This window comes from Microvirga arabica (assembly GCF_016811235.1).
In the GTDB taxonomy this organism is placed as follows: Bacteria; Pseudomonadota; Alphaproteobacteria; order Rhizobiales; family Beijerinckiaceae; genus Microvirga; species Microvirga arabica.
In genome coordinates, this window is record NZ_JAFBID010000057.1 from 1 (window position 1) to 41,527 (window position 41,527).

At 59.9% G+C, this 41,527-nt stretch carries 32 protein-coding genes and 9 pseudogenes; 16 read left to right on the top strand and 25 right to left on the bottom strand.

Annotated features, from left to right (window positions below; genetic code table 11):
• A partial coding sequence (locus JQC81_RS22600) for a transposase (RefSeq protein WP_203274070.1) occupies window positions 1–302 on the top strand: 302 nt, incomplete at its 5' end.
• Window positions 303–464: 162 nt separating this feature from the next.
• Here JQC81_RS22600 and JQC81_RS33385 read toward each other — a convergent pair.
• The 4 genes and pseudogenes from JQC81_RS33385 to JQC81_RS22620 all read right to left on the bottom strand — a co-directional run.
• Window positions 465–662 (bottom strand): annotated as a pseudogene (locus tag JQC81_RS33385) (WGR domain-containing protein); the annotation flags it as partial.
• Window positions 663–751: 89 nt separating this feature from the next.
• Window positions 752–1,432, bottom strand: coding sequence for a CYTH domain-containing protein (locus JQC81_RS22610; RefSeq protein WP_203274071.1), 681 nt, complete (start codon window positions 1,430–1,432; stop codon window positions 752–754).
• Window positions 1,433–1,795: 363 nt separating this feature from the next.
• Window positions 1,796–2,503: pseudogene (locus JQC81_RS22615) on the bottom strand (IS6 family transposase).
• 73 nt (window positions 2,504–2,576) lie between these two features.
• Window positions 2,577–3,326 carry an SDR family NAD(P)-dependent oxidoreductase gene (locus tag JQC81_RS22620; protein ID WP_203274072.1) on the bottom strand — a complete coding sequence of 250 codons (750 nt, stop codon included), beginning with the start codon at window positions 3,324–3,326 and terminating at the stop codon, window positions 2,577–2,579.
• Between the two features lie 472 nt (window positions 3,327–3,798).
• On the opposite strand from JQC81_RS22620, the gene JQC81_RS22625 reads away from it, so the two are divergent.
• The 6 genes and pseudogenes from JQC81_RS22625 (at window position 3,799) to JQC81_RS22650 (ending at window position 10,566) form a co-directional block, all read left to right on the top strand.
• The gene (locus JQC81_RS22625; protein WP_203274073.1) at window positions 3,799–4,851 is read left to right on the top strand and encodes an ABC transporter ATP-binding protein; all 1,053 of its coding nucleotides are present in this window, start codon (window positions 3,799–3,801) and stop codon (window positions 4,849–4,851) included.
• Between the two features lie 72 nt (window positions 4,852–4,923).
• Window positions 4,924–6,243: an ABC transporter substrate-binding protein gene (locus JQC81_RS22630; protein ID WP_203274074.1), complete on the top strand. Its 1,320-nt coding sequence runs from the start codon at window positions 4,924–4,926 to the stop codon at window positions 6,241–6,243.
• A 61-nt stretch (window positions 6,244–6,304) separates the two neighbouring features.
• Window positions 6,305–7,249 (top strand): carbohydrate ABC transporter permease, encoded by a 945-nt coding sequence (locus JQC81_RS22635; RefSeq protein WP_203274075.1) that lies wholly within the window; start codon window positions 6,305–6,307, stop codon window positions 7,247–7,249.
• Window positions 7,250–7,267: 18 nt separating this feature from the next.
• Window positions 7,268–8,173, top strand: a complete 906-nt coding sequence (locus tag JQC81_RS22640; protein WP_199051781.1) for a carbohydrate ABC transporter permease — start codon at window positions 7,268–7,270, stop codon at window positions 8,171–8,173.
• A gap of 550 nt (window positions 8,174–8,723) precedes the next feature.
• Window positions 8,724–9,281, top strand: a pseudogene (locus tag JQC81_RS22645) (polyhydroxyalkanoate depolymerase); the annotation flags it as partial.
• Window positions 9,282–9,528: 247 nt separating this feature from the next.
• A complete protein-coding gene (locus JQC81_RS22650) occupies window positions 9,529–10,566 on the top strand; it encodes an SMP-30/gluconolactonase/LRE family protein (RefSeq protein WP_203274076.1) in 1,038 nt (345 codons plus the stop codon).
• A gap of 108 nt (window positions 10,567–10,674) precedes the next feature.
• Here JQC81_RS22650 and JQC81_RS22655 read toward each other — a convergent pair whose 3' ends face one another.
• Together JQC81_RS22655 and JQC81_RS22660 are read right to left on the bottom strand one after the other, a co-directional pair.
• Window positions 10,675–10,977 carry an SH3 domain-containing protein gene (locus tag JQC81_RS22655; RefSeq protein WP_203274077.1) on the bottom strand — a complete coding sequence of 101 codons (303 nt, stop codon included), beginning with the start codon at window positions 10,975–10,977 and terminating at the stop codon, window positions 10,675–10,677.
• Window positions 10,978–10,979: 2 nt separating this feature from the next.
• The gene (locus JQC81_RS22660) at window positions 10,980–11,168 is read right to left on the bottom strand and encodes an invasion associated locus B family protein (RefSeq protein WP_203274078.1); all 189 of its coding nucleotides are present in this window, start codon (window positions 11,166–11,168) and stop codon (window positions 10,980–10,982) included.
• 25 nt (window positions 11,169–11,193) lie between these two features.
• Here JQC81_RS22660 and JQC81_RS22665 point away from each other — a divergent pair, with 25 nt between their 5' ends.
• Window positions 11,194–11,556, top strand: coding sequence for a hypothetical protein (locus tag JQC81_RS22665; RefSeq protein ID WP_203274079.1), 363 nt, complete (start codon window positions 11,194–11,196; stop codon window positions 11,554–11,556).
• 6 nt (window positions 11,557–11,562) lie between these two features.
• Here JQC81_RS22665 and JQC81_RS22670 read toward each other — a convergent pair whose 3' ends face one another.
• The 3 genes and pseudogenes from JQC81_RS22670 to JQC81_RS33390 all read right to left on the bottom strand — a co-directional run.
• On the bottom strand, window positions 11,563–12,291 hold the full coding sequence (locus JQC81_RS22670; RefSeq protein ID WP_203274098.1) for an IS6 family transposase: 729 nt from the start codon (window positions 12,289–12,291) through the stop codon (window positions 11,563–11,565).
• A gap of 63 nt (window positions 12,292–12,354) precedes the next feature.
• Window positions 12,355–12,657 (bottom strand): annotated as a pseudogene (locus tag JQC81_RS22675) (IS6 family transposase); the annotation flags it as partial.
• A gap of 255 nt (window positions 12,658–12,912) precedes the next feature.
• A pseudogene (locus JQC81_RS33390) lies at window positions 12,913–13,161 on the bottom strand (IS6 family transposase); the annotation flags it as partial.
• Window positions 13,162–13,374: 213 nt separating this feature from the next.
• Between JQC81_RS33390 and JQC81_RS22680 the strand changes: the two are divergent.
• The 3 genes and pseudogenes from JQC81_RS22680 to JQC81_RS22690 all read left to right on the top strand — a co-directional run bounded on the left by JQC81_RS22680 (window position 13,375) and on the right by JQC81_RS22690 (window position 18,514).
• Window positions 13,375–14,427: a YdcF family protein gene (locus JQC81_RS22680; protein ID WP_203274080.1), complete on the top strand. Its 1,053-nt coding sequence runs from the start codon at window positions 13,375–13,377 to the stop codon at window positions 14,425–14,427.
• A gap of 725 nt (window positions 14,428–15,152) precedes the next feature.
• Window positions 15,153–17,327 (top strand): cadherin domain-containing protein, encoded by a 2,175-nt coding sequence (locus JQC81_RS33965; protein WP_281400367.1) that lies wholly within the window; start codon window positions 15,153–15,155, stop codon window positions 17,325–17,327.
• 49 nt (window positions 17,328–17,376) lie between these two features.
• Window positions 17,377–18,514: pseudogene (locus JQC81_RS22690) on the top strand (IS3 family transposase).
• A gap of 273 nt (window positions 18,515–18,787) precedes the next feature.
• Here JQC81_RS22690 and JQC81_RS22695 read toward each other — a convergent pair.
• The gene (locus tag JQC81_RS22695; RefSeq protein WP_203274081.1) at window positions 18,788–19,573 is read right to left on the bottom strand and encodes an isocitrate lyase/PEP mutase family protein; all 786 of its coding nucleotides are present in this window, start codon (window positions 19,571–19,573) and stop codon (window positions 18,788–18,790) included.
• A gap of 284 nt (window positions 19,574–19,857) precedes the next feature.
• Between JQC81_RS22695 and JQC81_RS22700 the strand changes: the two are divergent.
• Window positions 19,858–20,681, top strand: a pseudogene (locus JQC81_RS22700) (IS5 family transposase).
• Between the two features lie 135 nt (window positions 20,682–20,816).
• Here the strand turns inward: JQC81_RS22700 and JQC81_RS22705 are convergent.
• Together JQC81_RS22705 and JQC81_RS22710 are read right to left on the bottom strand one after the other, a co-directional pair.
• Window positions 20,817–21,821: an MBL fold metallo-hydrolase gene (locus JQC81_RS22705; RefSeq protein WP_203274082.1), complete on the bottom strand. Its 1,005-nt coding sequence runs from the start codon at window positions 21,819–21,821 to the stop codon at window positions 20,817–20,819.
• 116 nt (window positions 21,822–21,937) lie between these two features.
• Window positions 21,938–22,531, bottom strand: a complete 594-nt coding sequence (locus JQC81_RS22710) for a dioxygenase family protein (protein WP_203274083.1) — start codon at window positions 22,529–22,531, stop codon at window positions 21,938–21,940.
• Between the two features lie 111 nt (window positions 22,532–22,642).
• Between JQC81_RS22710 and JQC81_RS22715 the strand changes: the two genes are divergently transcribed.
• On the top strand, window positions 22,643–23,581 hold the full coding sequence (locus tag JQC81_RS22715; protein ID WP_203274084.1) for a LysR family transcriptional regulator: 939 nt from the start codon (window positions 22,643–22,645) through the stop codon (window positions 23,579–23,581).
• Window positions 23,582–23,741: 160 nt separating this feature from the next.
• Here JQC81_RS22715 and JQC81_RS22720 read toward each other — a convergent pair whose 3' ends face one another.
• The 6 genes from JQC81_RS22720 to JQC81_RS22745 form a co-directional block, all read right to left on the bottom strand.
• On the bottom strand, window positions 23,742–24,656 hold the full coding sequence (locus JQC81_RS22720; RefSeq protein WP_203274085.1) for an NAD(P)-dependent oxidoreductase: 915 nt from the start codon (window positions 24,654–24,656) through the stop codon (window positions 23,742–23,744).
• Window positions 24,657–24,752: 96 nt separating this feature from the next.
• Complete coding sequence (locus JQC81_RS22725; protein WP_203274086.1) at window positions 24,753–25,607, bottom strand: fumarylacetoacetate hydrolase family protein; 855 nt, start codon at window positions 25,605–25,607, stop codon at window positions 24,753–24,755.
• An 87-nt stretch (window positions 25,608–25,694) separates the two neighbouring features.
• A complete protein-coding gene (locus JQC81_RS22730) occupies window positions 25,695–26,399 on the bottom strand; it encodes a GntR family transcriptional regulator (RefSeq protein WP_203274087.1) in 705 nt (234 codons plus the stop codon).
• Between the two features lie 80 nt (window positions 26,400–26,479).
• Window positions 26,480–27,343 (bottom strand): ABC transporter permease, encoded by an 864-nt coding sequence (locus JQC81_RS22735; protein ID WP_203274088.1) that lies wholly within the window; start codon window positions 27,341–27,343, stop codon window positions 26,480–26,482.
• Entirely contained in the window at window positions 27,340–28,158 is an 819-nt protein-coding gene (locus JQC81_RS22740; protein ID WP_246520604.1) for an ABC transporter ATP-binding protein, read from the bottom strand. Before JQC81_RS22740 ends, JQC81_RS22735 begins: the two co-directional genes overlap by 4 nt.
• Window positions 28,158–29,180 (bottom strand): ABC transporter substrate-binding protein, encoded by a 1,023-nt coding sequence (locus JQC81_RS22745; RefSeq protein ID WP_203274089.1) that lies wholly within the window; start codon window positions 29,178–29,180, stop codon window positions 28,158–28,160. Before JQC81_RS22745 ends, JQC81_RS22740 begins: the two co-directional genes overlap by 1 nt.
• A 435-nt stretch (window positions 29,181–29,615) precedes the next feature.
• Between JQC81_RS22745 and JQC81_RS22750 the strand changes: the two genes are divergently transcribed.
• Window positions 29,616–30,236 (top strand): fumarylacetoacetate hydrolase family protein, encoded by a 621-nt coding sequence (locus JQC81_RS22750; protein WP_312887570.1) that lies wholly within the window; start codon window positions 29,616–29,618, stop codon window positions 30,234–30,236.
• 396 nt (window positions 30,237–30,632) lie between these two features.
• Here the strand turns inward: JQC81_RS22750 and JQC81_RS22755 are convergent, their stop codons facing one another.
• From JQC81_RS22755 to JQC81_RS22765, 3 genes and pseudogenes are all read right to left on the bottom strand, one after another.
• Window positions 30,633–31,904, bottom strand: coding sequence for an adenylate/guanylate cyclase domain-containing protein (locus JQC81_RS22755; protein ID WP_203274091.1), 1,272 nt, complete (start codon window positions 31,902–31,904; stop codon window positions 30,633–30,635).
• A 105-nt stretch (window positions 31,905–32,009) separates the two neighbouring features.
• Window positions 32,010–32,165, bottom strand: a pseudogene (locus JQC81_RS33400) (efflux RND transporter permease subunit); the annotation flags it as partial.
• Between the two features lie 163 nt (window positions 32,166–32,328).
• Window positions 32,329–32,487, bottom strand: a pseudogene (locus tag JQC81_RS22765) (Atu4866 domain-containing protein); the annotation flags it as partial.
• 402 nt (window positions 32,488–32,889) lie between these two features.
• On the opposite strand from JQC81_RS22765, the gene JQC81_RS22770 reads away from it, so the two are divergent.
• Window positions 32,890–33,981 (top strand): IS630 family transposase, encoded by a 1,092-nt coding sequence (locus tag JQC81_RS22770; RefSeq protein ID WP_203274093.1) that lies wholly within the window; start codon window positions 32,890–32,892, stop codon window positions 33,979–33,981.
• A 307-nt stretch (window positions 33,982–34,288) separates the two neighbouring features.
• Here JQC81_RS22770 and JQC81_RS34650 read toward each other — a convergent pair whose 3' ends face one another.
• From JQC81_RS34650 to JQC81_RS22780, 3 genes are all read right to left on the bottom strand, one after another.
• Window positions 34,289–34,414 (bottom strand): DUF7696 family protein, encoded by a 126-nt coding sequence (locus JQC81_RS34650; RefSeq protein ID WP_446685728.1) that lies wholly within the window; start codon window positions 34,412–34,414, stop codon window positions 34,289–34,291.
• Window positions 34,415–34,519: 105 nt separating this feature from the next.
• A complete protein-coding gene (locus JQC81_RS22775; RefSeq protein WP_203274094.1) occupies window positions 34,520–36,217 on the bottom strand; it encodes a methyl-accepting chemotaxis protein in 1,698 nt (565 codons plus the stop codon).
• A 246-nt stretch (window positions 36,218–36,463) separates the two neighbouring features.
• A complete protein-coding gene (locus tag JQC81_RS22780) occupies window positions 36,464–38,176 on the bottom strand; it encodes a methyl-accepting chemotaxis protein (protein WP_312887571.1) in 1,713 nt (570 codons plus the stop codon).
• A 298-nt stretch (window positions 38,177–38,474) separates the two neighbouring features.
• Between JQC81_RS22780 and JQC81_RS22785 the strand changes: the two genes are divergently transcribed.
• Entirely contained in the window at window positions 38,475–40,808 is a 2,334-nt protein-coding gene (locus JQC81_RS22785) for a putative bifunctional diguanylate cyclase/phosphodiesterase (protein ID WP_203274096.1), read from the top strand.
• A gap of 13 nt (window positions 40,809–40,821) precedes the next feature.
• On the opposite strand, the gene JQC81_RS22790 is transcribed toward JQC81_RS22785, so the two are convergent.
• Window positions 40,822–41,376 carry a hypothetical protein gene (locus JQC81_RS22790; RefSeq protein WP_203274097.1) on the bottom strand — a complete coding sequence of 185 codons (555 nt, stop codon included), beginning with the start codon at window positions 41,374–41,376 and terminating at the stop codon, window positions 40,822–40,824.
• Window positions 41,377–41,527: the final 151 nt, after the last annotated feature.

Here is a 41,527-nt window from a genome sequence, read left to right on the forward strand (position 1 = left end):
AGATCGCGCAAGCGTTGGCGCCCGGAGCGCACGCGCTGCTGCTGTTGGACCAAGCGGGCTGGCATGTCTCGCGCAAATTGAAGGTGCCCTCCAACATCACGCTTCTGCCGCTGCCGGCGAAAGCGCCCGAGTTGAACCCGGTCGAGAACATCTGGCAGTACATGAGAGAGAACTGGCTCTCCAACCGGATCTTCACGTCCTACCCGGACATCCTCGATCATTGCTGTGCGGCTTGGAACAAACTCGTAGACCAACCTTGGACCATCATGTCCATCGGTGTGCGCGACTGGGCCCATGCATGAGCATCAGCGCCGGTTGGTATCAGCTCTTACGATCTTCAGGGCGGCGAGTGTGTGGACGTGGCGGACAGCGACTGAGGCTGCGCCACTCCGACAGCGGAAGATACGGTCATCCGCCACCTCTTAACAGGACGATCTGCTGGGGCTCGTGAGCTCCCCACCGCGTCATAGATCGGTATAGCCCTTCTGCCGCTGGGTCTCGGCCCAGCCCTCCAGCGCACGAGCAGCTTCCGCCTCAGTTGGGAAGATGTCGACCTTCTCCTGACCCTTTGAACCAATGGCGCCCCAGTTCCGGACCATCCGGATGGTACCGAACAAGTCGCGTTCAATCATCAGGCTGAAGAACCGTGCCCTACCCTGCTCCGGGTCGTGTTGTTAGGGCACAAGGTGGTGCCGGATGGGCGAGCGAGCGTCAGGCATCCGACCAGCAGACCTTACTCAGGTCTGCCCTTCTACAACGTACGCTCCATCTCGGCCATCATCGCCGCCTCGATGTCGTCGAGGTTGACTTGGGCGGCCCGGCCACCTTCTTGAGCTGAGCCAGCCAGAGCCTTGTTGACCGCTCGCTGCTTGGCGGCGGGACGCTTGACTGGCACTCTCGGCTGAACCGGCAAGCGGTTCTCCAGGGTGTCAAGCAGGCTGTTGAGCGCCTCATCGGACAGGGGAGCATCCTGGTATTGTTCGACGCCTCTCAGGGCAATCGCCTGATTGCTGTAGCGGGCCTCTGTTGTGATCTCAGGGCCAAACCACGCAAGCGGGTGGAATTCCCTGCCCTCGGACTCGCCGTCGAACTCCACCGTCACGAAGTGCAGATCACGAGGGCGGTTGAACTGGTCGATGAGGGCATCACGGTCACCGATCCGGAGCATTGTGCGGGTGTAGTCGACCTCGCCGGCACAAACATCGAGCAGCGCATGGGCGTGGCCCACCGGCACCTCGGTTTGTTCCTCTGTCTCACCGTGCGGACCCATCGTCCGGAGGATCAGCAGACCCCTGTTCTCCTCGAGCCGAACCCAGGAGGTGCGATCCCGCTGTTCCGGGAAGAAGCCTTCGATCTGACGCAGACCGCCCCTTTCCCGCTGGATGAGGCGGGCCAGGGACGAAGCGAGGAGAAATCGGCGGCGGATGGTCATGAAACCCTGAAAATGAAAGAAGTTGAAGAAGGCCTTTATTCGTATATGGCGGAGGCAGGACGAGGCAACCCAGAAAGGCGCAATATAGTTTCTGTTAAGCCGCCGGCGCCGGACCTTTCCTTGCGGATCTTGCGCTGTGTCAGGTACCGGCGATTGTGGAGAAACACAGGGTCAGCGCCTTCGCTACGCATATTAGACCCAGCGACGATGCTCGCAAGAGGAATGATATGGTAATGCAAGGAGCCCTTGCTCCGAGGCTCGAAGAAAGCAATCTGGCTGCCCGGGCTCTCCGCCAAGGCACCTGTGATCGGGCATCGTCAACTTAACGACTTGAGACAGGTTCACCCCTTCAGGAGCATCGGATCAGGCACTCGCGGCGCCTATCACCTCGCTCCAGACTCGAAAGGCGTGAGCTCGGGACGCACGATGATCAGCTGCATTGGTGTTGGCAGGACGGCGGAAGAGGCTAGCAACCTGATCATGGACGGATAGGAAGCGTTGGGCCTGCCCGGCTGACTTGAAGCGCTTCATAATGCGCTCGGGTCGTCGGGTCGGCTGGTGAGAGTTCTCGGCTCAATTGTTCAACCCTTTATGTTGGCGATGCTCCACACCCGGCATGACCACTCTCTTCGCGGCGGCATAGCTGGCCAGTTTGTCCGTGACCATCACGCGCGGTGCGATGCCTTGCTTCTTGAGCAGCTTGCGCAATAGCCGCTTGGCCGCCTGGGCATTGCGCCGGCTCTGAACCAGGAAGTCGAGCACAACCCCGTGCTGGTCCACGGCCCGCCACAGCCAGTGCTCCTGGCCGGCGATGCTGATCACAATCTCGCCCAGGTGCCACTTGTCTCCGGGTGCTGGGAGACGCCGGCGGATCTGGTTGGCAAAATCCTGGCCGAACTTGAGCGCCCATTGCCGGACCGTCTCGTGGCTGACCAGGATACCGCGGGCGGCCAGCATCTCCTCCACCATGCGCAGGCTCAGCGGAAACTGGAAGTACAGCCAGACAGCATGGCTGATCACTTCGGCCGGAAAGCCGTGGCGGGCATAGTGAGGATGACGGGTGTTCTTTATCCCTCACATATGCCTCGATCCAGTCACCCCCTGGTTAAGCTGACGGTGCCTCTCTGCGAATTTCCCCCTCCGCTCAATAGGTTGCGCGTCCACCCGAGACATCGAAGACGCCGCCGGTCGTGAAGGAACACTCCTTGCTCGCAAGCCAGCAGATCAGGGCCGTCACCTCTTCCACCGTTCCGAAACGTCCGATGGGGATCTTCGAGAGCATGTAGTCGATATGCGCCTGAGTCATCTGGTCGAAGATCGGCGTCCGGACGGCAGCCGGCGTGACGCAGTTCACAGTGATGTTATTTTTCGCTAACTCCTTGCCAAGGGATTTCGTCAGGCCGATCACGGCAGCCTTAGAGGCGCTATATGCCGAGGCATTCGGATTGCCCTCCTTGCCAGCGACGGAGGCCACATTGACGATGCGGCCGTAACCACCTGCAATCATCGAAGGAACCACTGCGCGGTTGCAATAGAACAGCCCGTTCAGGTTCACATCGATCACCTGACGCCAGGCATCAACGGGATACTCCGCGACCGTGGTGTTCGGCCCCGTAATACCGGCGCTCGCAACGAGGATGTCGATGCCGCCGAGAGCCGCTAGAGTTTCATCGCGCGCCCTCTCGACAGCTTGCGGGTCGGTGATATCGACCCGTATCGTTGTGACACTCGCTCCAATACTGTCCCCAGCCAGGGCAAGAGCGTCCTCGCTCATGTCCCAAACGGCGACCTGGGCCCCTTCGAAGGCCAGCCTGGCGCATACGCCAAGGCCGATGCCCGACGCTCCACCGGTGACAATTGCCTTACGTCCTTTGAACCGCCTGCTGCTGCTCATACCTCTCTCCCCTGCACCGGCTCAAGCTTCGAACCAACCGCCCAATCCGTCGTCGATGTAGATGACTTCATCGAAGCTCTTCTCCGCTTGGAAGTCTAAGCTCTCAGACAACTAAGAAAATATTCAGAATCTGGCGCGCGAAGGGAAGGCTTGAGTTCAACCTGAACTCGTCGGTGATCCTATGTTGCACGGGGCGCTCGCTTCATTGCGGAAAGCAGAACTTGGCGTCAGTGAACCGGCTTGAACTGGGCGCTTGATCTTACTCTGATACTCCTAGAATATTCCATGCCATAAAAATGTAAGCGCACGTCAGATGCGCAGCCGATGATAGCGGGAATACGGAGGAAGTGAATGCTTCGACGCCGACCTTCCGTCGCGGCGCATATTGCGCCTGCTGCCCAACCACATGGGCTCTCTTGCTTTCTGTCTGGCAGCATAGCCGGTCCAACGACCAACGATGAGCGGGCATTCCATGGCTTCTGTTGAGATCAGGGATGTCAGAAAAGCCTACGGCTCGCAACAAGTCATCCACGGTGTCTCAATCGACATCCAGGATGGCGAGTTCGTCATCCTGGTAGGTCCGTCGGGCTGCGGAAAATCCACGCTCCTGAGGATGGTAGCAGGATTGGAGAACATCACGGGCGGAGAAATCCGCATCGGCCCGAGGGTGGTGAACAATGTGGCTCCCAAAGAGCGCGATATTGCTATGGTGTTCCAGAACTATGCACTCTACCCGCATATGACGGTTGCCGACAACATGGCCTTCTCGCTCATGCTCAAGAAGGCGCCGAAGGTGGAGATCGCAGGGAAGGTCAACCACGCCGCCGAGATCCTGGGCCTCACTCCTCTGCTCGATCGCTATCCGCGCCAGCTCTCCGGCGGCCAGCGACAGCGCGTGGCCATGGGCCGGGCCATCGTGCGCGATCCTCAAGTGTTTCTGTTCGACGAGCCGCTCTCCAACCTCGACGCCAAGCTGCGCGTCTCCATGCGCGGTGAAATCAAGGCTCTGCACCAGCGGCTCAAGACCACCACGATCTATGTCACGCACGACCAGATCGAGGCCATGACCATGGCCGACAAGATTGTGGTGATGCACGACGGCATCGTGGAGCAGATGGGTGCCCCGCTCGACCTCTACGACCGCCCGGTAAACCTCTTTGTCGCGGGCTTCATCGGCTCCCCTGCCATGAATGTGCTGCAGGGCACAATCGACTCCTCGGGCGTCAGGGTCGGCAATATGGTTTTGCCGGTTCAAAGCGCCCCCGCCGCCTCCGTCGGCCGGCCTGCCTATTATGGCATCCGCCCGGAGCATTTCCAGCTCAGAAGTGATGGCATGCCCGTCGAGGTAATCGTCGTCGAGCCTACAGGCTCCGAGACGCAGGTGGTTGCAAGAGCGGGACACGAGGAGATCACCTGCGTTTTCCGCGAGCGCATCAGCGCCCGGCCGGGGGAGACTATCCTTGTCGCGCCCGATCCTGCCCTTGTGCATCTCTTCGACAGGGACAGCGGACGGCGCATCAACTGACTTCAAGCGCGCAGCCACACCGGGACAGCCGCGCCGCTCGACATATATCCCGGACATGCGGAGGAAACCACGATGACCCTATCCAGACGTGATCTGCTTATCGGGACCGCCACAGTCGCAGTCGGCGGGGCCAGCGCCCCGCTCCTTGGCTCCCTGCCCGCTTTCGCGCAGGCCACAGAACCTCAGTACAAGCCTGAGCAAGGCGCATCACTTCGCGTGTTGCGCTGGGCGCCTTTCGTGAAGGGCGACGAGGATCAATGGATCGCCAATACCCAGAAGTTCACGCAAGCTACCGGCGTCGACGTGCGCATAGACAAGGAAAGCTGGGAGGATATCCGGCCCAAGGCAGCTGTTGCAGCCAACGTAGGCTCCGGCCCCGACATTATGCTGGTTTGGTTTGATGATCCACACCAGTATCCTGAAAAGCTCTTGCCCGTCACAGACCTCGCCAACTATCTCGGCAACAAGTACGGCGGCTGGTACGATGGCCTCCAAGGCTATGCCAAGCGTGGCGACCAGTTCGTCGCCCTGCCGCTCGCAGCCATCGGCAACGGCATCATCTATCGCGAGAGCATGCTGAAGGCGGCGGGCTTCCAAGAGATGCCGAAAGATACGGCAGGCTTCCTTGAACTCGCCAAAGCGCTGAAAGCCAAGGCGAAGCCCATGGGGTTCGCTCTCGGCAAGGCAGTGGGCGACGGCAACAACTTCGCCCACTGGATCGTCTGGAGCCATGGCGGCAAGATGGTGGACGAGAATGGCAAGGTCGTCATCAACTCGCCTGAGACCATCAAGGCGCTTCAATACGCCCGCGAACTCTACCAGCAGTTCATTCCGGGCACCGAAGCTTGGCTTGACATCAACAACAATCGCGCCTTCCTGGCCGGTGACGTCGGTCTCACGGCCAACGGTGTGTCGCTCTACTATTCGGCGAAGACCGACCCCAAGCTCGCCGAAATGGCAGCAGACATGCGCTCCGCCAACATGCCGATCGGCCCGATCGGGCGTCCCATGGAGTTGCACCAGACCACATCGTCCGTGATCTTCCAGCACACCAAGTTCCCACAGGCAGCCAAGGCGTACCTGAAGTTCATGTACGAGCAGCCGCAGATGTCGGAATGGATAAGGGCTTCCAGCGCCTATTGCTGCCAGCCACTTAAGGCTTATGCGGACAACCCGGTCTGGACCTCGGACCCTCTGCATGCACCCTATGCTAAGGCCTCGGAAACCCTGGTGCCCAACGGCTATGCCGGCCCGCTCGGCTATGCCTCGGCGGCGACGATGGCCGACTACGTGATGGTCGACATGGTGGCGGAAGCAGCCTCCGGCCAGCGCTCGCCGGAAGAAGCGGCCAAGCGCGCGGAAACCCGCGCCAACCGCTACTACCGCCTCTAATACTTATAAATTGCCCCTTCCTCACCCGAGGGAGGGGCACGGCCGGTTCAAGGATCCGTCAATGGCTGATGCTGCCGTACAAGACCGCGTTCTCCTGCCACCGGAGCCGAAGGCTTCCCTGCTGCAGAGTCGCGGCATGGTCGGCTTTCTGTTCATGCTGCCTGCCCTCGCCTTCCTGCTCATCTTCCTGACCTATCCGCTTGGGCTCGGGGTCTGGCTCGGCTTTACGGATACACGCATCGGACGCGACGGCGTCTGGATCGGCCTGGAGAATTATCAACTCCTGTGGGACGACTCCCTCTTCTGGCTCTCCGTTTTCAACACCCTGCTTTATACGATTACCGCCTCGATCCTGAAATTCGCTTTAGGTCTTTGGCTTGCGCTCATTCTCAACGAGCACCTGCCGTTCAAATCCTTTTTCCGGGCGGTCCTCCTGCTGCCCTGGGTGGTTCCTACGGTGCTCTCGGCGATTGCATTCTGGTGGATCTACGATTCCCAGTTTTCAGTGATCTCCTGGGGGATGATTGAACTCGGGATCATCGATATGCCGATCAACTTCCTCGGTGATATGGAGAACGCGCGTGCCTCCGTCATTGCCGCGAATGTCTGGCGCGGTATTCCCTTCGTCGCCATTACGCTTCTGGCGGGGCTTCAAACCATTTCACCCTCCCTGCACGAGGCGGCGACACTCGATGGCGCCACCGGGTGGCAGCGGTTTCGCTACATCACCCTGCCGATGCTCTCGCCGCTGATTGCGGTGGTGATGACCTTCTCGGTGCTGTTCACCTTCACCGACTTCCAGCTGATCTATGTGCTGACCCGTGGTGGGCCGTTGAATGCCACGCACTTGATGGCAACACTCTCGTTCCAGCGGGCCATCCCCGGCGGCCAACTCGGCGAGGGTGCTGCCATCGCCGTCGCCATGATCCCATTCCTGCTCGCAGCGATCCTGTTCAGCTATTTCGGCCTGCAGCGCCGCAAGTGGCAGCAGGGCGGCGCAGATTAACACAGGGAGTTCGAGTTCATGGATGTGGTTACCAACGCGGTTCCCCGCGGTACCGCAGCGCCGGACGAGAGCGTCGGAATGAGCTATCTTGACCGCCTGCCCAGGCGCGTCGTGGTCGTCTACCTGCCTCTTGCGGTTTTTACCTTCGTGCTGCTCTTTCCGTTCTACTGGATGACGGTGACGGCTCTGAAGCCCAATCACGAGATGACAGATTTCAACAATTACAGCCCGTTCTGGCCGTCTAGTCCGACCCTGCAGCACATCTATTATCTGCTGTTTGAAACCTCGTATCCAGGCTGGCTATGGAATACGATGCTGGTGGCGCTGGGCTCCACCATCCTTTCGCTCGCGGCTTCAGTCTTCGCGGCCTACGCTATCGAGCGCGTCCGCTTTGCAGGATCCCGCTGGACAGGTTTGGCGATCTTCTTGGCTTATCTGGTGCCGCCGTCGATCCTGTTCATCCCGCTGGCGGTGATGACCTTTAAGTTCGGGATTTATGACAGCAAGCTTGCCCTGATCTTCACTTATCCGACCTTCCTCATACCCTTCTGCACTTGGCTGCTGATGGGCTATTTCCGGTCAATTCCTTACGAGCTCGAAGAATGCGCCCTCGTAGACGGAGCCTCACGCTGGCAGATCCTGACGAAGATCATGCTTCCGCTGTCCGTTCCGGGGCTGATTTCCGCCGGCATCTTCGCCTTCACCCTGTCTTGGAACGAGTTCATCTACGCGCTAACCTTCATCCAGTCGTCGGAGAACAAGACTGTTCCTGTGGGTGTACTGACCGAACTTGTGCGCGGCGACGTCTATGAATGGGGAGCGCTGATGGCGGGAGCTCTGCTTGGCTCCCTGCCGGTGGTGCTGCTCTACTCATTCTTCGTGGACTACTACGTCGCCTCCATGACAGGCGCGGTGAAGGAGTAGCAAAAGCGAGTTCCGGCGACTCTGTCGCAAATCCGCAATGACAATAGAGAAAGGGTTATTCACCCACGACTCTCACGGCGCCAGTCTGTTACTGAGACGGCTTGGATGAAGTTGAAAGATCGACTGATGCACGTGCTAAGGCCGCACCAACTTAAGGTTAAGTGGCGCGGATGGATTTGGGGGCACAAGGATCTGTCGAGCATCAAATTGTGGATCATTTTCAGGAGCCTGCCATCTCAACCCGTTTACCTGATCGTCAAGAAGAACTGCCCCAGAACGCTTAAGAGCGGCCCCACAAAACCTCATGCTCTCTTTGACGGCGGGAAAGCTTTTCGGGAGCCCCTCAATGACGCTTATCGCAAGGCTGGGCCTGACTCATGGCAGAGGCAGCAGAAGTTCCTTATCCTTGCTCATGTAGCACGCTCGGCCGGGCGGCCAGTTACTCCCTGAGGGTTTGTGGCCCACTCTCCGGGCAGTTTCAGTCCGCTGCCAGTCACAATGCACCGGCTTCCTGCTCTGTCCACCGGAACTTGGTTCTCCAGGGTACGAGCAGCGTCCCTTCTGCCGGGTGATCGCCTTTGGAGAGTCGACGACAAGCCGAAGCTGTTGATCGTCGCTCCCATGTCGGGCCACTACGCCACGCTCCTGGGCGGCACGGTGGCGGCCTTCCTCGGCAGCCATCAGGTGTTCATCACCGACTGATGCAGTGCCAAGCAAGTGCCGCTCGCGGACGGCGCGTTCGATCTCTCCGATTACATCGACTACCGCATGGCCATGTTTGAGGAACTCGGGCCCGACCTGCATGTGATGGCCGTCTGCCAGCCAGCGGTGCCCGTCCTGGCGGCCCTTGCCCCGATGGAAGCCCAGCACCATCCGCAGGTGCCTCGTTCGGCATTTTTGCTGGGGCCCATCGACACCCGCCGCGCCCAGACGGCCGTCACTGCCTTCGCCCAGGAGCACGACCACCTGGTTTGGGAGCAACTGCATTCATCCCGTGCCCCTGCACTACCCAGGCCGCGGGCGTCTGGTGTATCCCGGCTTCCTGCAGCTGTCCGGGTTCATGGCCGTGAACCCGGACCGGCATCTCTCGGACCATTGGGAGACATTCAGCCGACCTAGAGCCGAGAGACCTAACCGCCCGTCAGGCCGGACCGCCAGCTCTGGGATACCCGTAAGCCCTTCCAGTGTTCCAGAACACCGGAGTTACCCAATCCGGGCGACTAGGGTCAACGTGGTCACCAAGCCGTGGTGTTGCCGCGGTTGAGTATCGGTGACATTCTTCCTGAACAACTTGCGTCCGACAAACGGGCCTACGCGGAGGGGCCTATGATCACGCTGCTTCTCAGGAGGATCTGATGGATTTGGATCGACGCCACTTTATCACCGGCATGACTGCTGTTGCAGGCCTCGCCGCCGCTCCAGTTCTCGCCCAACCGATGCGTCCACAGGAGCCCCAGCGTTATCCGGACCCAGCCTGGAAAATCCTCGATAAGCGCTTCAACAAGTACATGATCGGAAACGCTCCGTTACAGCGCGAGTGGACCGGCTCCCTCTGGGCGGAAGGATCCGCGTGGAATGGCGTGGGTCGCTATGTGGTGTTCTCTGATATCCCCAACGACCGGCAGATGCGCTGGGACGAGGTGACTGGCGCAGTCACTCCGCTGCGCGTCCCAGCAAATTTCTCGAATGGTAACACATTCGACTTTGAGGGCCGACAGATTTCCTGCGAACACTCAACAGCTCGTGTTGTCAGGTACAACTGGCAAGGTGAGCCCGAGGTGCTGGCAGAGTCCTTTGAGGGCAAGCGGCTGAATGCGCCCAATGACGCTGTTGTGCATCCGGCCGATGGCGGCATTATCTTTACCGATCCGGGCTATGGCAGTCACTGGTGGTACGAGGGCGGCGTTCGCGAACTAGAGCTTCCGACCAGCGTCTATCACATCGATCCCCGATCCCGCACGCTTACGAAGCTTACGGACGAGATCTTCAAGCCTAACGGGCTCTGCTTTTCGCCAGACTACAGAAAGCTTTATGTCGCTGACACGGCAGCCACTCATCACCCGGAGCCAGCTCGGATTATTGTTTGGGACGTGGTCGACAACGGTCGCAAGCTGACGAACCGGCAGGTATTCGCGACCTCGGAAAAAGGCTTCCATGATGGCATCCGCGCCGATGTGGACGGCAACATCTGGGCGGCGACTGCATTTGGTGGTGAAGGCATCGATGGTATCCACGTCTATATGCCAGATGGCACAAAGATTGGCCAGATCCTGATGCCGGAGGCATGTGCCAATCTAACCTTCGCAGGCAAGCAGCGGAACCGGCTTTTCATCTGTGGCAGCCAGTCCGTCTACACGCTCTACACGGCTGCTCAAGGAGCGCACCGCTCATAATTCTACATGAAACGGGCCTGAGCAAGCCGCTTGGGCCTCTTACTCCCAAAGGACCAAACCTTTGTGCTCGCTGGCTGACGCGAGACCACTAAGATCGAGCTGGCACGTCTATAGTGCTGACGGTACCGCCGCGTGGACCCAGCCGTCAGAGTTATCGCTGCCTCTGATGCGGCGCCAATTACCGAATTCGGCAATGATCTCGACGGAAAGTCCTTGCCGTTGATAGATCCAGCGGATCGGATACTGGGTGCCAGACCTGACCCGAACATTGGTCTTCTGCTGCTTGAGCGAGCCAAAGCGCGGAAGCATCGGTTGAGTGGCATTGCCGGACTTGCCATAGGTATTCGAGGCTGCAGCGCCCCACAAACAGCATAGAATGACCGGTACGATCTGCAATCCAGCAGCGGACATGCTCACCGGCATCCCTGGTGGGCCTTTTTCATGACCGCGGTGAAGCCCTTGAGAGAGAAGCTATAGGTCGTCTTGTTGCCACGCTGTGAGGTTGCTTCAACGATCGCGATACGCCCCTTCTCAAGGGCGCGGGAGAATTCGGCCCCGCGTTCGGTGCTACGCAGCCAGGCATAGTTGCCGCGCGGGATCATCGTAAAACGTCTGCCGTCTATCGCGATGCGGATCGCCGTCGGCGACGACACCTTCGATGGCAGCGAGGGCGAGGACACGCTGGAAATCTATGGCTCGGGCGCGGCCGAGCTTATGATGATCAACTCGCTCGGCAAGAATGGCTTCGTCTTCTTCCGCGACGTTGGCGACATCACTGTCAACTTGCTCTTTGCGGAGCGGGTTGAGGCGAATGGGCTGGCGGCAACGACATCATCGACGGTTCGGCGCAAACTAATACCGAGGTCGCCCTCTACCTCGCGGGTGGTGCAGGCGATGACAGCTCAACGGGCAGCGCTGAACCTGATACCTTCATCTTCAGTGCCGACACTGCCAACCGGGTGGTCGAGAGGCTGTGTCGCAAATCTGTAGTGGAGGCTAGGGAATGGTTGAGGCGGCGTCTTGGCTTCGGGCAGCGAGCCTCTCAAACTGCTCGACGAGTGAGGTCTGCGGATTCCGGGCGTAGATCGCCTGCTGCTTGCGCATCATGTGCACCATCTCGATCCCGCCCAGGATCACACGAGCGCTGTTCATCGTCTTGATCCCGAGCATTGGCCGCACTCGCCTCTTGATGGCACGATGATCCTTCTGAATGCGATTGTTTAAGTAGGCACTTTGTCGGATCCGGATCGGCTTCAGTTTGCGTCGTGAGTGATCCTCCAGCCGGTTCATCGCATCACAAGACAGGATCGCCTCGCGGTTGGTCTGGCTGCCGTCGATAACGATGCGCTCGGGCCGGCCATGCCGCTTCAGGGCCTTGCGCAGGAACCGCTTCGCAGCAGCCAGATTCCGCCGTTCACTGAACCAGAACTCGACTGTGTCACCATTGCTTTCGATGGCGCGATAGAGATAGCGCCACTGGCCTCGAACCTTGATATACGTTTCGTCCATATGCCACTTTCCGGTGACGGCTCGCTTGCTTGAACTGAGCCGCTCCAGCAGTTCGGGTGAGTAGCGAATGACCCATCTGTGGATGGTCGCATGGTCGACCGAGATGCCACGCTCGGCCATCATCTCTTCCAAGTTCCGGAGGCTCAGGCCATAGGCCAGATTCCACCGGACACACAGCAGGATCACTGAGCGGTCGAAATGACGGCCTTTGAACATGATAAACCTCTCGAGCTGGCCGGAGGCATAGACAGAATTAAGTTGTGATGGGTTGCGACAGTTCCATCCGTCCTGGTCCACAGCCCGCCACATCCGGTGCTTCTTACCTGCAATTCCGATCACCACTTCATCTAAATGCCATACGTCGTTGGGGCTGGGCGGCTTTCCGCGCAGCCGACGGGCATACTCGGGACCGAACTTCTTTCCCCATCGCCGGATTGTCTCGTACGAAACAACAATGCCCCGCTCGAGCAGCATCTCCTCGACCAGCCGGAGGCTCAGCGGAAGTCGGAAATACAGCCAGACTGCATGAGCAATGATCTGGGACGGGAACCAATGGCGCTTGTAGCTGACGGGATGGGTCATGCCACGGCACTTAAGCCATAAACTTCTGGCCAAACGTTACCGTGACATCCCCATCAGCGGTTCGCTTTCGCTCGCCTCTGCGGATCGTACCTGACAGGACTGAGGTCCCGCCTATAGCTGCAACGCTCACCACGGCCGCCCTTGACGGCCGCAGCTTGCAGGGGTTTGAGGCCGGCATCTGACTGCAGACCTCGAGGAGCCGACCCTCATCTCTTGTACAGCTCCACATCTCCTCCTTCAGAAATGTGTTCGTGACACACCGTCAAGGTGCCATTTGTCTCCGGGTGCGGACAGACGGCGGCAGATCTGTCTGGCGAAGCTCTGGCCGAATTTCAGCGTCCACAGCCGCACCGTCTCGTGGCTAACTAGGATGCCGCGAGCCGGCAGCATATCCTCCACCATCCGGAGGCTGAGCGGGAAGCGAAAACAGAGCCAGATGGTACGGCTGATCACTTCAGCCGGGAAGCGGTGATGGGCATAGCGAGTGCGACGGGTCGACCGCATCCCTCATGTATGCCTCGATCCGGTCACCCACCGGTTAACCTGACGGTGCCAGGTGCCCACTATCCGGGTGACGGCACGGGATTTCCATTGATGCGGTCGGCCAGATTTTTGATCCTCGGGAAAGACGCGGCTATCGTCACGACCATGTCATCGCTCTTTGTGATGTCATCAGCCCTGTTCTGGGCCCCTTGACCCACTTTGGAGGACAGTCGAATGCGAAAAATTGCAGCTGTGAGCTTTGTTGCCGTCCTGGCGCTATGTTCTTCCCTCACCGTCCATGCCCTTGAGCAGGATAAGGCAGACCGGATCAAGACCCTCGTTGACACCGGCATGCAGTATTACTGGTCCGGCGGGGATGTGAAGAAGGCTGAAGCGGAGGTTTTCAAAGGCATCACGCTTCATGGCCGCTACGATGTAGTGGAGAAGGCGTTCGCTGAGGCCTCTACACTCGCCCCTCACCGGCTCGATTTCCGCTATGCCGTAGCATCGTCGCAAATCCTGCAGAAGAACCTTGCTGGCGCCCGCGCCACCTATGAGGACATCCTGGCAAAGGATCCGACCGCGTTCTCCGCCCAAGCCTGGTTGGCTGCCCTGGCCCGCATCGAAGAGAACCAGAGTCAGACCACCCTTGCCGAACAGGCCATGGCGGGCCTCGACCGGGAGCGCGCTGAGGCCTATCGCCAGCGTTTTGTGCGAGCTGAAGCCATCATAGCGGAGCGGCCGAATGTGGACGTGCCGACCGTTCCCGGTAAGGTCATGATTGTGGCACTGGGTTACGCCCTAGCCAAGGACGGAACTGCCGAAAAGCCGCTTCTTGACCGGCTGGAGGTGGCGCTGAAGGCGGCGCAGGCCAATCCGACGGCTCGTATCATGGTCACAGGCGGGCAGCCTCAAGCAGGAGTGACGGAAGGCGACGTGATGACCAAGTGGCTGGTCGAGAAGGGGATCGACCGCGACCGCATCCTGATCGAGGACAAGTCCAAGGATACCGTGGGCAACGTTCTGAACGTGGCGAACCTTCTGAAGCGCCATACCGCCGACACAGCCATTCTGGTGACCAGTGCGAGCCACATGCGGCGGGCGCGGACCCTTCTTGAGGACGCCTTCCGCCAGTATGATCTTGAGACCCGGATCGTTCCCGTGGTGGCCCTTGACGCCCCCTCTGTGGAAGAGGCCGCGAAGGTGTCCAAGGATGAGCGGATGGTGATCTACCGCGACCTGATGCGGGTTTCAGGCCTCTGGGCCTATCCGGGCATCCAGCAGTAGGGCCGGCAAGTGTCTGGAGTTGTTACGGTTTGACGAACCGGGGGCCAGAGGCCTCTCCTGATAGCAAGTCGCCGGAGCGCAACTTCCCATGCGCTCCGGCGTTTGATATATTCCCAGGAAGGCGCAGGTGTTGCGAGCACCTACGTCTCCCCCTGTTTTACAGGGTTTGACCCGAAGGGTCAGGTCGTTAGATCATCCACGGAAGGGCGAGTGTGAGGGTAAAACTCCACTCGCTCTTTTCGTTTTTGACCTGCAGGGAAAAGATGATCAATCTTTCCTCCCTGGGAATGCCCCAACCGGCCGCGTGGCGGCAGTCGCGGGGTGCGTGATGAGCGCACCGCTTCGGGGACGAACAAATCCATCCGCAAAGCGCTGCCCTCATCATCTGTGTAGGAGCCAGGGCCCTACAAGTTGGTAAATTCACATAGAGGCGGATGGGAATGCTGGCATCGGCCAGCCATCATTCGGCAAAGTGCTTCCATAAAGCTCCTTGCAGCCCGCCCTACCCGGATCAAAGCACACGCCCTGCTGAATACACTCAGCGCCCATGCCCTTTCTCATCCAGGATCTCTCCCCCCAAGCCTGGCAGATTGCGCCGCGGCTAGGAATTTCCTACAGTCCTGCCGCAACGCCCGCCGGATCGTGACCGCTCTCTGACCGAAAGATCGACGAAGAGATTCGGAGCAGCGGCGGAAGGACTCAACAGCCGGACGAGGGCAGCGGATATGGTGGCATCGATCGTACGGCTCGAAGGCGAGCAAAGGGTCAATACCTATACGAACAGTACGCAATCTTCGCAAAGCATCACGGCGTTGGCTGACGGCGGCTGGGTGGTCACCTGGCAATCCAATGGTCAGGACGGCGGTGGCTTTGGCGTCTACCAGCAGCGTTACGATGCGGACGGCTCGCTCAGCGGCGGCGAACGGCAGGTCAATACCTATACGACAAGCTGGCAAGTGAGGCCGAGCGTCACGGCACTGAAGGATGGCGGCTGGCTGGTCACCTGGGAATCCAATCATCAAGATGGCTCCCTCGGCAGCATCCACCAACAACGTTACAATGCTGACGGTTCGCTTAACGGCGCTGAACGGCAGGTCAACACCTATACGGCCAATAGCCAATATGATCCAAGCGTCACAGCGTTGGCCGACGGCGGCTGGGTGGTCACTTGGAGTTCCACCCAGGACGGCTCTGGCTTTGGCATCTACCAGCAGCGCTATAACCTTGATGGCTCGCTCGGCGGTAGCGAACAGCAGGTCAACACCTATACGACCAGCCTCCAGTATGAACCGAGCGTCACGGCACTGAAGGATGGCGGCTGGGTAGTCACCTGGAGCTCCAATGGTCAGGATGGCTCGAGCTATGGGGTCTACCAGCAGCGTTACAATGCTGACGGTTCGCTCAGCGGCACTGAACGGCAGGTCAACACCCATACGACCGACCAGCAAGACACTCCGAGCGTCACGGCGCTGGCGGACGGCGGTTGGGTCGTGACCTGGAGCTCCTTAGGTCAGGACGGCTCTGGCTTTGGCATCTACCAGCAGCGTTACAATGCCGACGGCTCGCTTAACGGCAGTGAACAGAGGGTCAACACCTATACGGCCGGCGCGCAACACGCTCCAAGCGTCACGGCGCTGGCGGACGGCGGCTGGGTGGTCACCTGGCATTCCGCCCAGGACGGCTCTGGCTTTGGCATCTACCAGCAGCGCTACAACGCCAATGGCTCGCTCAACGGCAGCGAACAGCGGGTCAACTCCCATACGATAAACACGCAAGACGAGCCGAGCGTGACGGCGCTGGCGGACGGCAGCTGGGTGGTCACCTGGGAATCCTTCCTGCAGGATGGCTCCGATGATGGCATCTATCAGCAGCGCTACACGCCTGTGACCGCCTTTGGCGAAGGCAGAGAGAGCGGAGCAGGATCGGCGGATAACGAAGTCTTTAAGGTCAGGGCCGGCGGCCTCAGCGCCGGCGATAGCCTGGAGGCCGGTGCGGGAACCGACACTCTCACGATGATCGAGACTGGGACACTGGACCTCACCGCACCGGATCTGTTGACCGGCATCGAGATCGTTCAGGGCTCCAGCGGCAATGACGTGATCATCACGAATGCTACTCGCATAACGGACATCATTGGGTTTCAGGGCGGCGGCGGATCCGACGCGTTGCACCTGCAGGCCGGAAGTTATGATCTGACCAGCAAGTTCGTCGCCGGCATCGAGGCCATCACGCTGCTCGGCACCGGCTTGATTACCTTCGCTGACAAGGTCACGGCGCTGCTGGCCCATAGTCAGACCTCCGATGGCACGCTGATCCTCACGGGCGACAGCTTCACGTTGGCCCAGCGCACTCAGCTCTACCACCAGGGCATCCGTAGCGTAACGGATGCCGATGGCACTCATATCCTCCAGCCCGCCGTGACCACACTGAGCCAGGCGGCGGTGCAGGAGAATGTCGCGGCCGGAACCACGGTCGGGGTTCTCTCGGCCAGCGATCCCAATCCTGGCGACGGCCTGCGCTTCGAGATGATCGACGGCGCAGGCGGAAGGTTTGCCCTCTCGGGGAACCAGCTTGTGGTTGTCAACGGCCAGCTGCTCGACTACGAGCAGAGCTCTGCGCACCAGATCGTAGTGCGGGTCACGGATGAGGGCGGGATCAGCTTCGATAAGACCTTTATGATATCGATCGGCGATGTTCCGGTGGAGACGATCAGGGGCACGTCTGGCCACAACGTCCTCACGGGCGGTGCGGGACAGGACCGTCTCTTCGGCGGCTTGGGCAAGGACACCCTGACCGGCGGCGGCGGCCAAGATGTGTTTGTGTTCGACACCAAGCCTAACACCAAGACGAACCTCGATCGGATCACCGATTTCAACGTGAGGGACTGGTCTGCCTCCTGAAAAGTGATCCTCCCTGAAGTATGGCTTTTGAGCCGAAGGAGGACTGCAGATGGGCAAGAAGAGGCACACGGCCGAGGAGATCGTTTCCAAGTTGCGGCAGGTTGACGTACTGACCGCACAAGGTCGGACGGTGGCGGAAGCCATCCGGCAGATCGGCGTGACGGAGGTCACGTACTACAGGTGGCGTAATGAGTACGGCGGGCTGAAGTCTGACCAGGTGAAGCGGCTCAAAGAGCTGGAGATGGAGAATGCCCGGCTGCGCCGAGCCGTCTCGGATCTCACCCTGGAGAAGTTGATCCTCAAGGAGGCTGCCTCGGGAAACTGGTAAGCCCCGCCCGCCGCCGCGCCTGTGTAGATCACGTGACGAGCAAGTTTGGCGTTTCAGAGCGGCTGGCCTGCCGGGTTCTGGGTCAGCACCGCTCCACGTAAGCCGCAAGATCCGCAAGCAGCCCGAGGATGAGGCGGCTTTGACGGCCGACATCATCGCCCTGGCCACCCAGTACGGCCGCTACGGCTATCGTCGGATCGCGGCTCTGCTGCGGGAGGCAGGCTGGCTCGTGAACAAGAAGCGGGTGGAGCGGATCTGGCGGAGGGAGGGGCTGAAAGTGCCACAGAAGCAACCCAAGAAAGGTCGGCTCTGGCTCAACGATGGTTCGTGCATCCGGCTGCGGCCGGAGTATCCCAACCATGTCTGGAGCTACGACTTCGTCGAGGACCGCACACATGACGGGCGCAAGTTCCGCATGCTCAACATCATTGACGAGTTTACGCGGGAATGCCTGGCCATCCGGGTGAACCGGAAGCTGAAAGCCGTCGATGTGATCGACGTGCTGTCGGACCTGTTCATCCTGCGTGGCATCCCAGGTCACATTCGTTCCGATAACGGCAGCGAATTCGTGGCCAAAGCGGTGCGCGAGTGGATTACGGCTGTGGGAGCCAGGACGGCTTACATCGAGCCGGGCAGCCCATGGGAGAACGGCTATTGCGAGAGCTTCAACTCGAAGCTTCGGGATGAACTGCTGAAAGGAGAAATCTTCTACACCTTGGACGAGGCGCAGGTGATCATCGAGAGCTGGCGCCGGCACTACAACACGGTGCGCCCGCACTCATCATTGGGCTACCGGCCACCCGCACCAGAGGTTCTGATCACTTCTTCCAAGCTGGCGCCCAGACCAACCCTGAATTAACATCACACCCGGATCACCCGCATGGGGCAGGCCAGAACGTAATGAACCAACTTATCGTGCAGTTTGCCGCCCCAGGCGTTGAGACACATAACCTTCAAAACGGGCTCCTGAATCTTCAGATCCGATCATTCCCTTCACAATACGTGGGAGGACGTGGGTTGACATAAGACGACCGCGCCACGTGACGGACTGCGTATATGTCCAATGTTAACGCTGCACGTGAGGAAATCCCGCTCCATCTCGTAATTGATGGATCTTAGTTCTGGTACGTCGCTAATGGGAGAATGGATTGGTCTCCTGAAACGCGGCCCTTGCCGCATCCTCCAGAGCGCGCATCGCCAGAAGGTACGGCCCGGGCCCGTGGCTGATCCGTGCCACACCCAAGTCCACAAGCCTCGCGGTGAGCGGCGTTTTCTTCCCGACCATGATGTTCACCGGGAGCGGTGAGCCTTCGACGAGGCGACCAATGAGTCTCTCGTCGACCAATCCTGGGACGAATAGACCGTCAGCACCCGCCTCGGCATAGATCCGACCACGCTCGAGTGCCGCCTCCACCATACTCTCGTCGTGATGCTCAGGTCCGGACTGGAAGAAGATGTCCGTGCGAGCGTTCAGGAAGGCCGGGATCCCGAGTGCGTCGGCCGCGGCTCTGGCGGCTTGGAGACGGGCCGCTTGGTCGGAAGCCTCGCGGAGTGCCCCATTCTCCGGGAAGCTGTCTGCGAGATTGCAGCCGATGGCTCCTGCCTGCAAGGCGCCCGAGACGGTCTTTCCAACGGCCGAGGGATCAGCCCCATAGCCGCTCTCGAGATCAACTGTCACCGGAACCTCAGTTGCCTGGACGATCCGTTGTAGGTTCGAGAGGCAAAGGTCGAGGGCCATCTTTTCACCATCTGTGAAGCCGTATGCGGCTGCGACTGACCAGCTCCCGGTTCCGAGCGCCTGGGCACCGCTGGTGCCCACCGCCTTGGCGGAGCCGGCGTCCCAGACATTGAACAGGATGAGCGGGCGACCAGGGACATGGAGCGACCGGAAGACCTGGGCTTGGTTAGACTGGTTCAATGTGTTTTCCTCACGGATTGGGATATGTCGGAGCGGTTCTGTACCTGTTCTGAGGCGGTTGTTACTCGCACGTCCCTCGTGCCAACGGAGCGGTCGTTCACGCACCAACAAGTGGAGCCGAACGTGGACGAGCAGCACCCCACAAGCTTTTGGGCTTGCGGCCTGATCAAGTGCCTTACCGGCTTAGCGACACATCGGCTTGGGAAAAGTTGCTCTTGTTGCTGCTCCTAGGGCGCTTCTGCAAAGGGGTTTCATGTTGGGCGTGATCTTCCTATCTGAGGCAGGTGAAACGTTACGAGTTGACGGACCGGCAGTGGCGGCGTCTTGAGCCGCTTCTGCCGCCCGAGCGGCCGCAAACAGGGCGGCCCAACCACCATCACCGCACCATCTTGAACGGCATTCTGTGGGTCCTGCGCACGGGCGCGCCCTGGCGCGATCTGCCCGAGCGCTTTGGTCCGGTCGGCACCGTCTCCAGCCGGTTCTACCGCTGGCGCCAGTCCGGTCTGTGGCAGGCGATCCTCTCCGCCCTGCAGGCCAAGGCGGATGCCCGGGGTGAGATCGGCTGGGACCTGCACTTCGTGGATGCCACCGTTGTCCGGGCGCATCAGCACGCCGCCGGCGCTCGCCGGATCGGCGCTATCGGGGGGGTAAGGTTCAGGACGAGGCTCTGGGCCGCTCCCAGGGTGGGTTCTCGACCAAGCTGCACCTGCGCGCCGAAGGCAGTGGCAAGCCGATTGTCGCCGTGCTCACGGCAGGCGAGCGCCACGAGCAGATTGCCCTGGAGGACCTGCTGGATGGCGGGGCGGTCCGCCGCCCGGGACGAGGGCGTCCGCGCCTGCGGCCGCGGCGGTTGGCTGGCGACAAGGGCTACTCCAGTCCGACTGCCCGCCGCCGGTTGCGCCGGCGCCGGATCTCCCCCGTGATCCCCACCCGCAGGAACGAGCGCTCGCAGCCGGGTTTTGATCGTGAGGCTTATCGGGAGCGCAACAAGGTCGAGCGCCTGATCAACCGTCTCAAGCAGTTCCGCCGCGTTGCCACACGATACGAGAAGCGCGCCACCAACTATCTCGCGATGGTCACCCTCGCCATGATTATGCTCTGGCTATAGCCCTTTGCAGACGCGCCCTAGAAAGTTGGATGTGTGTCCAACGCCATAAGCTGTCGAAATTCCTGGGACCACAAAGGGCATCACGAGGGATAGCACGAATGGGCTCACATCCCTGCGTAGCGAGATGTGCGTTCCTCAGCCAGTGAAATCCCACGCCTGCGGCAGCCAGCGATAGCCGCTTCCGGTTCGATAGAGACGTCCGAGCCCGGGGAACGGGAAGTGAAAGCCAAAGAGAAGCAGGTTGTCCGCTGCCGCGCGGTCGAACAACCGGTTGCGCGTCTGCCGTGCCGCCTCCCCGTCAATGTCCACACCGGGCATCCAACCCTGATCGATGTTGAGCAAGGGATGATAGGCGAGATCCGCCGTCACCATGAGTTGGTCGCCGCCTGACGCAATCAGCAGAGCTGACATACCCGGCGTGTGCCCATGGGCCGGGACGGTCATAATGCCGGGTAGGACCTCGCGCCCAGGCTGATAGCGGATCACGTTGCCGGCAACAGCCTCCAAGCTAATCTTGATGTTCCGGATGAAGCGCTCCTGAAAATCGCGGGGCATCGGCAGGTGGCTGAGATCAGGCTCATTGATGTAGAAGAACTGCCAGTCCGGTTCCGGAACATAGACCCCAGCCTTCGGGAAGGCTGCCGTTCCATCCTGATTGCGGAGATTGCCTACGTGGTCGGGATGTGTGTGGGTGATAACGATCGCTTCGATGTCGCCAGGTGCAAGCCCCAAGTCCGCCAATCGGCTGATCAAGCGGCCACCGTTCGGTCCCATTGCCAGGTTCGCACCGGGATCGATAAGGATCCTGCGGCTGCCCTGCTCAAGCAGCATGGCGTTGAGCTGAAGAGGAAACTGGCTCTGCGAGAGGTGAGCGGCGCCTAAGACGGCATCAAGTTCAGCCTGCTCGGCATCCCTTGCATAGATCCTGATGTTCCCGGCGATCGTGCCATCACTGATGATCGTGGCCCGGATGTCGCCGATGTGGAACCGGTATGTGCCCGTGTTAATGCCTGCGGAGACGGCGACCCGACACGGGGCTTGTGGAGCCTGTGCAGCGGCGCGGCTCACACCGAGCCCTGTGACGGCCCCGATGCCTGCTCCGGTGAGGAGTAATCTGCGGCGAGAAAGAATGCTGGTCATGACAAGAGCTCCAAAAGAGATAGAAGTGAGGACGTGCAGTTCCTTGCGGAGCCCTTGAGGTCTCCGTTCGTCGAAAGCTGCGAGTTGGCAGATGTGGGGCTTGGCTGCGCAGAGGCTCAGGCGATCACGAAGTCGTATCGCCCAAGGCGTTCGGAGGCGATCTTCTCGATCTCGAGCAGGAGCTGTGGGGTGAACTGGTAGTCGCGCTCATTGCCCGGCTCGCCAGGGAAGAAGAGCTGCGTTGTCAGAACCCGCCCTCCAGGACGCTGCACCTTGAAATGGATGTGGCGTGTGCGGCCGGTGTACAGTCCTGGGATGATGGTGGTGAACGACCAGCGGCCTCCCCCATCCGTTCTCTGATAACCCCGCAGGCGATTGCCGGTATTATCGTACTGCCCGTTTCCATCGGCCTGCCACAGCTCCACGACGGCATCAAGGATAGGGCGGCAGGAACGATCAACCACATGGCCGCCGATCCTCAGGCGCACGCCGCCTGACAGCTCGGATGTGAGATCACTCCGGAGCGGGCTCTGCGGCTTGTAGAACGGTCCTTCCGTCGATGACGGGGTGATCTCGTGATCATCGCCGCAGGCTGGCGTGAGCGGCACCGGGAAGGCGGATGTCTGCGCAGAAAGGTGGCGGGCTAACAGAAAGGTCAGTGCAGGTGTTGCAAAGAACCCAGCGACAAGATCACGTCGAGTGACGCTCATGTGACACTCCTCAGGACTGGAGATCCGCTGCTCATGGAGAAGAAGGTGTCACATACTGAACATGCCGATAAGCTGCACAATCCTGAATGATCTGATTAGGCTCGCTTAACAATGAAGAGCATCGACATTGGTGATCTTGAGGTGTTTGCCGCCATTGCCCGCAGCGGCAGTTTCCGCAAAGCAGCGACTGTGCGAGGGGTTTCAGCCTCCGCCCTGAGCCAGACGATGCGGCTGCTCGAGGAGAGGCTGGGTGTTCGTCTCCTGAACCGGACGACCCGGAGCATCGCCCTCACCCAAGCGGGCGAGCGCCTCCTGGGGCGCCTTGTCCCTGCGCTCGATCAGGTCCAGGAGGCGGTGGACGAGATCAACAGCTTCCGGCAGACACCAAGCGGCACGGTTCGGATCAATGCACCCGCGCCGGCGGTGGAGCATATTCTCGCGCCGCTCATCAACCCGTTCCTGAAAGAATATCCGGAAATCAGCCTTGAGATCATCAGCGATGCTGCCAAGGTTGATATTGTCGCGGAAGGTTTTGACGCCGGGGTACGCTTTGGCAAGCAACTCGCCCGCGACATGATCGCTGTGCCACTCGGACCGTCTCTGCGTTACGTCGTCGTGGGATCCCCGGATTATCTCGCGAAGTATGGGGCTCCGCAGAATCCGGCGGATCTCCTGACGCATGTCTGCATCCGTCAACGTTTTCCCGGCGGGACGATCTTCACCTGGGAGTTTGAGAAAGCGCGCAAGAAGGAGACGATCACGCCGGAAGGTCGTCTGACCCTGAACGACGCCCGCCATATCACGCAGGCCGCCGTGGATGGGCTTGGCCTGGCGCGGGTCCTGGAGGATTTCGTCCGACCGTTACTTTCCGATCACCGGCTTGTGGAGGTCCTCGCCGATTGGAGCCCGCGAATCCCCAGTTGGTACCTCTACTACCCGAGCCGTCGCCACACGCCGGTGGCCCTTCGCGTCTTCCTCGACTTTATACGCAGAAACAGTCACTCGAACCCGGCCAATGCAGACCAAGCGATCCCAAACCAGATGTCCTGAAGGTCGGCTTGGGGTCAAAGTGTAACGTTGAGCGCTCCAAACGATGGTCCGCTTGTCACGCCTTTGCGGAAGTTCCGCGTTCTTCCGGAACGTGCCACAAGCGGGCGTTTAGCCAATGAGCGTGGCGCTCGGCCGATTGTCGCGCAGGAGTATAAGTCACTCAGCTGCTGCCTCTTTCCTCCGCAGCTCTGTCTGATGCACGGCTGGGCCAGTATCCGGCTAGACTGGTCCCATCCCGGGGGCCCCATCCCTGCTGGCTCGCCTCGTCGTAAACCGAGAGAGTACGCTCGGCGACAGGAAGTGCGAGGCCCAGCTCGGCGCCCTCCGCAAGCATGGTTCGAAGATCCTTCCGGAAGGAGTCGATGTCGAAAGTCACCGGTTGCGGCGCGTCCCCACGCATGCCCTTTGCGATCATGGCTCCACGCGCTTTAAGAATGTTAGCGCCGCCGGACGTGTCCGAGAAGAGGTCGACAATCCGCTCCGGTTCGATGCCAAGATGACGGCAGAGAGAATAGGCTTCCCCGAGCGCTTGGTAATAGACGACCAGGGGAAGGTTCACGGCAAGCTTCAGGCTCGCCCCTGCGCCAACCGGGCCAGCATGCTCGAAGCGACGGCATAACTGTTCAATGATCGGGCGTGCGCGGGCGACATCCTCGGGGGTCCCACCGACGAGGCCGATCAACCGCCCTTCACGAGCCGGACCTGTTGATCCGCTCACCGGGCATTCCACGTAGGCCGCACCCTTTGCTTTGACCCGTCCGGCTAAGGTTCGCTGGGTTCTGGGCTGAACCGTGCTCATCTCGATGAAGAGCCTCGCGGTTAGGTCAGCGGACAGAATGCCTCGATCGCCATTGAACACCTCATCCAAGGCGTTTTCGTCCAAAAGGCACGTGATGATCGTCTCAGCCTGTTCGACAACCGCAGCCGGAGATTCCCCAAGAGCTGCGCCAGCCTCAACAAGGCTCTCAGCTTTTCCAGGCGTGCGGTTCCAGATCACGAGGTCGTGGCCGCAACTCTGAAGTCGGGATGCAAGAGCAGCGCCCATGCGTCCAAGCCCTATGACACCAATCCTCATCAACGTCTCCTGATCTTCGCCCTAGCTGATAAGCCCCTGCCGGAGAGGCAACATGACAAAGCGGTGCCGCCTCTCGATCCTGCCGCGGGGGAAAAGCTAGACTTGGCCGTTCCAGCTCCTGACTAGTTGCTCCTGCTCGCCAAGGCCTTCGATGCCCAGTCGAACGCGATTGCCGGAACGCAGGTAGACTGGCGGCTTCATGCCCATGCCGACGCCCGGCGGTGTCCCGGTCGCGATCACATCTCCAGGTTGGAGGCTCATGAACTGGCTCAGGTAGCTCACCAGGAACGCAGCCCCGTAGACCATAGTCTCCGTGCTGCCGTTCTGGTAGCGGTTGCCATCCACCTCGAGCCACATGCCCAGGTTCTGCGGATTGGGGATTTCGTCTCGTGTAACGAGCCAGGGGCCGATCGGGCCGAAGGTGTCCGCGCTCTTGCCCTTGGTCCATTGTCCTGAGCGTTCGATCTGGAAAGAGCGCTCTGAGACGTCGTTGACAACGCAGTAGCCTGCGACATGCTCGAGCGCCTGTGCCTCGTCCACGTACTTGGCGGTTTTGCCGATCACGATGCCGAGTTCGACCTCCCAGTCAGTCTTCTCGGAACCACGCGGCATCTCGATGCCGTCGTTCGGCCCGCAGATCGCACTGGTCGCCTTCATGAAGATGATGGGTTCGGGCGGGACGGCCATGCCGGACTCGGCTGCATGGTCGGAATAGTTGAGGCCAATGCAGATGAACTTGCCGACCTGCCCGACGCAGGGGCCGATGCGCGGATCGCCTTCGACGCGCGGGAGCGTGGAAGGATCGATGCTGCGCAGCCGCTCGAGGCTGCCGGACGACAGCGCCTCGCCGGTAATATCAGGAACGATGCTGGAGATGTCGCGGATGTTGCCATCGCGGTCGAGAACGCCGGGTTTTTCCTGGCCGGGTGGGCCGTAGCGCAGCAGCTTCATGGGGCTTCCTTGCTCTTTGAACTTTTGAAGGTGAACGTGGTCAATTGTAGCTCAAGACGCGGTCCGTTTAGCCGCGTCCCAATCCTGTTAGCTGGGCATGGACGGATCGAACCGAACCTTCGGCGATGGTTGGATCTGATCCTCGATGTGCCTGAGCGTCGTCTGGTAGTGCTCGACGAGCCGCTCGACGGCCAAGTCAGCCTTGCGATCGAGCACGGCCTCCATGAGCCCACGGTGCTCCTCTAGGGTATTGCGGTAGCGTTTTGAGGAGGCCACGGAGATGAAGCGGTATCTCTGGGCCTGATCCATCAGATCCTTGCAGATGCCGATCAGAATCGAGGAGCCGCAGGCAGCGATGAGGGCAAGATGATAGGCCCGATGCCGCTCCTCCCAAGCCGGGTTGGTGCTGGTATCTTCCTCGGACAGCTTCCATGGTGTGCGGGAGAGGTGATGGAAGCATACGACAATCCGCTCCTCCCAGGCTTGATCACCATTCCTGATAGCCTCTTCGAGGGCCTTACCTTCAAGCCAGCACCGGGTCTTCACCAACTCGCGCCAGCCCTCGATGCTTACTGGGGGCACGAAGAAGCCACGCTGGTCTTTTCGCTCGACCAGCCCTTCGGAGGAGAGACGGTTGAGAGCCTCCCGGACCGGGTTGAGACCGGCGCCATACCGGTCGGAAACGAAGTCGATCAGGAGCTTTCGTCCTGGCTGCAACTCGCCGTTCAGAATATCCTGGCGAAGCCTCTCGTAGACGGAGGTTGCCGCAGTTATCTTTTCGATCTTGTTCATGACGCAACCTGCGCAGGTTTTGGTTCAGAGCCGAATGTCCCGGCGGACGGAGGTCAACCGCCGGGACATCGTCTTACCTGTTATTGCGCAAGAGTCTCCTCTGTGACGCTCTCCTTGTGCCAGAAGACGAACCGGCGCTGGGCCCAGGCCACGATCCAGAACGTCGCCAGTCCGAGCAGACTGAGGTAGATGATCAGCGAGAACACGCGCGGGGTGTTGAGCTGGGCGGCCGCCACGCGGATCAGCTCACCAAAACCCTTGCCGCCGCCCAGGAACTCGCCCACCACCGCGCCGACGACGACGAGCACCGCAGCATTCTTCAGACCCGAGAAGAAATGGGGCATTCCGATGGGGAGCTTCAGCTGCACTAACGTCTGCCAACGGCTTGCTCCCATGGTCTTGAACAGCATGCGGGTATTCTGGTCGGCAGCATGAAGGCCTGCCGCCGTTCCGACGATGACTGGGAAGAAGGCGATGAACGCGGCGAGCGCCACCTTGGATGCGATGCCGAATCCCAGCCATGACACGAAGAGAGGTGCAAACGCGACCTTGGGCATGGTGTTGATGGCCACGAGATAAGGCATGACGGCCCGCTCACCGAACGCGGTCTCGCCCACGAGAACTCCGAGAGCGAAGCCGAGCACGACAGCGATCACGAAACCGAGGAGAACCTCCTGCGTCGTGATCCAAAGTGCCATGAGCATGTAATCGCCCGTCAGCAGGTTCCGCCCGACGACGAACAGATCCTCAATCGTCTCCAGGGGAGACGGAAGAATGATCGGTGAGACGAGTTCGATCAGATAGACGATCTGCCACACGACCAGAAAGCCGATCAGCAGAGCCAGCATAGACACCCAACGCGGGACCCGGTCGATCCAGGAAACGCGCTCCGCCCAAACGGTTTGCTCGGGAATTGCGGGGGCCAAGACTTGTGCTTGGGTCATTGGAACGCTCCCTTGTCGAGGTGACTGCGGATGCGGTGGACAAGCGCGCCGAAACGCGGATCGGTCATCATGTCCAGGGTTCTCGGTCTGGGTAGATCGACCGTGATAGCCTCGACGAATCGCCCTGGGCGAGGCGACATCACGTACACCACATCGGAGAGGATCACTGCCTCGGGAATCGAGTGGGTCACAAGAAATGTCGTGGCATTGCGCTCAAGGCAGATCCTCTGCAGCTCCATGTTCATGAAGTCGCGGCTCAATTCGTCGAGTGCGCTGAACGGCTCGTCGAGCAACAGGACAGCGGGCTCCGTAATCAGCATCCGACAGATCGCCGCACGCTGCGCCATGCCTCCGGAGAGCTCGCCCGGATAGACGTTCTCGAAACCTTTCAGGCCGACGAGATCCAGGAGCTGGCGCGCCTGATCATGCTTGGCGCGGGCTGCCCCCTTGCCGTCGCGAATCTCGATCGGGAGGACGATGTTTTCCAGGGTGGTCCGCCACGGGAACAGGGTCGCCTGCTGGAACATCATGCCGATGTCCCGGCGCGGCCCCATCACCGATTTACCTTCGAGTACCACGCTGCCCGATGACGGCGGCTGCAGACCCGCCATGATCTTGAGCAGGGTGGATTTCCCGCACCCGCTCGGTCCGATGACGGATGAGAAGGTGCCCTCCCGCAGCACCAGATCCACCATGTCGAGAGCTTGCACATTGCGTCTGACGAAAGTCTTGCTCACGCCTCGCAGTTCGTACACCGGTCGGCCCATGAGGCCGACCGGAGCAACAGCTTCTCCAGCCATCGAGACTACCGCCATCACTTCGAACCCTTGTTCCAGGCGTCGACGAACTGATTGGTGTATGCAGCCTTCAGATCCGGGAGCGGGCTCTTGAGGACACCTGAGGCCACGGCGCTCTTGTGCCAGAGTTCCCAATGCTCCGGCGGCTGGTAGCCCCAGCCCTTCGACTTGTCGAACGGCGTGATCCGCTCCTTCACCTGCTCGAACAGGGCAGCCGACAACTTGGTATCCTCGCCCTCCTGTGGGTTTCCAGCCTTCGTGTGCTGCAGGACCTTGTCCCTGTTCTCAGGCTTGAGTCCAAACTCTGTCGCCTGAACGAGGACACGGCCGAATTTCTCGACAGCCTGTGGGTTCTGGTCGATGAAAGATTTCATCGCCGCATAGCCATTGCCGAAGTAGGACAGATACTGCTCGGGCGTGATCTCCCGCAGATCGATCCCTCTTGTTTCCATGATGGCCGCATCGCTGACGGCCGCCGCATAGGCCTTGATGTCGCCGCGCAGGAAAGCTGCTGCGGCAAGACCACCATCACCAACAGGCAGGAACGTGAAATCCTTGCCTTCGTTCATCTTCTGATCGGTGAGGATCGCGCGGGTGAAACCAACCTCTGCGCCATCGGCCGTGCCGACGCCGATCACGGCTCCTTTGAGATCGGCTGGCGTTTTGATTGCCGACTTCTCGGGGACGACGACGCCGAAAACCGATTTCGCAAAGTGATTGTAGATGAAGACTACATCGACGCCGCGGGCGCGTGCGGCGAGAACCGGCGCTGGCCCAGGCTGCCCGATTTGCGCCTGACCGGCGGACATGGCCTGCAGAACCTGAGAGGAGCCGTCGACAGCCTCGACACTCACATTGAGCCCCTCTTTCTCGAACATCTTCTCACCGATTGCGACGTAGAGCGGGAAGTTGTTCACGGCCGACGGATTCGGAAGGACCACCGTTATCTTCGTGGGCGCATTCTGCGCGCTGGCGACGCTCATTGCCCAGGGAACAAGGGCAAGCGTTACAGCTAATCCAAGAGCTTTGCTCATCTTCATCGACGTTTCCTCTCCTGCATTCTGCTGCTCATTGGCAGTGCCAGCGTTTGGTGCGGCACCTAATGATGTACGCGTTGGTTCAGCATGTCAAAAAAATGTATGATCTATTTTCCTTTCTTTAATCACTGCAGTTACGCTTATATCTTGTGCAAGGCACAAAATACGCCAAAAAATCTTGTACTTCTGTTGTGCGTTGCGGAATTTGCAACGATTTATTATAAGTTTTACGTGGCATTACTATACGAAAGTACAGCTCGCGTGCGACATATAAAATACATTTTATGTCTAGCTAGACGACAATATCGGTACTGCAGGTCGGCACCCGGATTCGGGTGCAATTCTTGGAGGAAGACAGCAATGGACGCAGGTTCCTGTGTGATAGCGCCCCCGGCTCGCGCTTTTCTGCCGGTGGCTGGAACGAGTCAGATATTCCCGGTGCGCAGGATCTACTGCGTCGGCAGGAACTATGTCGCCCACGTGCGCGAGATGGGAGGCGACGAGTCCCGGGATCCGCCTATCTTCTTCCAGAAGCCAACCGACAGCATCGTTCAGGATGGGAGTTCAATTCCCTACCCTCCCATGACAGGTAATTACCATTACGAGTTGGAACTGGTTGTCGCGATCAAGAAAGGCGGAAGGGACATCCCAGTCGCCGATGCGCTTGATCATATCTATGGCTATGGCATAGGCCTCGACATGACCCGTCGCGATCTTCAGATGGATCTCGGCAAGAGTGGTCTGCCCTGGGAGGCTGGAAAGGCCTTCGACGAGTCGTGTCCCTGCAGCCCCCTTCACCCTGTTGAGCAGGTCGGGCACATCTCAGAAGGCTCCATCTGTCTCACCGTGGATGGCGAGACGAAGCAGGATTCGGACCTCAGACTCATGATCTGGAAAGTGCCGGAAATCATCGCGAACCTGTCCAAGTATTTCATGCTGCAGCCAGGCGACATCATCCTGACCGGAACCCCTGCTGGCGTTGGCCCGGTAGTGCCTGGCAATAAACTCGTGGGCAGCATCGATAGGCTGGGAAAGCTGACAGTGCGGGTCAGTGGTTAACGCAGCCTCCTTGGTGCAATGAGTATCCAAGCACGGGCGAACAGCGGCCGGTGCTTGGATACAATAACAATGCCCCGCATCTTGTATGTTAACGGCATTCCCCAAAGAAGAACAAGGGGACCGTAAATGTCCTGCGCTGAATGTCCGCAGAGGGTCATCTTCTGCCGATTCCCAATCATTTGCGAAAGTCTGGTTCATTTGGGTCAGCTGTCCTCCGACTATTTTCTCAGATCTGCCGATTGACGACTTTCCCCGCACACAGGCCGATTTTTTCAGACTCTGCATTAGGTTACCTGCTGGTTGGTTAGACCGATGGGTAATTCCTAATGCAACTGCCCTCCCGCTCGAACCGGAAGTCGACGTGGACGGCGAACTCCCGGTCGATCGTCTGCCGACTCAGCAATTCGGGGCAGCCTGACTAATCGGCGCCTGCTCCGGCTCCTCGGTTTCCATCCGGGATGGGTCGAGCGTAAACAGTTCCTGCGGGCGGTTGACCCCTCTCAAGGCGTAACGGCCAACGGAAACGAGGCATTCCTGCTCGGCCGTCGAAGCAGCCGCGAAGAAGGCAGAGGAGACCAGAACATCTCGTTCCACGGAGCGACAGAGGGCGGCGATCCGGCTCACCTCGTTCACGGCTGGGCCGACCACCGTAAAGTCGAGGCGATCCTGGCTGCCGATATTGCCGTAGAAGACCTCGCCAATGTGAAGGCCGAGATAAGCATCGGCCACCGGCAAGTTGCCGACTAGGCGGTCGCGGTTGAGCACTCGGATCCTAGACTGCATCAGCTGCTCTGCCTTAAGAGCGCACCGGCAGGCCTGGCCCGGATCCTCTTCCTTGAAGATAGCAAGAGTGCCGTCCCCGATCAGCTTGAGAACATCACCACCGGCGTCACAGATCGACGAGATGATGGCTTCCGAGTAGTCGTTCAGGAAAGGAATGATCTGCTCCGGATCGGCTGTCTCGGTGATGTGGGTGAAGCTGCGCAGGTCGCTAAACCAGAGAACCGCCTGGATCCGGTCGGTGACGCCACGGGCGATGCGCCCTTTCAGAACGAGGCTGCCGGCATCACGCCCAAGGTAGGTTTCGACAAGTGTCTTGGCGATGCGTGCAAGCGAGGCGCATTTCAGGGCGAGCATCAGGGGCGATGCAAGCTCGCGGACAAGCGACAGCTGCTCGTCTGTAAAGCCGGCCTCGATGTCTGTCGTCCAAGATGAGTAGAAGGAGTCCATCTCCCCGATGATACCCTCGGCCTCGAAACGATGAATCAAAACGAGATAATCCGTCTGCCCCTCTGCGCGCAGATCCGCCAAGACGGAGAAGTCCTCGACATGACCCGGCCCTATCCGCCGCCGCAGGAAGTTCTCTCCGCTCATCAGGAGATGATAATACGTGCTCCGGCGCCAGTTGGCGGCGGCCTCGCCCCCGACATTCGTGCGGCCATACTCGACCATGTGGTCCAGATCGCCCTGATCATCACGGCGCCAGCGGAAAACGCGTCCCTCATGAATCGGATGCAGCGTGTCGATGACGATGTTTACGCGCGCGACCGGCATGCCTCCGGCCGCAAGGCGATGGCAGAAGCCGTGAAGGAGCTCCAGCTCTGTCATGCCGGTCAGCCCGGCCTCCGTGACCCATCTGACGATGTCTGCTGCCTTGCCGCTATCCATGGCACGGTTCCCCTTCGTCCCGAGTCTACCGGTAGCCATCGACTACCGCAAACGGAGTGGTCAGTCATCTCCGCACGCGGATCAAGAGGCTCCTCGTCGTTTTGCCTATTCTGCCGGAGAAGACTGAGATCCCGCTGGCTCAGACCGCTTTACCGTCACGTAGAAGACAGGCGTGAGGAACAGGCCGAATAGGGTCGCGCCCAGCATGTCGGCGAACACGGCCGTGCCTAGGGCCTGTCTCATCTCAGCTCCAGGCCGATGGCGATCAGGAGTCGACTTTTCACGCTCGGTCGACTGATTGTCATCTTTTACGCACCGAGGTGGTCCGAATCCAGACGTCCGAGGAGTGCCGGGACAGTGCATAGAAACCCGGTCGGGAGCACTGGAGCTCGACCGGATTGCCTCGGATATAAAGGGTTCTGTTTCACTTGCCTTCTCTGTAAAACAGCATTCCGCCATGATGAAGGACGCCCTCAATGAACTCGCCGTCGGCCGTGAAGCCCGTATCGTCCCAGTAGTTGATTTTGGTGCCGCGGATCTCGTAGCGGCCCTGATAGGCGCTCTTGCGAATGCTCCGAGCTTGCACGGGCCCTGACAGAGCTCGGAATCGAGGCAGACCCGAACTCGTATGCACCGTCCTTGAAGATGGCGGCCTGATCGATGGCACCGGCCCTGATCACGGCTAAGGACGGCACCTTTAGGGAACCCACGTTCGGCTGCTGCGTTCCTATGCCGGTCAAGCTTCGGACGTAGCGACTATGACGACCTCAACGGATGTAAAAAAACTCATCAGAGAGGCTCAGGCGGCTAGGGTGCGAGCTCACCTTCTTTTTCGGCTGGAAAAGTGGCGCAAGGCTCGTCTCGCCTTGCAGAAGGCCGCGTAGGCAGAGCGCTGTCCAGCGTTGCTAGTGGTGCGAGTTTGAAGTTGATTTGCAGTTTGGCGATGCTGGGAGCAGTCTGAGAGCCTCTCCTTTGGGAGGCTGCCATGACCCGTGGACCCAAGCCGGCTGCGTTATTCCTCTCGCCAGCAGAACTGGAGACCCTGCAGAGCCTTGTTCGCCGGCGAAGCACCCATCAGGATATCGCGACGCGGGCACGGATCGTGCTCGCTTGTGCCGATCCTCGCGCCACCAACACCGCTATTGCCCAACGGCTCGGCGTCAGCCGGCAGAGTGTCGTCACCTGGCGTCAGCGCTTCCTGGCCCACCGCCTGGACGGCTTAAGCGATGCTCCCCGCTCCGGTGCACCACGTCGGGTGGGCGATGATGAGATCGAGCGCCTCATTGCTCTGACCCTAGAGACCCAACCGGCTGACGCCACGCACTGGTCTACCCGTAGCATGGCCAAGAACGTGGGGCTGAGCCAGACCATGGTGTCGCGCGTCTGGCGCGCCTTCGGGCTGCAGCCGCATCGGCAGGAGACCTTCAAGCTGTCGCGGGATCCTGCCTTTGTTGACAAGGTCCGGGATGTGGTCGCGCTTTACCTCAATCCACCTGACCGGGCGCTGGTGCTGTGCGTGGACGAGAAACCGCAGATCCAGGCGGTTGAGGGCACGACGCCGGTGCTGCCGATGCGCCCAGGACAGGCCGAGCGCCGCAGCCATGATTACAGGCGCCATGGCACCACCGACCTGTTTGCGGCCTTGAACGTGAAGACCGGCAGCGTGATTGGCGCCTGCACGAAGCGGCATCGCAGCCAAGAGTTCCGCGCCTTTCTGGATCAGGTCGAGGCGTCGGTCCCGGCGGATCTGGACGTGCATCTGGTGCTCGACAATGCCTCCAGCCACAAGACGCGTCTGGTGCATGACTGGCTGGTGAAGCGACCCCGCTGGCATCTGCACTTCACCCCGACCAGTGCCTCATGGCTCAACCTGGTGGAAGGCTGGTTCTTGATCCTGACCCGCCGCTGCCTGCAGCGCGGCACCTTTGTCAGCACCGATAGCCTGAAGGCTGCAATCCAAGACTACATCGAGCAGACCAACCGGGATCCTAAACCGTTCGTGTGGACCAAGTCCGCCGACGAGATCCTGGCCAGCATCAAACGCTTCTGCCAACGCACTTTAAACTCACACCACTAGTCTTCTCGAAATTGCCACGATCACTTCCCAAGGCAAGGCGAAGATTCCTTTGCCCGGAGGTGCTCATGAGTTTCGATGGCCACGAACGGCCGTTCCCGTCGTGGTTCCCATACTTTTTCGTTGGGCTGATTGTAGCAGGCGGCCTTGCCTATTACGCGTTGCACTAGCGCCTGCCGGCGCGGACATCCAGGAGCTGCTGCATGAGAGTTCTCAGAGTCTCGACAGCCTCTGGACCGCGCAAGGCAACAATCCCGCGCTCGAGGGTTTTGCCGTTTTCGTCCTTCTTGCCGTTGAAGAACTCCTCGCGCTAGACCTTGGACATCTTCAGAATAGCACGGGCTTCGCATTCACGCTGCCACTCCTCCGACCAGGTGTTGACCGGTTGGCCAGTCAGTTCGGAGATAGCGGTGGTGTCACGAGAGTATGTACTCATGCCGAATGGTTCACCTGGAAATATGCATAAAGCGTTGATGGATCAAAAAAGACCGGGCTGGTGGGCCCGGTCCTGGTAGCACAACAGAAGTGGTAGCTTCCAGCTCTATGCAGCTTTCACACCGGACAGGAAGGTTGAAACCTCGCGACTGAGGTCGTTGGAGTGGCGAGAAAGCTCCTGAGCCGCGCCTAGGACCTGCGAGGCCGCAGCGCCCGTCTCCCCTGCCCCGTGCTGGACGTCCACGATGCTCCCGGTCACCTGCTCAGTACCGCGGGCAGCCTCCTGAACATTGCGGGCGATCTCCGCGGTGGCCGCGCCCTGCTCCTCCATTGCTGCGGCAATGGAAGTGGAGATCTGGCTCATCTCGGTGATCGTGCGGGCGATCTCCTGGATCGCCGCTACCGTCTGCTGGGTCGCCTGCTGCACTGAGCCGATCTGCTGTGAGATCTCGTCAGTCGCTTTGGCCGTCTGGGTCGCCAGCTCCTTCACCTCGGAGGCCACAACCGCAAAGCCCTTACCGGCTTCACCCGCGCGCGCCGCTTCAATTGTGGCGTTCAGTGCCAGCAGGTTAGTCTGCCCTGCAATGGTGTTGATCAGCTGCACCACGTTGCCAATCTTGTCGGCGCTTGCGGCAAGCTCCTGGACCGTATGGCTGGTGCGCTGAGTGCCCTGGACTGCCTTATCTGCCACCTGCGAGGACTGTGCCACCTGAGAGGCTATCTCACGGATGGAGATAGACAGTTCCTCGGTGGCGGCGGCAACCGTCTGAACGTTGGCCGATGTCTGCTGGGCAGCGGAGGAGACGGTCACCGACTGCTGAGTGGTCTGGCCGGCCACCTGGGTCATCGACTGAGCGGTGGCTTCCATTTCCGTCGCGGCGGACGACAGGCCCTGGGTCAGGGACGACACGTTCTGCTCGAAGCGCTTGGTGAGGTTATCCAGCACTTCGGCGCGACGCATCTTGGCCTGGTTCTCAACCTCCTGCTCGGCGGCGAGGCGGCGGGCTTCAACGGCGTTGTCCTTGAACACCTGTAGCGAGCGGGCCAGTTCACCCACCTCGTCCTTGCGGTCTGTGCCGGTAACATCAACGGCAAGATCCCCATTTGCAAGACGGACCATTGCTCCTGTCATGGCGCCCATGGGACGGGCGACCGCGAACACAACGATGGAGCCCAGAAGCGCAATGGCAAAGAGGATGCCCACCACGGAGGAGGCCATGAGTGTCATGGCGGTCGACGACGCGAGGGCCTCCGCCTCCTCAGCGGCGACATCAAGGCCCTTCTGATTGGCTTCGATGCGTTCGGTGAGAAGATCGCGAACTTTGCGGCGTGCGTCACGGCCTTCTCCATTGGAGATTTCGAGTGCAAAAGAATCCTGATCCCTGACGGCGTAACTGACGCTGGCGTCCATCAGAGTGAAGTACTTGCTGAGCTCCGTTTTCAGGCTCTCGTTGATGGCACGGCGCTCTGGGGAGCCGGAGAGCGCAATCAGCTCGTCCGCGTGTTGGAGCGCAAGCTTCTTGTACTGCTGGTACATTGCTTCACCGCTCTTGAGCCGATCAGAAGCCTCGGACGAGACCAGGATTAGGTTTTTTTCCTGGATAGTTGCTTCGTTGACTTCGGCATTGATCTTCAAAATCGTGGTCAGGCGGGCGGTTTCGATGTCAGCCAGTTCCTTGGTGTCGGCCGACATGGCGGACAGGCCGCGCTCAGCCATGATCACCAAACCAATTGTGACGGCCATAAAGACGGCGGCCGGAATAGCGAGTTTTACAATCAGCTTCAGATTATCAAGAAAACGCATTGTCCAACAATGACCTGCCCGCATCGCCGCGGGAGGCGCGCGCCACTTTAGCGCACAGATTACCAGGTGAAGAACCACTTAGCTGACGAAGCTTACGTAATGCTTGATTGGAAGAGCTATAAACTTTGCTTATATGCGGAAAACTCTTTGCAGCCGATGCAGACAGTTCAGAATCGAAACAACCGGCCTCCGCTATGAGAGGCCGGTCTTCTTCATGTCGGTTTGCAGGATAAGTTTATCCGGAGATCATGCCGCTTTCACGCCATGTAGGAACGTGCTGACCTCGCGGCTGAGATCGTTGGAGTGGCGTGCTAGCTCCTGAGCGGCTCCCAAAACCTGGGAGGCTGCGGTTTCCGTCTCCCCTGCCCCGTTCTGAACATTCCGAATGCTACCCGTTACCTGCTCTGTGCCGCGGGCGGCTTCCTGGACGCTGCGGGCGATCTCGGCTGTGGCCGAGCCCTGCTGCTCCATCGCGGCCGAGATCGAAGTCGAGATCTGCGACATCTCGGAAATCGTGCGCGCTATCTCCTGGATGGCTTCCACCGTCTGCTGGGTGGCCTGCTGCACCGAACCGATCTGCTGAGAGATCTCCTCGGTCGCTTTGGCAGTCTGGGTAGCCAAGTCCTTCACCTCGGATGCCACGACGGCAAAGCCCTTGCCGGCCTCACCGGCGCGGGCCGCCTCGATGGTGGCGTTGAGGGCCAGTAGGTTCGTTTGACCGGCGATGGTGTTGATCAGCTGAACCACGTTACCGATCTTCTCCGCACTAGCTGCGAGCTCCTGGACCGTTGCGCTCGTGCGCTGGGTGCCGGCCACGGCCTTCTCCGCCACTTGCGAGGATTGGCTCACCTGGGAGGCAATTTCACGGATTGAGGCGGACAGCTCTTCCGTCGCAGCCGCGACGGTCTGCACATTGGCCGATGTCTGGTGCGCAGCTGACGAAACGGTAACCGACTGATGGGTCGTCTGGTTCGCCACGGAGGTCATGGTTTGAGCAGTTGCTTCCATCTCGGTCGCTGCCGCTGACAAGCTCTGCGTCAGGGAAGAGACGTTTACCTCAAAGTGCTTGGTGAGCTGGTCGAGAGCCTCAGCGCGCCGGGTCTTAGCGTCAGCCTCAAGAGCTGCTTGTTCGTCTGCAAGCTTCTTGGCGATCATGGCATCTTTGAAGACTTGAACGGAGCCAGCCATCTGGCCAATCTCGTCGCGACGTCCGGTGCTCTCTACCGCCACACTGAGGTCACCGCTGGCTAGGGACCGCATATTAGCGACCAGCTGTTGGATCGGCTTGGAGATGCTCCGGCCGAGACCGAAGGCAATGCCCATCAGGATCAAGGCAGACACACCCACGAATGCGAGGAACACATTCCGGTAGGTGGCGTTGATGGCTGCGAGGTCATCGATATACATGCCCGCTGCCACAACCCATTCCCACTGCGGAACGGACACGGCATACACCGTCTTCGGAGACGGCACGGTCTCACCGAGCTTCGGCCAGAGGAAGTTCACAAACCCGCCGCCTCTCTTGCCTGCCTCAACCTGCTCGCGGGTTACATAGGTGCCGTTTGCGTCTTTGACGTCCGAGAGGTTCTTGCCTTCGGTCGCCTTGTTGGGGTGCATGATTACGAAGTTGGTATAGTCAAGCACAACGAAGTAGTCGTTCCCGTTATAGCGCATTGTGCGCAGGGTGTCGGCAGCACGCTTCTTTGCCTCCTCGACCGTCAGTTCACCTTTCTTTGCGCGCTCTTCGTACCCTGCGATCAGGGTAGTGGCGGTTTGGGCAAGGCTCTTCAACTCCGCCTGCTTCCGCTCAAGCAAGATACTCGAGATCGTGAGTGATCCGTATATGGACAGTGCAATCAAGGCGAGAATGCTTGCCGCAATACCTGCGTAAAATCTGCCTGTAACGCCGGAGAACGCTCGCATCAGTGGGTTGCGAGTATTAGAAATCGAGTGTGACATTTCCTCTGTTTTGGCCCGCCCGCATCACCGCGGGAAGCGCACGCCCCCTTAGCGCGCATAAATCGGGCCTTTACTCCTTAGAGTGCACACCTTGTCTGGAGCTGTTCTAGAAATCGTAAATTCGGGGAGCCCCGGCTCTCCCCCGCTGCCCGCTGTCACAAGGAAATGCATCGTAAAGAACTATATTGCAAAATTCGAACTTGATCAGCACATCTGCGACCTTTGGCTGACTTGATCCATCGGCCAATGCTCAAGCGATACAGCTACCATTAACGTATCACTCGCCCCAGAAGAAGCCATGAACCTCGACGCTCGTACCCTCGCATTCGATTTCATTTTGACTTTGGTCATCCTGGGCGGGTTGCTCTTCTTCTTTTGGAACCATAACCGGAAGATCAGTGCTCTCGCCTGGTGGAGTGCCACCTTTGTCCTGAATGCGATCGGCATCGGATTGGTCAATCTCGCCCCTGGGCTGCCAGTTCATCCAAAGCTGATGCTGGCGAACGGCTTGGTCGCACTTGGCTATGGGGCTCTTTATACCGGCGCCAGGATCTTCAACGAACGGCCGATCTCCCGACTAGCGCTTGTCGTTGGCCCAGCGCTCTGGATGCTGTCCTATCCGCTGTTCCACGACAACATCGGAGCGCGGGTCACGGTCATCTCACTGATCACCGGTGGCTATGCGGCTTTGTCCGCTTGGGAGCTCTGGAAGCACAATCCTCACCGGCTGACTTCCCAGAGCGCCGCTGTGGCTCTCCTCCTGGTGCTCACCGCCTTCAGCCTGTTTCGCGCCGTCGCAGGCTTGCCGATGGGCTCGATGTTCAGGGTTGATGCCCTCGTCAGAAGCTGGTCGTCGGAGATGGCCCTGTTCCTGATCGTCTATGTCCCGGCGCTCGCCTTTGTGTTCTTAGGCATGGCCAAGGAGCGCATCGAGGCTGGTTACCGCGATGTGGAGGAGGCCCTCCGGGAGAGCGAGGAGCATTATCGCTACTCTGTGGAACTCAGCCCGCAGATCCCCTGGACGTCGGATCCGGACGGCAACCTGCTGCAAGTCTCGCCGCGCTGGCACAGCCTGACCGGCCTCCCGATCGAGCAAACGCGGGGCTGGAAGTGGATGGCGGCCATTCATCCTGACGATGTGCCCCTGGTCCAGGAAAAGGCGAGCCGGTCATTGAAGACAGGTAAGCCCTATGTGTCCGAGTTCCGGGTGAGGCTTGTGGATGGCACCTACCGCTGGTTTCGCGGTCACGCGTCGGCTCGCCTTGGCCGGGACGGAGCAGTCCTGCGCTGGTACGGGATGATCGAGGACATTCATGAGAGGAAACTTGCCCGGGATAGACTGCATTGGGCAGCCTACCATGATGACCTGACCGGCCTGCCCAACAGACGGTTCTTCTACGAGCAGGTTCAACGGGCCCTCGACCAAGCAACCAAGGCTCAGACCAAGGTTGGGCTGCTGCTGATGGATCTCGATCACCTCAAGCTGGTCAACGACCGGCTCGGCCATGATGCCGGAGATGCGCTCCTGCGGGAGTTTGCCAGGCGCCTGCAATCACTGGCCGGGGACAGGTACGCGGTTGCGCGCCTGGGCGGCGACGAGTTCGGCTTGCTTCTGCCAGAGGTCGAGCACGAGGACGAAGTCGTTGCGATTGCGCGGCTCATCCTGAACCGGATGCAGAACCCGCATCCGGAGGATGACCCAGCCCATGATTGCCGCACCAGTATCGGACTGGTTGTCTCTCTAGGCTTTGCCATGAGAGTTGAGGATCTGCAGAAACAGGCGGATCTGGCGCTCTACCAGAGCAAGGCGGCCGGTCGCGGCATGCACATGATGTATAATCCCACCATGAGCGAAGTAGCCCAGAAGGTGGCATCCGCTCTTGAGACTGCCGGTAGGCTTCTCTCCTCGGATTGGGTCAGGCCATTCTACCAGCCCAAGATCTCGCTTGATTCGGAGGAGCCGGTTGGCTTCGAGGCCTTGTTGCGGTGGGAGCATCCACGACTGGGCATTCAGTATCCCGGTCCAATCTCGCCGGCCTTCGATGATACGGAACTAGGCTCTGCCCTCGGCGCCCGCATGCGCTCTCTGATCTTCAAGGACATGAGGCAGTGGCTCGATGCCGGACTAACGTTCGGCCGAGTGGCCGTTAACGTCTCCGCTGCCGAGTTCCGCCACGGAGATTATGCCGAGTGTGTTCTAGCCGAGCTCAAGGGATTCGGCATCCCGACCTCCTGCCTAGAGGTGGAGGTCACCGAAAGTGTGTTCCTTGATCGCAATGCCGGGAACGTGGAGCAAGCGCTCCAGGTCTTGAGCGCTGCCGGTGTGACCATTGCTCTTGATGATTTTGGCACCGGCTATGCCTCGCTTACTCACCTGAAGCGGTTCCCGGTTCACGTGATCAAGATCGATCGCTCGTTTATCAGGGACATCGAGTGGGATGCCGGGGACGCGGCTATCGTGAAGGCCCTGCTGGGGCTGGGGAAGAGTCTCCACATCGAAGTTGTCGCTGAAGGCGTGGAAACTGCGGCACAATTGGAGTTCCTGAAACGGAATGGCTGCAGGCTGGTGCAGGGACACTATTTTGCCCAGGCACTCCCCGCAAGCGAAGTTCCGCAACTGATGGGAACATAGGCCTCAACTGCTCCTACTCGTCCCCTGTCACCGCCACCGTGTCGATCTTTGGCATCTCCGAGGGCGCTGGGGAGAGGTTCAGCCGGATGAGGACCTCGTAGACAGATTGCGGACGACAGCGATCCTTCTGCGCGGCACATCGCTCGAAGTGGTGCAGATACTCGCCACAGCGAGAGGGGCGCTGAAACGGGGGCAGTTCGGAGCAGTAGGCATAGGCCTGCTGGATGATAGCGGCAGAATCGGAGGAGGTTACCGCTTCCTGCTGGAAAATGTCGGTGATCTTCTGATGGGTAATGATAACCGAGGCAGGGCCGAGAAGGATGGCAAGAGCTATAAAGCCATGGTGGATGTTCCGCATCGGCTTACCTGAAGCCGTTATAGTTAAGGCCAAGTTAATCGAATTCTGGCCTTTATGAAGGCAGGCCGTTTGGAAACGAAGCAAAACCGACGCAGTTTGTCGCCGGACCTTTGCTGAAACAGCCGCGTGCACTAAGTCCTGAACGGCGGGTCCGGCCTTGAACAGAGAGGCCTCCACGAACCACAAAAACCGGCCCCAGCTCTTCCTCACCTCCTCCTTACCAGAACTGACCCTCATGACCGATCAACTACGTCACCTGACGCCGCCTGCTCACCCAAGCACGAGGGTTGTGTCGCAAGCCTGGAGAGGGGACAAGAAAGGGACAACCACTCGCTAGCGCGTTCAGGCCGCGAGTAGCTCG

Excerpts from the sequence above, each read along its gene's own strand:
- JQC81_RS22680 (WP_203274080.1), top strand. The coding sequence starts at position 13,375 with ATGCGAAAAATTGCAGCTGTGAGCTTTGTTGCCGTCCTGGCGCTATGT.
- JQC81_RS22620 (WP_203274072.1), bottom strand. The coding sequence starts at position 3,326 with ATGAGCAGCAGCAGGCGGTTCAAAGGACGTAAGGCAATTGTCACCGGT.
- JQC81_RS22715 (WP_203274084.1), top strand. The coding sequence starts at position 22,643 with ATGAAGAGCATCGACATTGGTGATCTTGAGGTGTTTGCCGCCATTGCC.
- JQC81_RS22610 (WP_203274071.1), bottom strand. The coding sequence starts at position 1,432 with ATGACCATCCGCCGCCGATTTCTCCTCGCTTCGTCCCTGGCCCGCCTC.
- JQC81_RS22740 (WP_246520604.1), bottom strand. The coding sequence starts at position 28,158 with ATGGCGGTAGTCTCGATGGCTGGAGAAGCTGTTGCTCCGGTCGGCCTC.
- JQC81_RS34650 (WP_446685728.1), bottom strand. The coding sequence starts at position 34,414 with ATGAGTACATACTCTCGTGACACCACCGCTATCTCCGAACTGACTGGC.
- JQC81_RS22785 (WP_203274096.1), top strand. The coding sequence starts at position 38,475 with ATGAACCTCGACGCTCGTACCCTCGCATTCGATTTCATTTTGACTTTG.
- JQC81_RS22705 (WP_203274082.1), bottom strand. The coding sequence starts at position 21,821 with ATGACCAGCATTCTTTCTCGCCGCAGATTACTCCTCACCGGAGCAGGC.
- JQC81_RS22630 (WP_203274074.1), top strand. The coding sequence starts at position 4,924 with ATGACCCTATCCAGACGTGATCTGCTTATCGGGACCGCCACAGTCGCA.
- JQC81_RS22730 (WP_203274087.1), bottom strand. The coding sequence starts at position 26,399 with ATGAACAAGATCGAAAAGATAACTGCGGCAACCTCCGTCTACGAGAGG.
- JQC81_RS22735 (WP_203274088.1), bottom strand. The coding sequence starts at position 27,343 with ATGACCCAAGCACAAGTCTTGGCCCCCGCAATTCCCGAGCAAACCGTT.
- JQC81_RS22650 (WP_203274076.1), top strand. The coding sequence starts at position 9,529 with ATGGATTTGGATCGACGCCACTTTATCACCGGCATGACTGCTGTTGCA.
- JQC81_RS22775 (WP_203274094.1), bottom strand. The coding sequence starts at position 36,217 with ATGCGTTTTCTTGATAATCTGAAGCTGATTGTAAAACTCGCTATTCCG.
- JQC81_RS22755 (WP_203274091.1), bottom strand. The coding sequence starts at position 31,904 with ATGGATAGCGGCAAGGCAGCAGACATCGTCAGATGGGTCACGGAGGCC.
- JQC81_RS22665 (WP_203274079.1), top strand. The coding sequence starts at position 11,194 with ATGCGGATCGCCGTCGGCGACGACACCTTCGATGGCAGCGAGGGCGAG.
- JQC81_RS33965 (WP_281400367.1), top strand. The coding sequence starts at position 15,153 with ATGGTGGCATCGATCGTACGGCTCGAAGGCGAGCAAAGGGTCAATACC.
- JQC81_RS22635 (WP_203274075.1), top strand. The coding sequence starts at position 6,305 with ATGGCTGATGCTGCCGTACAAGACCGCGTTCTCCTGCCACCGGAGCCG.
- JQC81_RS22640 (WP_199051781.1), top strand. The coding sequence starts at position 7,268 with ATGGATGTGGTTACCAACGCGGTTCCCCGCGGTACCGCAGCGCCGGAC.
- JQC81_RS22710 (WP_203274083.1), bottom strand. The coding sequence starts at position 22,531 with ATGAGCGTCACTCGACGTGATCTTGTCGCTGGGTTCTTTGCAACACCT.
- JQC81_RS22770 (WP_203274093.1), top strand. The coding sequence starts at position 32,890 with ATGACCCGTGGACCCAAGCCGGCTGCGTTATTCCTCTCGCCAGCAGAA.
- JQC81_RS22660 (WP_203274078.1), bottom strand. The coding sequence starts at position 11,168 with ATGATCCCGCGCGGCAACTATGCCTGGCTGCGTAGCACCGAACGCGGG.
- JQC81_RS22655 (WP_203274077.1), bottom strand. The coding sequence starts at position 10,977 with ATGTCCGCTGCTGGATTGCAGATCGTACCGGTCATTCTATGCTGTTTG.
- JQC81_RS22745 (WP_203274089.1), bottom strand. The coding sequence starts at position 29,180 with ATGAAGATGAGCAAAGCTCTTGGATTAGCTGTAACGCTTGCCCTTGTT.
- JQC81_RS22625 (WP_203274073.1), top strand. The coding sequence starts at position 3,799 with ATGGCTTCTGTTGAGATCAGGGATGTCAGAAAAGCCTACGGCTCGCAA.
- JQC81_RS22780 (WP_312887571.1), bottom strand. The coding sequence starts at position 38,176 with ATGTCACACTCGATTTCTAATACTCGCAACCCACTGATGCGAGCGTTC.
- JQC81_RS22725 (WP_203274086.1), bottom strand. The coding sequence starts at position 25,607 with ATGAAGCTGCTGCGCTACGGCCCACCCGGCCAGGAAAAACCCGGCGTT.
- JQC81_RS22720 (WP_203274085.1), bottom strand. The coding sequence starts at position 24,656 with ATGAGGATTGGTGTCATAGGGCTTGGACGCATGGGCGCTGCTCTTGCA.
- JQC81_RS22670 (WP_203274098.1), bottom strand. The coding sequence starts at position 12,291 with ATGTTCAAAGGCCGTCATTTCGACCGCTCAGTGATCCTGCTGTGTGTC.